Below are 57,671 nucleotides of genomic sequence, written 5' to 3'. Positions count from 1 at the left end.
TGTCATGGCCAATCGCGTTGCGCCTTTCCGGTGACATTTTCATGACGGCGGCCCGGTCCCTTCGGGGCCACGCTGTCTCCCATCGGAACGCGACCGGGCGGTGGATCGAGCCGCCCGGTCGAGTGCCGTTCACGCTTTTAGTCCTTGCTGGCCAGCGCGACCGGGGCAGCGGTTGGCAACGCCGCGACCTTCTCGTCGCTGCGTCCATCATCATCTCCCGACGGCAGCGTGTGATGTCGGCATTGCGGCGTAGATCGAGATCGGTATGACGGACGTGTCGCTTTCGCGTGGCACAAAAGACGGCACGATGACGCATCCCGCGATGAAACAGGGCCAAGCCGAAATCACGGGTGGTTGCCCCCGCCGCAAACGTTCCCTAACTGTTCGCGATGACCGTGCCTCCCACCGATCCCGCCGCTTCGCTGGCCGACTATCCCTATCTTCGGACGTTGAATCCCGCGCAGCGTGAGGCGGTGTTGACCACCGATGGGCCGGTACTGGTGCTGGCGGGCGCAGGAACGGGCAAGACGGCGGCGCTGACCGCACGGCTGGCGCACCTTCTCTACACGCGTAAAGCCTGGCCATCGGAGATCCTGTCGGTCACCTTCACCAACAAGGCCGCGCGCGAAATGCGCGAGCGCGTCGGGCGGCTGGTCGGGGATGCGGTGGAGGGGATGCCATGGCTGGGCACCTTCCACGCGATCGGCGCCAAGATGCTGCGTCGCCATGCCGAACTGGTCGGGCTACAGTCCAATTTCACCATCCTCGACACCGACGATCAGCTACGGCTGCTCAAGCAGCTTATCGTCGCAGCGGACATTGATGAGAAGCGCTTTCCGGCGCGCGCTTTGGGTGGCCTGATCGACGAGTGGAAGAACAAGGGCCTGGTCCCCGGCGATATCGACGCGGGCGAGGCCGAGCGTTACGCCAATGGCCAGGGCGCCGAGCTGTATCGCCAATATCAGGACCGGCTGCGCAGCGTGAACGCCTGTGACTTCGGCGACTTGCTGCTCCACATGCTGACCATCCTGAAGACGCACCGCGACGTGCTGGACCAGTATCAGCAGCGTTTTCGCTATATCATGGTGGACGAGTATCAGGATACCAACAGCGTCCAGTATCTCTGGCTGCGGCTGCTCGCCCAGGCGCGCAAGAATATCGCCTGTGTCGGTGACGACGACCAGTCCATCTATTCCTGGCGTGGCGCGCAGGTAGAGAATATCCTGCGCTTCGAACGGGATTTTCCCGGTGCCAAGGTCATCCGGCTGGAACAGAATTACCGCTCGACCCCGCATATCCTGGGCGCCGCGTCGGGCGTGATCGCCAACAATGGCGGGCGGCTCGGCAAGACGTTGTGGACCGAACTGGACGTCGGCGAGAAGGTTCAGGTGCTGGGGGTCTGGGACGGCCCGGAGGAAGCGCGGCGGGTCGGCGAGGAGATCGAAGCCGCGCGACGGTCGGGTACGTCCTACGACAATATCGCCATTCTCGTCCGCGCCTCGCACCAGACCCGCGAATTCGAGGATCGCTTCATCGCGATCGGCCTGCCCTATCGGATCGTCGGCGGCTTCCGCTTCTATGAGCGGGCCGAAATCCGCGATGCGCTCGCTTACCTGCGCATCGTCAACCAGCCATCGGACGATCTGGCATTCGAGCGGATCGTCAATGTTCCCAAGCGCGGGCTGGGTGACAAGGCGCTGGCCAAGATCCATCAACTGGCGCGGGCCGAAGGACTGCCGCTGACGATCGCCTCGGCACGTATCCTCGACACCGATGAACTGACCCCGCAGGCCCGGCGGAGCCTGGGCAATCTGATCGGCGACATCGCCCGTTGGCGCGACATGGCGCGAGACCTGGCGCATCCGGAGCTGGCGCGGCAATTGCTGGACGAGAGCGGCTATACGGCCATGTACCAGAACGAGAAATCAGCCGAGGCGGCCGGGCGGCTGGAGAACCTGTCCGAACTCGTCCGCGCGATGGAGGATTACGAATCGCTCGGCGCGTTCCTGGAGCATGTCTCGCTGGTCATGGACCGCGATGGCGACCAGCGCGAACCCGAGGTGACGATCATGACGATCCATGCCGCCAAGGGGCTGGAGTTCGATACGGTCTTCCTGGCGGGCTGGGAAGAAGGCCTGTTTCCGTCGCAGCGTGCGATCGACGAAGGTGGTACGCGCAGCCTGGAGGAGGAACGGCGGCTCGCCTATGTCGCGATCACGCGCGCACGGCGGAAGGCGGTGATCCTGCATGCGGCCAATCGGCGGATTTATGGGCAGTGGACGTCGAGCCTGCCGAGCCGCTTCGTCGGTGAATTGCCGCCCGAGCATATCGAGAGCGAGACGAGCATGACCGGCGGTGAAAGCCTGTGGCGGGCCAACTGGTCCGAACATGCCGATCCGTTCGCCAATGTCGGGCGCGGCACCGGGCGCGGGCCGGGCTGGCAACGGGCGGCGACGGGGCAGAATGCGGCCCCCGCCCGTCCCGCTCGGATCGTCGAATCGCGTTCGCCCTCCGTCGGACTGGGTCAGAAGGGACGCGACGACCTGAATGTCGGCGAGCGCGTATTCCACCAGAAGTTCGGTTATGGCGCGATCGCGGCGATCGAGGGTAACAAGCTGGAAATCGATTTCGAGCAGGCCGGGCGCAAGCGGGTAATGGACAGTTTCGTCACCAAGGGGTGAAAGCTTCCACCTTCCTCTCCTCGCAGCGAAGGTGGCAGGCCGAAATCTTGAAGAAGGGGTATCCCGTTGGAGAGATCGGGCTAACTTACAACCTGCTATACCCCTCACCTTGCAGGGAAGGAACGGATGTCGATCCGACTTGGACCGCCGTTCAGGAACCATATTCTTTCGGGACCGTATCGGTCGCCTTCCCCGACTGTCGGGGTATGGAGGGATAGGAAAGATGGGCTTTCGTCGTCTGGCCATTTTGGCGATCACCACCGCCGTTACCGCAACGGCCATCCCGGCGACGGCACAGACCGCCGCGCAGGATGCGCGGTTCCGGGCGGCGCAGGCCCGCTTTGATCGGGAATATCAGATCTATCGTCAGGAGGTGGACCTGTACCAGTCCGAGCGGAACCAGGGCGGTTATGACGATGGCGGCTATCGCCCGGCCCCGCCACCACCTGGCCCCGGTGGTTATCGGGTTGCACCGCCGGTTCCAGCCGATGGCTATGACCGCAATGCAGAACCTTATTACGATCCAGTCGGCGATTATCGCGATGGCTCGCAATATCGCGAGCGGGTGTTGCAACCGCAGGATCGCGTCTATGCGGGAACCGATGGCCGCTATTATTGCCGTCGCTCGGACGGCACGACCGGCCTGATCATCGGCGGCGCGGCAGGCGGCGTCCTAGGCAATCTGGTCGGTGGGCGCAGCAGTACGATCGCGACGCTGCTCGGTGCGGCTGGCGGTGCCTTGGCCGGTCGCTCGATCGAGCAGAACCAGGTCCGCTGCCGCTGAGGCGCATGTCAGGCACCGCGCTTCATCGCCAGCACGGTGCCTGACTCTTCCGGGATCAGCCTGGCTCGACCATCATCAGGGCAACACCCTGATATTTCTCGGCATCGCGCTCGAACAGGGCGCTGGCGGCGAACCGCCGGGGCGTGAGGCGCAGCGCGCCAAGCCCGGCGAGCTTGAACGTGCCCATCTTTTCCTCGCGCGGCGGCTTGCCGTCCCGCTCAATTGTCGTCGCATCGACGTACAGTTCGTCGTGCCGCGTGAAGATTACATGGGGCGCCAGCACCACTTCCCCGCGATTGTACATGGCGGACACCGCCTGCATCTTGACGATCGCTTCGAAGATGATGGCGGGAGCGCCTGCCGCCGGTTCAGCCGGACGGCGCTCGGTCGTCGTCATATCGGTCATCTCCTGCATTTGCCGATCCTGTCGCGGTGCAGCAAGAGCATAATTGCCGCATAGGGCCATGGAAAGGCCGGGCGTGCGATACGCCCGGCCCCTCCGGCTATCGCCTGGGAGCGTCCATCAGCTTCTGGGCGAAATATACCATCTGCTGCGCGCTCAGTCGCGCACCTTGCGCAATGTCGGCATCCCCGGAGTGGCCACCGGCCGTGTCCTCGTAAAAAAGATAGGGTATGCCATATTCGGAAAGGCGGGCGGCAAACTTGCGCGCATGCTGCGGCCCGACCCGATCGTCCTTGGTGGTGGTCCAGATATAGGGTTCAGGATAGGCTACACCCTTGCGGATATTGGCATAGGGCGAAATCTTGCGCAGGAACGCGGCCTCTTCGGGCACGTCGATCGAGCCATATTCGTCCTTCCACGAATCACCCGCCGCGATCTTCTGATAGCGGACCATGTCAAGCAGCGGGACCTGGATCGTCACCGCCTTCCAAAGCTCGGGATGCTGGGTCAGTTCGACGCCCATCAGCAGGCCGCCGTTCGAGCCGCCATAGATGCCCAGCTTCTGCGGATTGGTGATGTGCCGCGTGAACAGGTCCTTCGCCACCGAGGCGAAATCGTCATAGATGATCTGCCGCTTGGTCTTGCGGCCTGCATCATGCCATTTCGGCCCGAACTCGCCGCCACCCCGGATGTTGGCGAGCACGAATGCGCCGCCCCGCTCGGTCCAGATCTTGCCGGTCGAACCCAGATAATTGGGCAGCCGGGCAATTTCAAAACCGCCATAGGCCGTCATCAGCGTCGGCGTCGTCCCGTCGAGCTTGGCGCCCTTGGGCAGGACCACGAAATAGGGGATCTTGGTGCCGTCGGTCGAGGTCGCCTCATATTGATGGACCGTCGTGCCGGTCGCGTCGAAGCGAGCGGGCAGTGTCTTCAGCACCTGCGGCGCGGTCGGGCGGCCAGCGTCGAAGCGTGATAGCACGGTCGGCGTCGTGAAGCCCGAGGTAGACAGATAGACGGTATTCGACCGGTCGCTGGTGCTGACCACATCGACCGCCATATTGTCAGGCACCTGCACGGCGCTGGCGGTCCAGCCACTGCCGGTCGGAGCAAAGATGCTGGCCCGGCCCCGGACATTGTCGATATAGGTGACGACCACGCGATCCTTTGTGGTCGAAACGCCCTCCACCGCCTGACGGTCAGTCGGCGTGAAGAGTGCGCGCGACGTAATTTGCCCCGCTTCCAGTTCGGACAGCGGCGCCCAGACTACCGATCCCGCCGGATGCTGGCCCCAGGCGTCGCTCGTCTGGAAGATCACCCGGCCATCGACCAGCCCGGCCGGAAAGGCACGTGCGGGCATGGCGATCGGCTTGGCCCCGCCCTTGGGCGTCCAGAACAGCTTGGTGCCGCCGAAGAAGGTCTGTCGCCGCTCGATCACGACGGCGCGGTTGCCCTTCGCATCGGTCAGCACGCTGGCATAGGTGCCCAGTTCATCGGTCGGCGCACCGCGGAAAATCTCCGTCGCCTGGTCGAGCGGCGCCCCGCGCTTCACCATCTTCACGACAAAGGGATAGCTCGACTTGGTGAGTGTCCCCTGCCCCCAGTCCCGACTGACCAGCAGCGTATCCTTGTCGAGCCAGGCCGCGCCCTGCTTTGAGGTCGACAGGCGGAAGCCGTTCGGCACGAACTGCCCGGTTTCGAGATCGAATTCGCGATATTCTATCGCGTCCTCGCCACCCTCGGACAGGGCGATCAGGCATAGCCGGTCCTCGGGGCTGAGACAGGACAGGCCTTTCCAGACCCATTTCTTGCCCTCCGCCTTGCTGAGTGCGTCGAGGTCGAGCAGCGTTGTCCATTTGGGGTTGGCGGAGGCGTAGTCGGCCTCGGTCGTCCAGCGCCATAGCCCCTGCGGATGATCGGCATCGCGCCAGAAATTGACGATCCGGCCATAGATCTGGCCCGGCATCGGAATGCGATCCTTGGCCGAGGCGATGGCGAGCGCTTCGGAATAAAAGGTCTGATAGCGCGGGTCGTTCTGAAGGCGCGGCAGGGTCTTGGCATTCTCGGCCTCGACCCAGGCAAGCGCCTTGGGTCCGTCCTTGTCCTCCAGCCAGATATAGGGATCATTCTCGGTCATCGCGCTGGTCTGCGCCATGGCAGCCCCCGCCACAAGCTGTCCGGCCAGCATCGTGCCCGCCAATAGTCCACGCCATCCCCGCATCCGTCACGCTCCGTCTCAATCGCGAATGATGCGAATGTGACGTCATCACGTAACTAAAGCAATGCGGGACCATGGCTTTATTACCCAGCCGATCGTCGCCATGGAAAACAACGAAATCGTTGGACTCCCCCGATGCTGTGCAATCGCCGGGGATACGGAACGGCCGTCCCATCGACCCGTTCACGTCCCGTCATATCGCCCCATACGAAGGAGCCGACGATGCCTTATGTAAAAACCCGCGACGGAACGGATATCTATGTCAAGGACTGGGGCGAAGGCCGTCCCGTCGTGCTGCTCCATGGCTGGCCGCTGTCGTCGGACATGTGGGACACCCAGATGATGGCGCTGGCCGAGGCAGGGTTCCGCGCCATCGCCTATGATCGGCGTGGTTTCGGACGGTCGGGCCAGCCCTGGTCGGGTTATGATTATGACACGCTGTCCGATGATCTCGCCGACGTGCTGGAGGCGACGGGCGCACAGGACGCGGCCGTCATCGGCTTCTCGATGGGCGGCGGTGAAGTCGCACGCTATATGAGCCGCCATGACGGCAAAGGCGTGATCGCGGCCGGGCTGATCGCGTCGGTCGTGCCCTATATGCTCAAGACCGACGACAATCCCCATGGCACCGACCAGTCGGTGTTCGAAGAGATCGGCCAGGGCCTGCGCGACGACCGCGCCAACTTCCTTCGCCACACCTTCTTCAAGCAATTCTTCGGCGTCGGTTTCATCAGCAGCCCGGTCAGCGACGACGTGCTCGACTGGGCGACGGGCGTGGCGATGCAGGCGGGGCTCAAGCCGACCCTCGCCTGCGCCGAGTCGTTCAGCCAGACGGACTTCCGTCCCGACCTGTCCGCCTTCCGCGTGCCGACGCTGATCGTTCACGGCACCGGCGATCAGACCGTCCCGATCGACGCGGCGGGTCGTGCGGCGGCAGCGGGGATCGCGCATTCGCAGCTTGTCGAATATGACGGCGCACCCCACGGGCTGAACGTCACGCACGGCGATCGGCTGACCAGCGACCTGCTGACCTTCCTGGGTCGGTGATACGAAAAGGGCGGCCTTTCCGGGCCGCCCTTTCTTATTTCAGGGGGACGATGACCTCGTCCGGGTGAGCGACGTTCAGTTCCTTGCGGACCATCTCGTCGACCATGTCCGGGTTGGCATGATCCGGATCGAGCAGCGCGACCCGGTTCTTCAGCACCGTCCGTCGCTTGTCGAGTGCAGCATAGTCATGCTCGCGTTTGACCAGCTGGCGCTGATATTCGCCATAAGCGAGCAGACCGTTGCGCCCTAGCACCGCATAGGCGCCGAAAAAGGCAACGATCGTCAGACCAAGGGCGGGCAGCGCGGCCCGCCGCATGGTCCGGATGAAAGGCGACGGTTTCTTGGTCACAGCGGCCATAATGTTACCGACGCCTTTCGATTTCAAGCGCGGATCAGAATATCGCGACCGGCATAGCGTGCCGAGTCACCCAGCTCTTCCTCGATGCGGATCAGCTGGTTGTACTTGGCGAGCCGGTCCGAACGCGCAAGGCTGCCCGTCTTGATCTGGCCGCAGTTGGTGGCGACCGCCAGGTCGGCGATGGTCGCGTCCTCGGTCTCGCCCGAACGGTGCGACATGACGGCGGTGTAGCGCGAACGCTGCGCCAACGACACGGCTTCCAGCGTCTCGGTCAGCGTGCCGATCTGGTTGACCTTCACCAGCAGCGAATTGGCATAGCCGCCCTCGATGCCCTTCTTCAGGCGCTTCGGGTTGGTGACGAACAGATCGTCGCCGACCAGCTGCACCTTGTCGCCGATCAGATCGGTCAGCGCCTTCCAGCCCTCCCAATCGTCCTCTGCCATGCCGTCCTCAATCGACAGGATCGGGTACTGGCGGGTGAGGTTGGCGAGATACTCGGCCATCTCATGGCTCGACAGGATCTTGCCTTCGCCCGAGATATTGTACTTGCCGTCCTTGAAGAACTCGGTGGCGGCGCAGTCGAGCGCGATCATCACGTCGTCGCCCGGCTTGTACCCGGCCTTTTCGACCGAAGCCATGATGAAGTCCAGCGCTTCGGTGGTCGAGGCGATGTTGGGCGCAAAGCCGCCCTCGTCGCCCACGCCGGTCGCCAGACCCTTGTCGTGCAGTGCCTTCTTCAGCGTGTGGAAGATTTCCGAGCCGCAGCGAACCGCCTCCATGATGTTTGCCGCGCCGACCGGCATGATCATGAATTCCTGGAAATCGATCGGGTTATCAGCGTGTTCGCCGCCATTGATGATGTTCATCATTGGCACCGGCAGCAGGTGCGCCGAGACGCCACCGACATATTTGTAGAGCGGCAGGCCGCGCGCTTCCGACGCGGCCTTGGCGGCCGCCAGGCTGACTCCCAGGATCGCGTTGGCGCCCAGACGGCCCTTGTTCTCGGTGCCGTCCAGCTCGATCATGGCGCGGTCGAGATCGGCCTGATCCTCGGCATCCATGCCCAGGATCGCATCGGTGATTTCGTCATTGACCGCTTCGACGGCGGCTTCGACGCCCTTGCCCATCCAGCGGCTCTTGTCGCCATCGCGCTTCTCGACGGCTTCATGGGCGCCGGTCGATGCGCCCGAGGGAACGGCGGCCCGGCCGAAGCTGCCGTCTTCCAGCAGAACGTCGACTTCGACGGTGGGATTGCCCCGGCTGTCCAGGATTTGACGCGCGTGGATGTCGATGATTGCGGTCACGTAACGATGCTCCTACATCAGCCTAGTGGTCTCGGCGCGGCTCTATCGTGTGACTGTGCGAAGGGCAATTGCGCTAAAAGCATGGAACCGCGCTTCCATCGCCGGGGTTAAGAGGCAAAGCGCCCGTTCGTCCGGGCCGTAACGAAAGGGTTTTCCGATGGCTGACACCGACAGCACCTTCCCCGCCGCTGATACCGCGACGCCCGGTTTCGGCGCCAACATCGCGGTGGCGCCCGAAGTGGCCGCCCCGAACGCACCGCTGGCGTCGGATACCGACGCTTCGAAGGCCAAGGCCGGTCTGGCCGACGCCAAGCATCAGGTGAAGGAGGGAGCCACCAAGTTCCAGCAGCAGGCCGTCGACAAGATTCAGGCATTGGCCGGGGATGGCAAGGCAAAGGCCGGATCGGCGCTCGATCAGGTCGCGCAGTTGCTGAACGACGCGGCCGGTCAAGTCGATGAGAAGCTGGGCAACCAATATGGCCAATATGCCCGTTCGGCTGCGGACACGGTGACCTCGCTGTCGGGTGCGATCAAGGACAAGGATGTCGAGGAACTGCTCGATGACGCCCGCGCCTTCGTGACCAAGAGCCCGGCCGTGGCGATCGGTATTGCCGCCGCGCTCGGCTTTGCGCTGGCTCGCATTGTCCAGTCGGGTGTCGAAACCCGCCAGTCGGTTGACGCCTTCGCGTGACCCGCGTCGTCGAAACCCTGCGGACGGCGGTGTCGCCCGAACCGGAGACGCTGACCTCGCTGATGTCGCAGCTCGTCGATGATGGGCGATCGTTCATCACCGCCGAGATCGATCTGGCAAAGGCGCGCGCTACCGACAAGATCGGACGATTTCGAAGTGTGGCGATCTTCTTCGGGATAGCAGCGGTGCTGGGCCTCTCAGCGCTGATCGCGTTGCTGGTCGGCCTGATCTTCGCGCTGACACCGGCAGTCGGTCCGTTTGCGGCGACGCTGATCGTCGTAGGCGTGGTCGTCATCATCGCTGGCATATTGGCGATGATGGGCAAGTCCCGTTTGTCCGGAGATGGCGCATGACCGTCGCAGAAGCGGAAATCCGCGCGGCCGAGGCACGCGAACGACTGAACGGCACCGCATCGCGCATCCAGGCCAGGCTGGAGCCCCAGGCACTGGCAGCACAGGCGCGCGAGGCGGGCATCACGGCTGCCAAATGTGGCCTCGAGTCCGCCAAAAGCAACCCTGCCGCCGTTGCGGGCGGTGTGGCTGTCATAGGCCTTCTCCTCAATCGTCGGCGGATCGCCCGCCTGTTCAAGCGCAAGCGCTGATTTGGTTCGCGGGGGGCACCCCCTCGCGACATGGCCCAGAAGGATGTTCGCAATGACCACCGAAACCCACCAGGATCAGCAGACCGCCCTCCGCGAAAAGATCGACCACACGCGCGAAACCGCGTCGCAGGCCTATCACGACGCGAAGGACAAGGCCGCGGCCGCGCTCCACACGTCCAAGGACAAAGCGGGCGAGCTGGCGCACAAGACCGCCCGTACGATCGAGTCCAACCCGCTCGGCATTCTCGTCGGCGGACTGGTCGTCGGCGTCATCGCAGGGGCGCTGATCCCCCGGTCGGCGCGCGAAAAGGAACTGCTTACCCCGCTCGGCAAGAGGCTGGGCGAGACGGTTCGCCAGGCGACGCAGGCGGCTCGCGAGACGGGCCTGCGCGAACTGGAAGACGCCGGCCTGACCAAGGACGCTGCCAAGGACCGCGCCAAGTCGCTGTTCGACGACGTCGTAAAGGCCGCCAGCAATGCCGGTTCGGCCGCCGCCAAGGCGGCGACGAGCAAGACCTCGGTCTAAGCTCGCGCCTTCAGGCTGGGCAGATGGCGCCCCGCGATCCCATGGCGATCGCGGGGCGCTTCTTTTTCGGGCTGATGCGCCAGCGGCTTGCGGGTGCGAACGGGGCTTTCTACCAAGATCGTCTCATCGCTCTCACCGGGATATCCGCTTGCGCTCTTCCTCCCTCGCCATCGTCCTAGCCGCCCTCTCGCTGAGCGCGCCCACCACCGTCTCTGCCCAGGCCACCCCCATCGCGGCGCCCCAACCCGGGGAGGGCAAGGAGGACGCCCGGCTCAAGCAGCTTTTCCATGACAGCGACGAAGCGAGCCTCGCGCGCAATCCGATCAGCGGCATCTTCCGCGGCGACATGCGCCGGGCCGACCGGATCGGCGATTTCTTTTCCGATGCCTATATCGCGGCGGAGCGGGCGGCGACCGAAAAGGATCTCAAGGCCCTGGGCCAGATCAACCGGGCCAGGCTAACCCCGACCAATCAGGTCGCCTATGACGTCTTCAAACAGCAGGGCGAGACGACCCTGAAAGGCTTCGATCCCGCCATCGTCGCACTGACGATCGTCCGGCCGATGGACCACTTCTACGGCATCCAGACCTTTTACCCCGAATTCGCCTCAGGCCAGGGTGCCGCACCGTTCAACACGGTAACCGACTATGAAAACAACCTGAAGCGCAACGTGGAATATGCCCGTCTGCTGGACGAAGCGATCACCCGCTTCCGCCAGGGCATGACGAGGGGCATCGTCCAGCCCAAGCTGGTCGTGCGCAACATGATCGCCCAGTTCGACAATCTGTTGAACGTGCCGGTCGAGAAGTCGACCTTCTACGGCCCCGTCCTGAATTTCCCCGCCACCGTCCCGGCGGCCGAGCAGGCACGGTTGAAGGCGGCCTATGCCGCGCAGATTCGCGACGTCATCGTGCCCGCCGAACAGCGGATGCGGACATTCCTGGCCGAGACCTATCTGCCGGTGGCGCGCGACACGGTCGGGCTTTCGGGGATGCCGGGCGGCGACACGCTCTATGCCTATCTGATCGAACAGAACACCACCCTGCCCCTCAAGGCCGAGGACGTGCACCAGCTTGGCCTGTCAGAGGTCGCGCGCATCCTGAAGGCGATGGAGGTGCAAAAGCAGGCGGTCGGCTTCAAGGGCAGCCTGCCCGAATTCTTCACCTTCCTGCGCACCGATCCGCAATTCGCGCCCAAGAGCGCTAGCCAATTGCGCGAGGGCTATGAGGCGATCGGCCGCCGTGTCGATGCGCGCATCCGCGAGCAATTCTCGCTGATTCCCAAAACGCCGCTCGAAATCCGTCCAGTTCCGGCCTTCAAGGAAAAGACCGATGCCGGTGGCTCTTACCAGGGCGGCACGCCGGATGGGACACGGCCCGGCGTCTTCTACTACAACACCTATGACCTCCCCTCCCGTTACATGTGGGAGATGGAAACGCTCTATCTGCACGAAGCTGTGCCGGGGCATCACTTCCAGATCAGCCTGGCACAGGAAAATGCGGCGCTACCCGCCTTCATGCGTTTCGGCGGCAATACCGCCTATGCCGAGGGCTGGGCGCTCTATGCCGAGACGCTATGGCCCGAACTGGGCATGGAAACCGACCCCTATCAGCGAATGGGTGGCCTGAACGACGAGATGTTGCGCGCCATGCGACTGGTCGTCGACACCGGCATCCATGCCAAGGGTTGGACCCGCGACCAGGCGATCGACTATATGCTCGCCAACTCGCCCATGGCGCGCACCGACGCGACCGCCGAGGTCGAACGCTATATCGCCATTCCGGGCCAGGCGCTGGCCTATAAGATCGGCCAGCTGACGATCAGCCGGTTGAAGGCGCAGGCCAAGGCCGAGCTGGGTTCGAAATTCGATCCCCGCCGCTTCCATGCCGAGGTGCTCGACACCGGCGCGCTGCCGATGCCGGTGCTGGAAAAGAAGATCGCGGACTGGATCGCGGCCGAAAAGCGCCGTTGACCGGGGGCAAGCGCCACGTCAGGGGACGTGGCGCTTTTCCAGTTTCCTCGCAAGGGTGCGACGGTGCATCCCCAGCCGCCTGGCGGTTTCCGATATATTGAAATTCGTCTCTGCCAGGGTTTCGTTGATCCGCTCCCACTCCAGCGTCTTGATCGAACTGGGCCGGTCGGTAATCGCGGTCGTGGCATCGCCGCCCGCCTTGTGAAACGCCGCCTCGATGTCGTCGGTGTTGGACGGTTTGGCCAGATAGTGGCACGCACCGAGCTTGATGGCCTCGACCGCCGTCGCGATACTTGCAAAACCGGTCAGCACGACGATCAGCATTTCCGGATCATGCGCGTGCAGCGTCTGCACACAAGCCAGGCCCGATGCCTGCCCCAGTTTCAGGTCGACGACGGCGTAGCGCGGCGTGGTTTCGGCCAGCACCTCACGCAGCGCATCGGGGTTGGCGGCCACCCACACCCGATAGCCACGCCGCTCGAACGAACGCTGCAGGGTACGTGCGAAGGTATCGTCATCCTCGACGATCACCAATGAACGGTCTTCGTCCATCTCTACTCCCGATCCGATACGCCGATCATGCTTAAAGGTAGGGTGAGCGTAACGGCAGCGCCACCCTCGACGCGGTTCGCCGCCTCGACCCGACCGCCCAGTTTGCGGACGACGCTGGCTACGAGGAACAGGCCGACGCCGTGCCCCTCGCCCTTGGTCGATTGTTGCGGACGACCGACCTGCGACAATGTTGTCGCGGTAAAGCCCGGCCCGTGATCGGTGACGCGCACCGCCACCGCCCCGCCCTCGCGCGCGACGGTCAGGCCGACCCAATGCGGCGAAGCTTCGGCTGCATTGTCGAGAACGTTCCAGACGGCCTGTTTTATGGCGGGATCGGAAACGATCGCGGCATCATCATCGGTCCGCTGATAATCGAGCGCAACCTGGGCATGGCTCTGTCGCCATTCGTCAACGATGGCGTCGATGAAGCGACCGACCTCCGACAGTTCGGCCGCCTCGCCCCGCGGCTCACCCGCCGATTGCAGGATGCGGGTTACGATCGCCTTGCAGCGCTGCACCTCGGCCTGCATCTCGGCAATCTCGCCCATCAGTTCGGCATCGTCGCGCAACTTGGGCACCCGCCGCCAGTCGCTCAGGATCACCGACAGGCTGGCCAGCGGCGTACCCAACTCGTGCGCCGCGCCCGAGGCGAGCAGCCCCATGCGGACGATATGCTCCTCCTCCGACGCTTGCTGGCGAAGGTCCGCCAATCGCGCAGCGCTCAGGCGCATGTTATGGCTGATCCGGGTGACGAACAGGATCAGCAGCCCCGTGACCAGCGCAAAGCCCAGCCAGTTACCCAGCGTATGCAGCCCGGCAATGTCACCGAACAGCCATGGCGGAAAGGCGAGCGGTCGGTGATGGAGTGACAGCAACCCGAAGCAGAGGCCGGTGATCCCCGCCAGCGCCCAGGCCGACCACGTCTCCAACAGCACAGCGCCCAGCACGACCTGGATCAGATAAAGCGAAATGAACGGATTGGTCGCACCCCCCGCCAGAAAAAGCTGAAGCGTCAGCGTGCCGACGTCGAACATCAATGCGAAGAGCAGCTCTGTATTCGTGATGCGGTGGAAGCGCAGCCGGAAATGGCTCAGCAGGTTGATCGCGGCCGCCATCACCAGCACGCCCATCATTGCCGGGATAGGCAGCTGGACCCCCATGACGCGGTTGACGAACAAGATCGTCACCAGCTGCCCCGCCACCGCCATCCAGCGCAGGTGGATAAGCTGACGCATATTGGCGGTGCCGGCGGCCGCATCGGGTTCACGCGGGCGCATGGTGAAGGGCAGGAAGGGCGGATCGCCCGCGGTCATTCCCGGCCCCGCCGCCAGAGAATGACGATGCCCACCGCCGTCAGGATCGCCAGCGCAAACCACGTCAGGGCATAGGAAAGATGGCTGTTGCGGAATGCCACGACGGTCAGCCCGCCGACCGGATAGCCGCCGGGATTGGGTGTCCTGTCCGCGTCGATGAAATACGGGCTGACCGGGCCAAGCCGCCTGGCCTTGACAATGGCGGCGACATCGCGCGAGTACCAGCGATCGGCGACCGGATCGTTCGTCCGAAGGAAGGCCCCACCCGGCTCGGTAACGCGGATCAGCCCGGTGATGCGAATGGGGCCGTCAGGGCGGCTATGATCAGCCCGCTTTTCGGCGGGAACGAAGCCGCGATTGACGAGCACGGTAAAGCGGGGGCCGACCAGCGGCGTCAATACCCAGAAACCCGGCCCTCGTTCGGTTACGGCCTGGACATAGGTTTCGCGGTCATTGCGAAAACGCCCCTCGGCCGTCACGCGGGTATAGGCATCGGAAGCGCCGGCCGTGGGGGGAGCCGCGACGGGAGGGGCATGGAGCCTCGCCTCCACCGTCGCGATCAGGTTCAGCTTCCAAACCCGGCGCTGCAACTGCCACAGGCCGAGCGAAAGAAAGGCCGCGATCAGCGCCACGCCGATCGCGGTCAGGATCGCCAGCGTCAGTGGCGAACGGCCGGGCCGCCCGCCGCTCACGCCAGCCTCAGCCATTACATGCCGCCGCCCATCTGGGCGGCCATGTCCGGCATCATGTTGGTGTTCATGTGATACATGACCCAGATCGATCCGCTCAGCGTGATGACGACCAGCACGGCGGTAAACACCAGCGCCATCATCGTCCAGCCACCCTCCGACTTGGTGTTCATGTGGAGGAAGTAGATCATGTGGACCACGATCTGGACGAAGGCCAGGCCCATGATGACCAGCGCGGTCGTCTGGGTATCGCCCAGCGCGCCGGTCATGACCGCCCAGAACGGGATGGCCGTCAGGATCACCGACAGCACGAAGCCGATCATGTAGCCCTTGAGCGAACCATGGCCATGGGTGTCGCCATGCGAATGGAGATCATGGTCCAGATTGGCGTGATCGCCATGACCATGGGGAGGATGAGCGCTCAACGGAGAACTCCCAGCAGATAGACAAAGGTGAAGACGCCGATCCAGACGACATCCAGGAAATGCCAGAACATCGACAGGCACATCAGGCGGCGCTTGTTCGCCTCGATCAGGCCGAAGCGGCCGACCTGCACCATCAGCGTGACCAGCCAGATCGAACCGAAGGTGACGTGCAGGCCGTGCGTGCCGACCAGCGTGAAGAAGGACGACAGGAAGGCCGAACGCTGCGGACCCGCGCCCTCATGGATGAGGTTGGCGAATTCGTAGAGCTCGATCGACAGGAAGGCGAGACCGAACAGGCCGGTGATGCCCAGCCAGATCAGCGTGTTCGACTTCTGGTTCTTCTCCATCGCGATCATGGCGAAGCCATAGGTGATCGACGACAGCAGCAGCATCGAGGTGTTGAGCGCGACCAGCGGAAGCTCGAAGATCTCACGCGGGGTCGGCCCACCGGCATAGCTGGTGCCCAGCACACCGTAAGTGGCGAACAGGATGGCGAAGATGAGGCAGTCGCTCATCAGGTACATCCAGAAACCGATGGCGGTCGAGCCACCGGATTCGTGGTGATGATCCTCGTCCTCGACCAGATAATAGGTCGGGTTCTTGGCCGGATCGGCGCTCAGAACGTCGGTCGACATGGATCAGGCTCCCTGCCCGAGCAGACGGCGCCGCTCGCTTTCCGTAGCTACGACTTCTTCCACGGGGATGTAGAAATCGCGGTCATAGTTGAACGTGTGCCAGATGGCGACGACGACGACACCCACCAGCGCGATCGCGGCAAGCCACCACATGTACCAGATCATGCCGAAGCCGAAGGCGGTCGACAGGCCGGCGATGATGACGCCGGTGCCCGTGTTCTTGGGCATGTGGATCGGACGATAGCCCTCGGTCGGTGCCTGCGCCTTCTTGTCCTTCATGTCATACCAGGCATCCAGCTCGTGGATGACGGGCGTGAACGCGAAGTTGTAGTCCGGCGGCGGCGACGAGGTCGCCCATTCCAGCGTACGGCCGTCCCAGGGATCGCCGGTCACATCGCGCAGCTCTTCCTTCTTCCAGATCGACACGCCGATCTGAACCAGGAAGGCCCCGATGCCGCCCGCGATCATCAGCGCACCCAGCAGGGCGACGATGAAGTAGATCTGCAGCGACGGATCGTCGAAGTGATGGAGGCGACGCGTCACGCCCATCAGGCCCATGATGTAGAGCGGCGTGAAGGCGACCCAGAAGCCGATGACCCACAGCCAGAACGAAACCTTGCCCCAGAACTGGTTGAGCTTGAACCCGAAGGCCTTGGGCCACCAGTAATTGATCGCGGCGAAGGCACCGAACAGCACGCCGCCGATGATGACGTTGTGGAAGTGCGCAATCAGGAACAGCGAGTTGTGCAGCACGAAGTCGGCGGGCGGAACGGCCAGCAGGACGCCGGTCATGCCGCCGATCGAGAAGGTCAGCATGAACGCGATGGTCCACATCATCGGCAGCTCGAACCGGATGCGTCCCTTGTACATGGTGAACAGCCAGTTGAAGATCTTCGCCCCCGTCGGGATCGAGATCACCATGGTGGTGATGCCGAAGAACGAGTTGACACTGGCGCCCGAACCCATGGTGAAGAAGTGGTGGAGCCAGACAAGGTACGACAGGATCGTGATGACGATCGTGGCGTAGACCATCGAGGTATAGCCGAACAGACGCTTGCCCGAGAAGGTCGAGGTGACTTCCGAGAACACGCCGAACAGCGGCAGGATCAGGATGTACACCTCCGGGTGACCCCAGATCCAGATCAGGTTCACGTACATCATCGGGTTGCCGCCGAGATTGTTCGTGAAGAAGTTGGTGCCGACATAACGGTCGAGCGACAGCAGGACGAGCGTAGCGGTCAGCACGGGGAAGCTGGCGACGATCAGGACGTTCGCGCACAGCGAGGTCCAGCAGAACACCGGCAGCTTCATCATGGTCATGCCCGGCGCGCGCATCTTGATGATGGTCGCGATCAGGTTGATGCCCGACAGGGTCGTGCCGACACCGGCCACCTGCAAGGCCCAGATATAATAGTCGACGCCAACGTCAGGACTGAAGTCCAGCTCCGACAAGGGCGGGAAGGCCAGCCAGCCCGTGCGCGCGAACTCGCCGATGAACAGCGAGGCCATGACCAGCACGACGCCGCCCGCCGTCATCCAGAAGCTCAAGTTATTGAGATACGGGAAGGACACGTCGCGCGCACCGATCTGGAGCGGCACCACATAGTTCATCAGGCCGGTGATGATCGGCATCGCCACGAAGAAGATCATGATGACGCCGTGGGCGGTGAACACCTGGTCGTAGTGATGCGAGTTCAGGAAGCCCTGGTTGTCGCCGAACGCGATCGCCTGCTGCCCGCGCATCATCAGCGCATCGGCAAAGCCGCGCAGCAGCATCACGATGCCCAGGATCATGTACATGATCCCGATGCGCTTGTGATCGACCGTGGTGAACCACTCCTTCCAGAGATAGCCCCACAGCTTGAACTTTGTGATCAGCGCCAGCACCGCGATGCCGCCGACCGCGACACCCAGGAAGGTGCCGACGACGATCGGCTCGTGGATCGGCAGCGATTCGATCGATAGCCGTCCGAAGATGGTCTTTATGATGTTTTCCATGATGGCGTGCCTCAGCCGCGACCCGCACCGGCATGACCAGAGGTCTGCGGGCCGGGGGTCTGCGGGATGGAAAGGAAGGACATGCGGCGGTTCTTCATCTCACCGGCATCCTGCGCACCGTTCGACGGAGTCGGCTCCAGGCTCTGGTGCGGCGAGACTTCGATTTCCTCGGGCGACTTTTCCAGCGCACCCTTGGTCCGATCCCCGTGCATCGGGCCGGTGTTGTTGACGGGCGGATTGCCCTCGCCGACCTTCATCTTGTGCGGATCGCCGCCACCGGTCATGCGGTCATGCATCATCACATCCGACATGCACGGGGTATTGTCCGCAACACAGCGGTTGACGACGCGGTCGAACAGGCCGCGCTGAACCCCGCTGTAGTACATCGCAGGGACATACTCGCTCGGCTTCTCGACGGTGAGGAAGGCCGCGCGGGTCAGCTCGCCTTTGCCCTTGCCCTGCCCGGCCTGCGACGTGCGGACCTTCTCGACCCACTGGTCGAAGCCGTTCGACTGCAGCGCATAGACCGGGAAGTTCATGCCCGAGAAGCCCGCGCCGCTATAGTGCGACGAAAGGCCCTTGAACGTGCCCTCGCGGTTCAGGACCGCGTGCAGCTTCGTCTCCATGCCGGGCATGGTGTAGATCATGCCGGCCATGGCGGGCACGTAAAAGGCGTTCATCACCGACGTGCCGGTCAGACGGAACTCGACGGGCCGGTCGACCGGCAGCGCCAGTTCGTTGACCGTGGCGATGCCCTGTTCGGGATAGATGAACAGCCATTTCCAGTCGAGCGCAACGACCTGGACCTCGAGCGGCTTGACCCCGGCCGCAACAGGCTGACCCGGTGCAGTCCGCTCGATCGGGCGATACGGGTCGAGAAGATGGGTGCTCGTCCAGGTCACTGCACCCAGGCAGATGATGATGAGCAGCGGCGCCGACCAGATCACCAGTTCGAGCATCGTCGAATGGTCGAACTCGGGATCATATTCGGCTTCGGTATTGCTCTTGCGATAGCGCCACGCGAACAGCACCGTCAGCGCCATCACCGGAATGATGATGAGCAGCATCAGGGCCGTCGCGATCAGCACCAGATCGCGTTGCTGCACGGCGACGTCACCGGCAGGGTTGAGCACGACCGCGTCGCATCCCCCCAGCATGGCCAGGAGGGGCAAGGCGGCCCAGCGAAGAGGGCGCAGGCGCGCAAGGCTCGACGAATGAGACATATGGGAAGCGCCGCTACGCCTTTGCTGCACCTGCGCACATTGGACAGTTTGTCCAATCCCCCCCGGCCACCGAAAGAGGCATAGGCGCAGCAGAATGGCGGTCGTGCGCGGTCTTTTTGCACCGCAACCGGCCCGCCTCCGTAACTTGGAAGAAGTCAGGACTGGCAGCCGATGAGCGCAGAGTTAACCGCATCGACCTCGACGCCCCTTGAGCGGGACGCGCAGTTGGTCAATGCCCGCGATCCGCACCACGTCGCGCCGGGCGACATCGCCATTGGCGTCATCATCGGGCGCACGTCGGAGTTCTTCGACTTCTTCGTGTACGCCATCGCTTCGGTGCTAGTGTTCCCGTCGCTGATCTTTCCCTATGTGGATGCACTGACCGGCACGCTCTATTCGTTCGCGCTGTTCTCGCTGGCGTTCATCGCGCGTCCGATCGGCACCTTCATCTTCATGGCGGTCGACCGCAATCTGGGTCGCGGCGTGAAGCTGACCATCGCGCTGTTCCTGCTCGGTGGCTCGACCATGGCGATCGCCTTCCTGCCCGGCTACGCGCAGATCGGCACTTCGGCCGCCGTGCTGCTCGGCATCTTCCGTATCATGCAGGGTCTGGCGCTGGGCGGCGCCTGGGACGGCCTGCCCTCTCTCCTGTCGCTGAACGCGCCGGAGCGTCGTCGCGGCTGGTATGCGATGATCCCGCAGCTGGGCGCGCCGCTCGGCCTGCTGGTCGCCAACGGCCTGTTCGCCTTCTTCCTGACGACGCTGAGCACCGCCGACTTCCTCGACTGGGGCTGGCGCTATCCGTTCTTCGTGGCGTTCGCAATCAACGTGGTGGCGCTCTTCGCCCGTCTGCGCATCGTCGCGACCCCGGAGTTCCAGCGCCTGTTTGAAAGCCGCGAGCTTCAGCCCGCGCCGGTCGGTGAGACGCTGAGCACCGAAGGCCGCACCGTCATCCTGGGCGCCTTTGCGCCACTCGCCAGCTTTGCGATGTTCCACATCGTGACCGTGTTCCCGCTGTCCTGGGTCGTGCTGTTCAACAAGGAACGCCCGCAGGACTTCATGATGATCGAGATCCTGGGCAGCATCGTCGGCGTGATCGCGATCCTGGCGTCGGGCAAGATCGCCGACCGGGTCGGTCGTCGCACGCTCCTGGGCCTGTCGGCCGCCGCCATTGCGGCCTTTGCAGGTTTCGCTCCGACCTTGCTGGACCAGGGCGGCACGGGCGAGACGATCTACATCGTGCTGGGCTTCCTGCTGCTGGGACTGGGCTTTGGCCAGTCGTCGGGTGCGATCAACTCGGGCTTTTCGTCGCTGCGTCGCTATACGGGGGCGGCGATCACCTCCGACCTAGCCTGGCTGATCGGGGCGGGCTTCGCGCCCCTCGCCGCTCTGCTGCTGTCGAGCCATTTCGGACTGGTCGCGGTTGGCGCCTATCTGCTGTCGGGTGCAGTCGCCACGCTGGCGGCGCTGGGCATCAACAAGGAACTCGCCAAGCGCGCGTCGTAACACGATCGGGCCTGGTTTGGTTAAACGGCCGGCGGGGCAACCCGTCGGCCGTTTTGCTTTCGTACAGGCGGCTTCCCATATTCCCGTTCCGACAGTGACTTGTATCGGGATAGGACAAGCAATGAGCATAGGTCTTTTGCGAGCGACGGGTATCGTGGCCGCCGTCATGGGCGGGATGACAGCGGGTTCGGCGGATGCGCGGGTTCCCGCCGGCACCTGGGCCAATCCGTCGAACACCGTGCAGGTTCGTTTTGCCCCCTGCGGACGCGGCGCCGATGCCGAACTGATGTGCGGAACGGTCGTGTGGGCCAGCGAGCAGGCCAAGATGGACGCCGCGCGGGGCGGCTCGCCGCGATTGATCGGTACGCAGCTGTTCAGCGATTTCGAGGAGGAGGAGCCGGGCCGCTGGTCGGGCACCGTCTACGTCCCCGATATCGGCCGCGAGGTTCAGGGCACGATTACCCAGATCGACGCCCGCACGCTGGTCGGTGAGGGATGCCTGCTCGGCAGCCTGGGTTGCCGCGAACAGCGTTGGCGGCGGGTTAAATAAGCCGTGCCCCAGGGAACCCAAGGCGGTTTGCGGCGTCCCCGACGCAGCAACTTTTGGGAAGGAATGCCATGGCGGAAGAAACGCTGACGGTCGTAAGTGGTACGGTCGAGGACAATGTCTCCGACCGGCGGGTCGAATTCGTCGGGGAACTGGACGGCGAGGAATATCAGTTCGCGGTCCAGTATGACATGCTGGAGGCGCTGAGCGGAGACGTCCCCGAGGGCGATGCGGTCGAGCTGTTCGAGCGTTATTCCGACGATATTCTCGAAGCGGCGCTGGCTGCGCTCGGTCGCGACATGCAGCAGTCATTGGTCGTCGTCAGCGAGAACGACCTGGACTAAAAAGGTGCGACAGTCGGACCGCTGAACAATTTGCTGCGCAAATCCCTGCGGTTTACAGGGGTTGCGCAGCAAGGTGAGGACGTAAATCTGCGACCACGACGGTCAATGGCGGGCCATCTTCAGCGTATGCCGCTTCCGCCAACCATCACAACTGCTCGCCAGCCAGGGTTGCGGCGGCCTGGATGACGGCAAGATGGGTCAGACCCTGGGGCATGTTCCCCAGATAATGCCCCGTCTTCGGGTCGATCATCTCGGCATAGAGCCCGGCCCCGTGGCTATCGAGCGCCTTGGTCGCGGCGTCGAATGCGGCCTGCGCCGCCTCTTGTTGACCAAGGATCGCACGGGCCTCAATCATCCAGAAGGTGCAGGCCAGGAAACAGCCCTCCTCCTTGTACACGCCCGAATATCGATAGTGGAAGGCCCCCGCCGCCAGCTCCTTGTCGAGTGCATCGAGCGTGCGCGCCAGCCGATCCTGTCCGTCGAACCGAAAACGTACTGCCAGCGCAAGACTGGCGTCCAGCGCATCGCTGTCGGGGTGCATCAGGTAAGCGCCGCGCTTCTCCGACCAGCAATGCTCGCCGATCCACGCCTCGATCCGATCGCGCTCTCGCGTCCAGCGGTCGCGGCAGGTTGTCGGTATCTGTCCCTCGTCCGCCAATTCGACCGCACGGGCCAGCGCCTGCCAGCAGCTGATCTTTGACATGGTGTAGTGCCGTTCCTCGGGCAATTCCCAGATGCCTGCATCGGGTAGCCGCCAGCGATCGGCACACGCGTCCGCCAGATGCGACAGGGTCTCGGCACTGGAGGTGTCGAGGAAGTTGCCACACGCGACGAAGCGGCTCGCAGTCTCGAAAATATCGCCGTAGATACCGTGCTGGTGCTGCCCCCCAGCCAGATTGCCGACGCGCACGGGTTTGGAATGTCGATAGCCGCTGACGGCGATCTCGCGTTCCGCCGGGACCGGGCGGCCGTCCAGCGTATAGCATACCTGCGGATCCCCCTCGCCCAGCCGCTTGAGCAGCCAGGTAAAGGCCGCCTTTGCCTCGCCATGCGCCCCGATGCGCAGGAACGCCTTGATCGTATAGCCCGCGTCGCGGACCCAGGCGTAGCGATAGTCGTAATTCTTCTCGCCGCCGATCCCCTCGGGCAGCGAGGTCGTCGCCGCCGCCGTGATCGCGCCCGTGGGTGAATAGAGCAGCAGCTTGAGCGCCAGTGCGCTGCGCAGGATGCGGTCACGGTGCATCTCCGGCACCTTCAGCCCTTGCGTCCATTGCCGCCATTCGAAATCCGACAGGTCGATCCGGGCGTCGATCTGCTCGATATCCTGGCAGACCAGCGGCTCGTCCTCGCCCGCGATGATGGCGATCCGCGCGCGATCCCCCGGCCCCACCGCCGCCGTGCCGGTGACGAGGCCATCCTCGACCGTATCGATCGTCACGCCGCCGCAATGGCGGAACACGCCCAGCACCCGGTCGACGTGAAAGACGTTATGGCCACCCGCAGGCGCGAAATAGGGGCTGACCGTATCCGCGCGGCGGCTGAAGCGCAGGGTGATGGCGAAGCGGACAAAACCGTCCAGCCCCTCCACCCGCCGGGCCAGCTCCGCCCAGGGCAGCCGCCCCGCCGGGCCGCTGTTGAGCGATTCGACCAGCTTGGCCCGGCCGCTCGCCGTGATGAAGATCGTCTCGAGCACATTGCTGTCCCGGCGATAGCGCCGCTCGACGGTAAACGGCTCGACCGGCGTGATCGCGAAGGTGCCGCCGCGCTCCCCGTCCAGCAGTCGATCGAACAGGGGCGCGGAGTCCATGTTTGGCACACACCACCAGTCGATCGCCCCGTCCGCGCCGCTCAGCGCGACGCTGCGCCCGTCGCCCAGCGCAGCATAGTTTTCGAGGTCCAGAAACCCGTCGGCGTCACGAAGCGGCTCGGGATGCTGATCGGGTAAAGTCACGAGGGCGCGTCTCCGTTGATACAGGTTAGGCGCATGAAAACTCGCCAGAACCATTTAATCTCCGTGGGACCTTCCCGGAATTGGCGCGTTGCAGCAGCCGTTACGAGATTTGGCGTTTAAAGATTTGGGAGAATGGCCATGAGCCTGGCATCGGCATTCGGTTTCGGTTCGAAGAAGGTTCGCTATGCGGTCGTCGGCGCGGGCGATATCACCCAGTCGGCGATGCTGCCCGGCATCAAGCACACCGGCAATTCGGAGCTGACCGCGATCGTCACCGGCGATGCGGAAAAGGGCAGGCTTCTGGCCGAGAAATATGGCGTCGAGCATGTCTATTCCTATAATGAATTCGACAAGCTGCTGAGCGCTGGCGTGTGTGATGCCATATATCTCGGCACGCCCAACTGGCGCCATGCGGAATTCGCCATTCCGGCGCTCGACGCCGGTATCCATGTCCTGTGCGAAAAGCCGCTGGAGATTTCGAGCGAGAAGGCGCGCGCGATCCAGGATGCCGAGCGGCGTTCCAAGGCCAAGCTGATGACGGCCTATCGCCTGCATTTCGAGCCGGGCACGCTCGATGCGATCGAGAAGATCCGCAACGGCGAACTGGGCGAACTGGTCGGCTTCACATCCTGTTTCGGGCAGAAGCTCGACCCCGACAATCACCGGGCCAAGCACGGGCTGGAAGCCGGGCCGCTGTTCGACATGGCCCCCTACCCCATCAATGCCATCCGCTATCTCTTCGGGGCCGAACCGGTCGCCGTCGAGAGTGCCGTCGCCACGCGCCAACCGAGCGCGGGCCTGGGTGACCTGGACGATACCTTCGCGGTTGTGCTGCGCATGCCTGGCGACAAGCTGGCCAGCTTCACGGTCAGCTATGCCATGAACAATATCGACAGCCTGATCGTCGCAGGCATGAAGGGCTCGATCCATATGAGCCCCGCCTATGGCTTCCAGTCAGGGATCGAACAGAATCTGACCATCGGCGACAAACAGAGCCACGAGACGTTCAAGCATACCGACCAGTTTGGCGGCGAAATGCGCTATTTCTCCGACTGCATCCTGAACGATCGCGATCCCGAGCCGGACGCTGAAGAAGGATTGTCCGACCTGCGGGTCATCGAGGGAATCGTGACCGCGATGAAGACCGGGGGACGCGTCGAATTGCCGCCCTTCACGCGCACGCGCCGGATCGACCCCGAAAGCCAGCGCCAGACCCTGTCGGCGGTAACACCGCCCGAACAGGTGAAGGCGAAATCGCCGACGGGCAATTGATCCGCATCAACGCGATTTTCGGGGAGCGTTATGGCCGATCGGATCGTTACGCTCGCGATCACAAATTGCGGGTTGCAATAGGGAGGTGGCGATGAACGACCGGGAAGAACAGCTTCGGCAGCGTGCATATGGCATCTGGCAATCGGAAGGCGAACCGCATGGCCGCGACCGCGACCATTGGGAACGGGCCGAGCGCGAGCTGATCGAGGCTGCCCCGGAAGATCCAGCCACCTCGGCCAAACCGGCCACGCAGCGGAAAAAGGCGGACGCTGCGCCGCAGACCATCGCGGCGGAGCCGAAGCCCAAGGCAGCTCGAAAACCCCGCGCCAAGTCCGCATGACCCATGGCCCGGTGGCGTCCGTTCGCGGAACGCCACCGGGCCATGGCTTCCGAACCCCAACGAAACCGCCACACGCATAGTCGTTCGACTTTTGCCGGAGAGTCCCTTTGACCGATTTGCCCGACCAGATCCTGCCCGGCTCCGCCTATCCGCTGGGCGCCAGCTTTGACGGCGAAGGGGTGAATTTTGCCGTCTTTTCCGCCAATGCCGACCGGATCGAACTGTGCATCTTCGATCCGCAAGGCAAACGTGAGCTGAAGCGCTACACGCTGCCCGAATGCACGGATGAAGTATGGCATGGCTATCTGCCCGATGTCGGGCCGGGTCTGCTCTACGGCTATCGCGCGCATGGTCGCTACGAGCCGGAGGCCGGGCACCGCTTCAACCCCAACAAGCTGCTGCTCGACCCCTATGCCCGTAAGCTTCACGGCGAGATCAAGTGGACCGACGCACTCCATGGCTATCAGATCCGGTCGAAGAAAGAGGATTTGAGCTTCGACAAGCGCGACAGCGCCGCCGCCATGCCGAAGGCGGTAGTGGTCGACGATCATTTCGACTGGTCGCGCGACGTGAAGCCGAACACCCCCTGGTCGGAAACGGTCATCTACGAAGCCCATGTGAAGGGCCTGACCAAGCTGATGGAACTGGTTCCTCCGCGTGAGCGGGGCACCTATGCGGGGCTTGGCCATCCGGCGGTCATCAAGCATCTGAAGCGGATCGGCGTCACCGCCATCGAGCTGCTGCCGATCCACAGTTTCACGCAGGACCGTTTCCTACAGGAAAAGGGTCTGCGCAATTACTGGGGCTATAACACCCTCGGCTTCTTCGCGCCCGAACAGGCCTATTTCGCGACCGACACCCAGGACGAACTGCGCCGCGCGGTCCACAAGCTGCACAAGGCGGGGATCGAGGTGATTCTCGACGTCGTTTACAACCATACCTGCGAGGGGTCGGAGAAAGGCCCGACCCTGTCGTGGCGCGGGCTGGACAATGCCAGCTATTATCGGCTGGTCCAGGACCAGCCGCGCTATACGATCAATGATACCGGCACCGGCAACACGCTGAACCTGTCCAAGGCGCGGGTCATCCAGATGGTGACGGACTCGCTGCGCTATTGGGCGACGAGCTTCGGGATCGACGGCTTCCGCTTCGACCTTGGCCTGACGCTGGGGCGCGAAGCGACGGGATTCGATCCGGGCGCGGCGTTCTTCGACGTGCTGCGGCAGGATCCGGTCCTCGGCCGGCTCAAGCTGCTGACCGAGCCATGGGATGTCGGGCCGGGCGGCTATCAGCTCGGCAATTTCCCCCCGGGTTTCTCGGAGTGGAACGACAAGTACCGCGACACGGTGCGCAAGTTCTGGCGCGGTGATCCCGGCCAGCGCGGCGATCTGGCGGCGCGGCTGTCGGGCTCGGGCGACCTGTTCGACCGTCGCGCGCGGCGTCCCTGGGCCAGCCTGAACCTGCTCGCCGCCCATGACGGTTTCACGCTGGCCGATACCGTAATGTACGAGCAGCGTCACAACGAGGCGAACAAGGAAGACAATCGCGACGGCCATTCGGAAAATTATTCCCGCAACTGGGGTGCCGAGGGGCCGACCGATGACGAGGGGATCAAGGTGGCCCGTGGCCGTGTGATGCGCTCGATGATGACGACCCTGCTCGCCTCGCTGGGCACGCCCATGATCGTAGCGGGCGATGAGTTCGGCCGTACGCAGCATGGCAACAACAACGCCTATTGCCAGGATAACGAGATCAGCTGGCTCGACTGGAAGGCCGCCGCATCGGACGAAGGTGAAGGAATGATCGCCTTCACCGCGCGACTGGCCGAATTGCGCCGCCGCTATCCCGTCCTGCGCTCGCCCAGCTTCCTCTATGGGCAGGACACGCCCGGCCATGGCATCAACGATATCGAATGGTGGGACGAACGCGGCCAGCAACTCAGCCCCGAGGATTGGGACAATCCCGAGGGGCGCGCGCTGATGATGCGGCGGGCGATTGCGACGGGGGATGGCGGCGTGGAAGCGGTGTCGCTGCTGCTCAATGCCTCGCCCGATCCGATCACCTTCACCCTGCCCCCGCCGCATGTCGCCCGCACCGTCCTGATCGACAGCGCCAAGCCCGAACAGGGCGAGGTCGAGATCGAAGACAGCTACGAAGTCGGGCCGCAGAGTGCGGTGCTCATCACCTGGCGGGACTCGGCCGAGGCATGACGCATTGGGGTCCTGAGCTGCGCGAGGGCGCGGATACGATGTTCCGCCTCTGGGCGCCGGATCGTGACGCGGTGACGCTGGAGATTGATGGCGCGTCTTCGGTAACCATGGATCGCGATGGGGAGGGGTGGTTTTCCGCCACGGCTCCCGCGCCTGCGGGGACCCGATATCGCTTCCGCCTGGACAAGAATCTCGCTGTGCCAGACCCCGCCGCCCGGCTCCAGGCGGGCGGTGTCCATGGCTGGAGCGTGGTGGTCGACCCCGCCTTTGCCTGGAGCGCCACGGAATGGCGCGGTCGGCCGTGGGAGGAAACGGTGCTGCTCGAAGTCCATGCCGGGACGCTGGGTGGCTTCGAGGGCATCCGACGGATGCTGCCCGCCATCGCGGCCTCGGGGATCACCGCGATCGAACTGATGCCGGTCAACGCATTCGGCGGCACCCGCAACTGGGGCTATGACGGCGTCCTGCCCTATGCCGTCGCCGAGCCTTACGGCTCGCCTGCCGAGTTGAAGACGCTGGTCGACACCGCGCATGGGCTGGGCCTCTCGGTCTTTCTCGACGTGGTATATAATCATTTCGGGCCGGACGGGAATTACCTGAACGCCTATGCCAGCGCCTTCTTCCACAAGGAAGTCGACACGCCCTGGGGCGGCGCGGTGGCGGTGGACGCCGATCCGGTGCATCGCTTCTTCGTCGACAATGCGCTGATGTGGCTCGGCGATTATCGCATCGACGGACTGCGCTTCGACGCGGTTCATGCCATAGAAAATGACGGCTTTCTCGACCGTATGGCGCACGAGATCCGCGCCGCCCTGCCCGAACGGCATGTCCATCTTGTGCTGGAGAATGAGAAGAACGACACCGATCGCCTGCGCGCCGCTTGCTATGACGCCCAGTGGAACGATGACTTCCACAACGTCCTGCACGTTCTGCTGACCGGCGAGACCAGCGCCTATTATGGCGACTTCGCCGATAATGCGGCAGAGCGGTTGGCACGCTGCCTGAAGGAAGGCTTCATCTATCAGGGCGAAGGCTCGCCCAATCATGACGGCAAGCCGCGGGGCAAGCCGTCGGGTGATCTGCCCAGCACGGCCTTTGTCGCTTTTCTCCAGAACCACGATCAGGTCGGCAATCGCGCCATGGGCGAGAGACTGGTCCGGCTTACCGATCGCGAGCGGCTCCGCGCGGCGACTGCGCTGCTGCTGCTCGGTCCCCAAATCCCGCTTCTGTTCATGGGCGAGGACGAAGGGAGTGAAAGTCCCTTCCTGTTCTTCACCGACTTCCATGACGAATTGGCCGATGCGGTCCGCGAAGGGCGGCGCCGCGAGTTTGCCAAGTTCGACGCCTTTGCCGACGAGGAAGCACGTAAAGGCATTCCCGACCCCAATGCCCGCAGCACCTTCGACGCTTCGATTCCCAGGCCGGGTCCCCAGGCGGGGGAGTGGCGTGCGCTATACCGCGACCTGCTGGCGCTGAGGCACGTGCATATCATGCCTCGCCTTAAGGGGACGGTGGGGCTGGCGGCCGATGTGACTGGACCCGGACGGGTCAAGGCGCGCTGGCGCATGGCCGATGGTGCGACGCTGACCATCCTGATTGACCTGGGCGATGCACCCGAGGCGATCGTGGGAGAGGCAGGCCAATTGATCTACTGGGAAGGCGATCGCTTCGCCGCATGGATCGCCGAATGAGCGATCTCCACGCCCGTGCCGAGGCCGCCGGATTGTCTCGCCGGTGGCAGGACGCCCAGGGGCGCGACCAGACCGTCTCCGACGAGGCGCTGGCGGCGATCCTGGATCGGCTCGATACCGATGTCGGCGAGACGGTGTTCGTCTCGGGTGAACTCGGCGAGGAAGTCCCCCTTCCCGGCACCTGCCGTGACGGCACCGCGCTACTGGTCTTGGAAGGCGGCGAAACTGCCTCGATCACGATCCGGGGCCGGATGCTGCCCTCCATTAACCAGCCGGGTTATCACCGACTGGAACAGGGCGAGCGGCAATGGACGGTCGCTATTGCCCCGCCGCGCTGCCCGACCCCACCGCCGGGAAAGCATTGGGGCAGTGCCGTCCAGATCCCATCCTTGCGGGAAGGAGCCGGTGCCTTTGGCGACTTCGCCAGCCTGGCCAGCGCCGCCAAAGCGCTGGGCCGAGCCGGTGCCGCCGCTCTGGCGATCAGCCCCGTCCACGCGCTGTTTCCCGCCGACGCCGGGCGCTTCAGCCCCTATGCCCCGTCCAGCCGGTTGTTCCGCAATGTCTGGCTGGCCCCTGCTGGCGAGCCAGTGGCTGCCCCCCCTGCCCTGATCGACTGGCCCAGTGCCGCACCGGACCGGATGCGGGACCTTCGTATCGTTTACGATCAACTTGACGATGTGCAAAGCCAAGCCTTCGAGCGCTGGCGGCAGGAGGCCGGCGAACGGCTGGAGGCGCAGGCGCGGTTCGATGCGCTGCACGCCTATTTCCATGCCCGGGACCGGGCGAGCGGCTGGCCCGACTGGCCGGAAGAGTATCGTGACCCGGCGAACGAAGCGGTCGCCCGTTTCGCCGCCGAACGCGAAGACTCCATCCGCTTCTACGCCTTTGCCCAATGGTGGGCCGACCGAGCGCTTCGCGATGCGGCGGACACGGCACGGGACAATGGCATGGGGATCGGGCTGATCGCCGACCTGGCCATCGGCGTCGCCATGAACGGCGCGGACGGCTGGAACAGACGCGGCGAGTTGCTGATCGGGCTGTCGATCGGTGCCCCGCCCGATCCGCTCGGTCCCGATGGACAGAATTGGGGTATCACCGCCCTGTCGCCCTTCGCGCTGCGACGGCAAGGCTTTGCACCGTTCATCGATACGCTACGCGCTGTCTTCGCGCATGCAGGCGGGATACGGATAGACCATGCGCTTGGGCTGTGCCGCCTCTGGGTCGTGCCGGAGGGCGCTCCGGCCGATCAGGGCGCCTATCTGGCCATGCCCTTTGCGGACATGCTGCGCATCCTGCGGATCGAGGCCCAGCGCGCCGATCAGGGGCGAGGGGCGATCGTGATCGGGGAAGACCTCGGCACCGTGCCGCCCGGCTTTCGCGATACCATGGCAAAGGTCGGGATGCTCGGGATGCGCGTCCTGCCGTTCGAGCGGAATGCGGACGGCGCATTCCTTCCGCCCGATACCTGGAGCGAGCAGGCAATCGCGATGACCGCGACCCATGATATCCCGACCGTCGCCGGTTGGTGGAAGGGCCGCGATCTGGAATGGCGCGCCCGCATCGCCGGGCGGCCTGTCTCGCCAGAGGATAGCGCCAACCGCGCTCGGGAACGGACGGCGCTGTGGCAGGCGGTGGGCAATGGTGCCCCGAAGCCGGACGAACCCGCCACCGTGGTCGATGCCGCCATCGCCGCCGTCGCGGGCACGCCCTGTCCGCTGGCGATCATACCCGTCGAGGATCTGCTGGGACTGGACGAGCAGCCCAATCTCCCCGGCACCATCGACGAGCACCCGAATTGGCGTCGTCGCCTGGCCGATACGCTCGATCGATCGCTCGCCACGCCCGAGGTCGCGGCGCGCATCGCCGTTCTCAACGCCCGCTGACCCCCCTTTATCGAAGGACGTCGCCCATGACGCCGCGCGCCACCTATCGCTTTCAGTTTCATCAGGATTTTCCCTTCGCCCGAGCGGAAGCCCTGCTGCCGTATCTGGACCAGCTTGGGATCAGCCACGTCTATGCCTCCCCGATCACGACGGCGGCGGCTGGCTCGATGCACGGATACGACGTGATCGACCCGACACGGATCAACCCGGAACTGGGCGGCGAAGAAGCTTTCCGGTCCCTTGCCGAGGCCGCCCGGATACGCAGCATGGGCGTGATCATCGACATCGTACCCAACCATATGGGCGTGGCGGGCGGCGGCAATGGCTGGTGGAACGACGTGCTGGCCAAAGGCGAGGCCAGCCGCTTCGCACGCTTTTTCGATATCGACTGGTCGCGCAGGCTCGTCCTGCCGATCCTGGGCGATCCGCTCAACAAGGTGCTGGCGGACGGCCAGATCGTCGTCGAACGTCTTGACGGCCGCGCCGAGATCGTGGCCTATGGCGAGCATCGCCTGCCGATCCGTGATGAGGACCAGGATGGGGCCGAAACGCAGCAGCTTGCGGCTTTGCTGGACCGCCAGCACTATCGCCTGGCGTCGTGGCGGGTGTCGAATGACGAACTCAACTGGCGGCGCTTCTTCACGATCAACGATCTGGCGGGCCTGCGCGTCGAGGACGATCAGGTCTTCGAGGAAACCCATGCCCTTTATTTCCGGCTTTACGAGCAAGGGCTGATCGATGGCGTCCGGATCGACCATGTCGACGGACTGACCGACCCGATCGGTTATTGCCGCAAGCTGCGCGCGCGCTTCGACGCGATGGCGCGCGAAGATGGCAACCGCGCCTATATCGTCGTCGAAAAGATCCTGGCCGCGGACGAGCCGATGGGGGAGGATTGGGGTGTCGACGGCACCAGCGGTTACGACTTCATGGAGGAGGTATCAGCTCTGCTCCATGCACCCGAGGGCACAAGGCCGCTTGCCGAACTCTGGGCACAGTTGAGCGGCCGTTCGGACCAGTTCGCACCCGAAGAGCTTCAGGCGCGGCAGGACCTGCTTGCCTGGCAATTCGCCGGACAGCTGGACCAGTGTGTCGCGGCCTTTACGGCGCTGACCGCCGCCACCGTGGATTTGGAGGGGGCGATCACCACCCCGATGCTGCGCCGGGCGATCGAGCGTCTGCTCTGGGTCTTTCCGGTCTATCGAACCTATGGCCCCGATGCACCTTCGTCGGACGAAGCCATCCGCCAGATGGCGCGCAATCGAGTCGAGCCGCTGCTGCCGCCGGGCGAGGCCTTTGTCGTCGATCAGATACTGGAATGGCTGGCGGGTTCCGGCCCCGGCGACCGGGAAGCGCGGAGCGAAGCGGTCAGGCGTTTTCAGCAACTTTCGGCCCCCATCGCGGCCAAGGCGGTTGAGGATACCGCCTTTTATCGCCATGCGACCCTGCTCTCGCGAAACGATGTCGGCTTCGATGCGGGCCGGCTCAGCCTGCCGATCGCCGCCTTTCATGACCGGATGAAGGGCCGCGCCGAGCGCTTTCCGCTGGCGATGCTGACCACCGCTACCCATGACCATAAGCGCGGCGAGGATGTCCGCGCCCGGCTGGCGGTCCTGAGCGCGATGCCGGAGGATTGGCGACGTCAGGTCGAGGCGTGGCGGATGCAGACGCTGGACCTCGCCGAAGGGGTCGATCCGGCCGACTGGTACATGCTGATCCAGACGCTGGTCGGGGCCTGGCCTGATCCAGATGAACTGGGGGACTTTGCCGAGCGGATCGACGCGTGGCAGGAAAAGGCGCTGCGTGAGGCCAAGCTCCGTTCGTCCTGGGAAGCCCCCGGCACCGACTATGAGGCGCGCTGCAACCGGCTGGCGAAGACGTTGATCGATGGCGACGAAGGGATGGCTTTCCGAGAGGGCATGACCGTACTTCTCCGTCGCATCGGTCCGGCCGCCGATGCGAATTCGCTCGTCCAAGTCGCGCTGCGCTATACCGTACCGGGTGTGCCGGACTGCTATCAGGGGACCGAGTTCGCCGACCTCAGCCTGGTCGACCCCGACAATCGCCGCCCCGTCGACTACCGCGCGCGCGCGGCGGCATTGACCGAGGGGGACGCGCCGAAACAGAGGCTCATCGCCGATCTGCTAGGCCTGCGTCGCCAGCATCCCGACCTGTTCACGCACGGCACCTATCATCCGCTCACCGTCACCGGGCATGGTCGCGACCGGGTCATCGCCTTCGAGCGGCGGCATGACGACGCTGTCCTGACCTGCGTCTTTGGTCTGCGGCTGGAGCCGCTGATGGATGACGGCGGCGTCATCGACTGGCGCGATACGGCCATCGTTCGTGATGGGGCAGTACTGCGGCTCAGCGAGTTGCTGGCGAAGGAGCCGCTCTGGTACGGTTTGAGCGCTGGAGAGAAATGACACCGCTTCCCCTCGGCTTTTACCAACACGACGTGGAAGACGTGGCGCGCGCCCTGATCGGCGTGATGCTGACCGTCGATGGCGTGGGCGGGATGATCGTCGAGACGGAAGCCTATGATGCCGCCGACCCCGCCTCGCACAGTTTTGCAGGGCGAACGGCGCGGAATGCGGCGATGTTCGGACCGGTCGGCCACGCTTATGTCTACCGGATCTATGGGCTCCATCATTGCCTGAATGTCGTATGCGGTGCTTCGGGCAGCGCGGTCCTGATCCGCGCGTTGGAGCCTCTGCATGGCTTGGACGTCATGCACGGACGGCGTGGTTCTCGGCCTGCCACGAAGCAGCTTTGTTCGGGGCCAGGCAAATTGTGCAGCGCGCTTGGTATCGACCTCAGGCTGGACGGCGCGTCGCTTTTGGAAACACCATTCGCGCTGACCGGAACGCCGAACGCTGCGCCGGTCGTCGTCGCTCCGCGCATCGGCATCACCCAAGCGGCGGAACGACCACGCCGCTTCGGCTGGAAGAATTCTCTCTGGCTCAGCCGCCCCATGGGCGATTGACCACGGCATCGCAGCATAAACCTACTGCGATGCAGCGACGTATTTGCTTGATATTGACCACGACAACAGCGAGCCTCGACAGATAACAGAAAAAGGGCGAGTCGATGGAGTGGATCAAGGTCCTGGCGCTGGTTGCCATGGTCTATGGAATCTGGGCAGCCTATCGGTCGTTGGGCTCACCAGTTCTTCATGAAGGCTCGCGTTATTTCCGCCAACCCGATGGTAGTTTTCGCCGCTGGTATGGCGGCCGCCGGTTCAGTGCAGCCGAAGTGGGAATGACCGAACAGAGCTGATCCCGCACGGTCAGCAACGGTAAAGACGGGCGCCCCTATCTCCCGGCCTTGGTCCTTCCCATATGGCGGGGACGAAGGAATGGAACCGCAATGTTTGCCGATCTGGGCGTCCCCCTACCCCTGCTGGCCGTCGTCCTTGCCATGGTGCTGGCGGGGATCATCGCGCGCCGCGTGCCGATATTGCGGATAGCGATCAGCCTCCTTTCCTGGCTCTTGCTCGGCGGCTTGGTGTTCGTCCTGCTGCAACAACGCCAGCAATTCGATCCCTATATCCAGCGCGCGATGCAGATCCTGAATTTACAGGACCAGAGCGTCGTCGGCGACACGGTTCGGATCCGCATGGCGCCGGACGGTCATTTCTGGGCACGCGTCACCGTGAACGGCATCAACCGGCGGATGCTGGTCGATAGTGGCGCGACGCTGACCGCCCTGTCCAGTGCAACGGCACGGGCGGCTGGCCTGGAGCCCACCATGCCCGCCTTTCCGGTCGTGCTCAACACCGCCAATGGCATGATCCGGGCGGAGACGGCGCGCGTCGACTCGCTGCGCATCGGCACCATCCGCGCGGACAAGGTGCCGGTGGTCGTATCGCCCGCGTTCGGCGAAACCGACGTGCTGGGCATGAACTTCCTGTCGCGCTTGAAAAGCTGGCGGGTCGAAGGATCGACCCTGATCCTCGAGCCGCACCATCCCCAGCCCTATACCCCGCAGTCATGACCGCCATGATCGGCAAAGTGATACAAATCAACGCGATCGGCGTCGTCGCCGATTGACTTGACCGTACGGCTTACCCATGCGTCAATCCATGATGACTCCCCTGTCGCGAATGCTGTCGCTGCCGCCCCAGCTCGAACGATATGTCGCCGAAGCCGTGGATGCGGGAGATTTTCCCGACGAACAGGCACTGCTGCTCGCCGCGATCGAGCGGATGCGGACCGACGGACCGATATCGGATGTGGGCACATGGCTGGTCGGCGGTGGCGAGTGCGGCCAGCGCGTGCGGGAGAGCGACTGGTCGACAAGCCCGCTGGGGGCGATCGGCCACTGGCCGACCGTGCTGCGTACGACGGTCGCCAATATCGTCCATTCACCGATCGCGAAGGTCCTGATGTGGGGGCCGGATCATGTCATGATCTATAACGATGCCTATCGCAGCATCGCCGGGCCTCGCCACCCGGAGGCGTTTGGCGGGCTGGTTCCGGACATATGGCCCGAGATCTGGGACTGGAACCGCGACATCCTGGACCGCGGCTTTCGCGGAGAGGACATTGCCTATCGCGACCAGGCGCTGGTCGTCACGCGCGCGGGCGTCGAGGAGGAGGTCGTGTTCGACCTCTATTATACCCCCGTCTACCTCGAATGCGGCAAGGTCGGCGGTGTGATGTGTACCGTCGTCGAGAATACAGGCCGTGTGGCAGCCGAACGACGGCTGGCGGAGAGCGAGGCGGAACTGCGCATCATCACGGACTCACTGCCCGTGCTGGTTGCCTTTGTCGATCGCGACGAACGCTATCGCTTCGCCAATGACTATTACCGCGTGTTTCTGGGCACCGATCCAGAGGGTATGCTGGGCCAGCGGCTCAGCGACGTACTGACCGAAGAGGATTATGCCGAGCGTCGCCCGTTGATCGAACGGGCGCTGGCCGGGGAGGCCATCGTCGCCGATGTCCACCTGCATCACCGCGACGGCAGCCGACGCCGGGCCGAAACCCGCTACCTCCCGCGCCGCGACGACAATGGCGAGGTGATGGGTTTCCATATCCTGGTCTTCGATATCGACGAGCGCGCCCGCTATGCCGAGGAGATCGAGCGTAGCAACCGGCGGTTCCGCGCGGCGATGGACGCGGTGCATGGTGTGCTGTGGACCAATAGCGCCGATGGTCGCATGCTCGGCGAACAGCCCGGCTGGGCTGCAATCACCGGACAGACGTTCGACGAATATCAGGGCTTCGGCTGGTCGAATGCGGTCCACCCGGACGACGCCGCCGCCTCGGTCGTAGCGTGGAACGAGGCGGTTGCCGCCAAGGGGATGTTCATCCACGAACATCGCGTCCGTCGCCATGACGGGGAGTGGCGGACGTTCGCGATCCGGGGGCTGCCGATCATTGCCGCCGATGGCGAGTTGATCGAATGGGTCGGCGTCCATACCGACATCACCGACCAGCGGGCCGCCGAACAGGCCCTGCGCGATCAGGCCACCCTGCTTGCCCGTCAGGTCCATCACCGCGAGCGAGCCGAAGCCCAACTTCGCCAGCTGAACGAGACGCTGGAAACCCGTGTCATCGAGGAGATCGCGGAGCGGCGTCAGGCCGAGATGAAGCTCGCCCAGGCGCAGAAGATGGAGACGATCGGCAAGCTGACCGGCGGGGTCGCACACGACTTCAACAACCTGCTTCAGGTCGTGTCGGGCAATCTCCAGCTGTTGGGCAAGGATGTTGCGGGCAACAGCCGCGCCGAACAGCGGGTCGCCAATGCCATGGCGGGCGTGTCGCGCGGCTCGAAGCTGGCCTCGCAACTTCTCGCCTTCGGGCGGCGCCAGGCCCTGGAGCCGAAGGTCGTCAACGTTACCCGCTTCGTCCAGGGCATGGACGACATGCTCCGCCGCGCGATCGGCGAGGGCGTGGAGATCGAAACCATCGTCGGTGGCGGGCTGTGGAACACCTTTATCGATCCGGCCCAGATCGAGAATGCGCTGTTGAACCTGGCGATCAATGCGCGCGATGCGATGGACGGCCAGGGCAAGCTGACCATCGAGCTCGGCAACGCCCATCTCGACGATGATTATGCTCGCACCCATGACGAGGTGACGCCGGGCCAATATGTCATGCTCGCCGTGTCCGACACCGGCAGCGGCATGTCCGACGACATCATCCAGAAGGTCTTCGAACCCTTCTTCTCGACCAAGAGCGAGGGCAAGGGATCGGGCCTGGGCCTGTCGATGGTCTATGGCTTCGTCAAACAGTCGGGCGGCCATGTGAAAATCTATTCCGAGGTCGGCCACGGCACCACGATCAAGCTCTATCTGCCGCGTGCCATGGAGGCCGAAGACGTCGAGGTCGCGGTCGACACCGGCCCCGTCACCGGCGGCACCGAAACCGTGCTGGTCGTCGAGGACGATGCCGAAGTGCGCGCCACCGTCGTCGAGCTGCTGTCCGACCTGGGCTACCGGGTCCTGAAGGCAGTCGATGCGCAAAGCGCGCTCAGCGTCATCGAAAGCGGCATCCCGATCGACATCCTGTTCACCGACGTCGTGATGCCCGGCACGCTGAAGAGCCCGGAACTGGCCCGCAAGGCCCGCGAGCGCCTCCCCGACATCGCGGTCCTCTTTACCTCGGGCTATACCGAGAATTCGATCGTCCATGGCGGGCGGCTGGACAAGGGTGTCGAGCTGCTGTCCAAACCCTATACCCGCGAGGCGCTCGCCCGGAAGTTCCGGCATGTGCTCGCCAATCAGCGGCAGCGTCAGATGCCGAAGGCCGAGATTTCCGTGGCGTCGCGGGAGGCGCAGGCGACGAACGAGCCGGCCGCGCAGCCCCTGCACGATGGCCGTACGATCCTGCTGGTCGAGGATGATGACCTGATCCGCGCCAACACGGCCGAGACGCTTCAGGATGCGGGCTTCGTGGTGGTTCACGCCGTCACGGCGGAGGAAGCGATGACCGCGCTTCAGACGGCGCAGATCGATGTTCTGGTGACGGACCTGAACCTGCCGGGCGAGTCAGGCGTGGAACTGGCGGGACGGGCGCGGCAGTTGCGGCCGACCCTGTCGATCATCTTTGCGACAGGTGACGGCGGCATGGCGGCCGAGGCGGCGAATATGGATGCGGCGTTGCTGACCAAGCCCTATTCGGCGAGCCAGTTGGTCAACGCGATCCGTGGTCGGCTGGAAATCGTAGAGCAGGCGACCTGGCGCTGAGCCGGGCCGCCTGCTCCTTTCCGGTCAGGCCCATGCCGGAGGGGACGGCAGAGGAGCCTTTGCGAAACCGGTAAGGCGGGTTAGCGGGCCTTCCAGCCCTCGATCGCGGCGAAGGTGATGATCACCGCGAGCACCAGCAGGGCGCCCTGCAATTCCAGTGCGGTCAAATCGAACTCCATCGTCATCGGTCATTCTCCCGACTGAACTTGCCTGAACTCGTCAGAGGAAGGCCGCCCCGCTTGATGGGGACCGACCGTGCCTCTTGGTTCAGGATATACGCCCTCTTCTTTGCTGCCGTGCAGCGAATGCGTGACAAATCATGTCCGGCAATGTGGAAGACGAATTTCCGCGCAAAGCCCGCCTTCGCGCCGATTGGCGAGGGTCAGCTCGCCGCCCTCGGCGGCGACCACGCGGGCGACGATTGACAATCCCAGACCAAATCCCACCGTGTCGCGGCGACGCGCGGTGTCCAGCCGCACAAATGGCTCCAGCACCAGTTCCAGCGATTCGTCGGGAATGCCGGGTCCGTCGTCCTCGACCCGGATGCGAACATCATCACCCGGATCGGCGCGCAAGGTGATGATCGCATGCTCGCCATAATGCAGCGCATTCTCGACCAGGTTGGTCAGGGCGCGCTTCATGCCGAAACGGCGCAGGCGGCAATCGAAGTGATCCGGCCCGACATAACGGACGTCGCGGCCATGATCGGCGGCGTCGTCGGCCAGATTGGCGCACAGGATCGCCAGGTCGGTCAGCTCGGGCTGCTCGACATCGCCGTCCCCGCCCAGAAAGGCGAGGAGCGAGGAGACCATCGCCTCCATCTCCTCGATGTCCGTGCCGATCGCCTCGCGCACCTCGTCGTCGCGGATCGAGTCCGCACGCAGGCGCAGGCGGGCCAGCGGGGTGCGAAGGTCATGCCCGACCGCCGCCAGCGCGCGGGTGCGTTCGTCGATCAGTCGTCCGATGCGCGCCTGCATCCGGTTGAAGGCTCGGGTCACGTGGCGAACCTCGCCCGGCCCGCGCTCCGGCACGATCAGCGCCGCCCCCTGCCCACCTTGCCCCCGACCCAACTTGTCGGCGGCGCGCGCCAGCATCCGCAAGGGGTGCAGGATACGCCCGATCAGCGCACCGCTGAGCAGCATCAGCGCGATCGCCGGGATCAGCGCGAGCAGCACCCGACCGAGTGCGAGATCAAGTGTCCGGACACCCTCGCGCATCCGAAAGCTGAGCAGCGATCCGTCATCCAGTCGCAGATCACCCGACACGACCGAGGTCCGCCCGGGCGAAGTCAGCCGCAAATGGATGTCGGTTGCCGCCAGCGACGGCTCCCAGTCGACGATCTGGCGTTGCATACTGTCCATCGCCGGGGCGATCTTCGGCCGCGGTGGCGCGGAGGACGACCAGCTGACGATATAGCGATCGGTGGTCAACTCACCCGCCACCTCGGGGCGTTCGCCAGCTGGCCGTTCGTTCAGGACGCGACGGGCGACGATCAGATGCTCGGCCAGACGCCGGGCTTCGTCGTCACGTACCAGGACATGGCTGGCGCGTTCGTAGAGATAGGTCGAAACCGCGAACTCGATCGTGACCGCCAGCAGCAGGATCGCGACGATCCGCCCGAGCAGGCCGACCGAAGGGCGGATCACCGCCGCTCTACCGGCACGTTCAGCATATAGCCGACGCCACGCACCGTGACGATCGGTGCGGCCCCGCCCGCCCCCGACAGCTTCCGGCGCAGGCGGCTGACCAGCACGTCGATGCTGCGGTCGGAGCTGTCCCCGATCCGCGCCCGCGACAATTCGATCAGCCGCTCGCGCGCGACGACGCGCTGCGCATTGTCCAGAAAGGCGACGAGCAGGTCGAATTCCGCCCCCGTCAACTCGACCTGCGCGCCCGACGGCGACATCAGCTCGCGGCGCGGAAGGTTCGCGGTCCATCCGTCAAAGCCCAATATCCCGGCCTCGCGCTCGCCCGGCGTGTTCTCCAGCCCACCGCGACGCAGGACGGCGCGGATGCGCGCGACCAGCTCGCGGGTCCCGAAGGGCTTGGCCAGATAATCGTCCGCGCCCAGTTCAAGCCCGACGACCCGGTCGACCTCGCTGCCCTTGGCGCTGATGAAGATGATGGGAACCGCGCTTTTCTGGCGAACCTGCCGGCACAGGTCGATGCCGCTGGTCCCGGGCAGCATGATGTCGAGCAGGATGAGGTCGATCTGCCCGACCTCCAGCGCCTGCCACATTTCGGGCGCAGCATTGGCCAGCTTCACGGCGAAACCGTTCTCCTGAAGCGCGCGTGCGGTCAGGGTCCGAAGGGCGGGATCGTCCTCGACGATCAGGATGGTGGGCGGCGTCACCCCCTTTGGCTAGGCAGGTCCCGTCCGCGCGTCAACGTCTTCGCCCGGCCGATCCGCGTCCAGCCGCGTCAGCCCTGCGGCATAAAGCCGACCGCGTTCGGCATAGCCGGTGGCGGAGGCACGCAGCCGCGCGATCTGGTCGGGATCCAGCGCCCGGACGGCGCGCGCTGGCGCACCGACGATCAGGCTGCCGGGTGGAAACGCCTTTCCCTCCGTGACCAGCGCGCCTGCGCCGACCAGTGACCCCGCCCCGATCACCGCATTGTTCAACACGATGGCCCCCATACCTATCAGACACCCCTCGCCGACGGTGCAACCATGCAGGATCGCCCGGTGCCCGACGGTACAATCCGCCCCGATGGTCAGCGGGCTGCCGGGATCCGAATGAAGGACCGCGCCGTCCTGGATATTCGTCCGCGCGCCGACCTGGACCGGGCCGTTATCGGCGCGGATCACCGCCCCGAACCACAGGCTGACCTGTTCACCCAACACGACCTCGCCGATGACGTCGGCCGAGGGGGCGATCCAGGCGGTATCGTGGACCATAGGGTGACGATCTTCCAACGCGTAAAGCGGCATCAGGCCGTCTCCTTTGACTTGGCCTTCGCACGATAGCGGTGGAGCAGCGGCTCGGTATAGCCATTGGGTTGCGCCACCCCCTCGAAGATCAGCGCGCGCGCCGCCTGCATCGCCAGGCCGTCCTTCGTCATCGGCCGGTAGAGCGGATCGCCCGCATTCTGCGCATCGACCTTGGCCGCCATGCGCGCCAGTGCTTCCTCGACCTGATCGGCGGTGACGATGCCGTGATGCAGCCAGTTGGCGATATGCTGCGACGAGATGCGCAGCGTCGCCCGGTCCTCCATCAGGCCGATATCGTGGATGTCGGGGACCTTGGAACACCCCACTCCCTGATCGATCCATCGCACGACATAGCCGAGCAGCCCTTGCGCATTATTGTCGAGTTCGGCCGCGACCTCTTCGGCCGACCAGTCGGGTGCCTTGGCAATAGGCGGCGTGAGCAGCCGTTCGAGCGACGCGACAGGCTCGGCGGCCCTTGCGGTCTGACGGGCGGCGACGTCGATCCGGTGATAATGGGTGGCATGCAGGGTGGCCGCAGTCGGCGACGGCACCCAGGCGGTCGAGGCGCCCGATCGCGGATGCGCATCCTTTTGCGCGAGCATGTCGGCCATCCGGTCTGGGGCCGCCCACATGCCCTTGCCGATCTGCGCGCGGCCCGAAAAACCGCAGGCCAGCCCGACCTGGACGTTGCGATCCTCATAGGCCGCGATCCAGTCGCATTCCTTCATCGCTGCCTTTCGCACCACCGGGCCGCCCAGCATCGCGGTATGGATTTCATCGCCAGTACGGTCGAGAAAGCCCGTATTGATAAAGACGATCCGGTCCTTCACGGCATGGATACAGGCGGCCAGATTGGCCGATGTCCGCCGCTCCTCGTCCATCACACCGATCTTGATGCGATGCCGGGCAAGGCCCAGCATGTCCTCGACCGCGTCGAACAGGCGGTCGGCAAAAGCGGCTTCCTCCGGCCCGTGCATCTTGGGTTTGACGATATAGATCGAGCCTTCCCGCCGTGCCGCGATCAGGCTGGTGACGATCGCGTCGAGAATGCCCTCGGGCGCTTCGCGACCATCCGCCAGCCGGATCGCGGGCGTGGTCATCAGATGGCCGACATTGCGCGCGAACAACAGGCTGCGTCCGGGCAGCGCGAAGGCGGTGCCGTCGGGCGCGCGATATTGGCGGTCGGCCGCGAGTGTTCGCGTGATGGAGCGACCGCCCTTTTCGACCTGTGCCGACAGCGTGCCGTCGATCAGGCCGAGCCAGTTGGCATAGCCAGCGACCTTGTCCTCGGCATCCACGGCCGCGATCGAGTCTTCCAGGTCGCAGATGGTGGTCAGTGCCGACTCCAGCACGATGTCCGCGATCCCGGCCGCGTCGGTGCGACCGATGGGGTGAGCGGGATCGACCACGACCTCGATGTGCAAACCGTGATGACGGAACAGCCAGCCCTTCTCGCTCCGCCCCCGGAACAGCGACGGGTCTTCGAGCCGCTCGACGGCCGTGGCAAGGTCTGGCACGTCGTTCCAGCCACCGGCAATCGGCAGCGCCTCGTCGAGAAATCCCCGCGCCCAACGGATCACCGCCGCCCCGCGCTCCGGGTCATAGCCGGTCGCGTCTGAAACCGGCGCGATGGCATCGGTGCCATAGAGCGCGTCGTACAGGCTGCCCCAGCGGGCATTGGCGGCATTGAGAAGGAAGCGCGCATTGAGCATCGGCACGACCAGCTGCGGCCCGGCGCGCGACGCGACCTCCTCGTCCACATCGTTCGGCGCGATGGTAAAGGGCGCGGGCTCGGGAACCAGATAGCCGATCCCGGTCAGGAAGGCCCGCTGCGCCGCTCCATCGCGTGCGCCGCCTTGTCGATACCAGTGATCGATCTGCACCTGCAGCGCGTCGCGACGGCGCAGCAGGGCGTCGTTCTCGGGGGCAAGGCGGGTGACGATATCGGCCATCCCGGCCCAGAAACGATCCGGATCGACGCCGCTGCCGGGCAGGGCATGGTCCTCCAGGAAACAGACGAGAGCAGGCGCGACGGACAGTCCATGGCGGTCGATCATGCGGCTCTCCTGAAGCATCGAAACTCTCCTATTGCCTTATGACCGGCATGATAGGGCATCGCCATTTACTCCGGTAGTCAGCATAATCGAACAGCTGTCGATCGCTGAAGGAACGAATGGACCCCGATATCGCATTGTTCGTCGACGTCGTTCGCGAGGGCAGCCTGGCGGGTGCGGCGCGTCTGTGGCGCCTGTCGCCTGCCATGGCGTCGAAGCGGATCGCCCGGCTGGAGAGCCGTTTGGGGGTGCGGCTGCTGCACCGTACGACCCGCCGTCTGGCCCCGACCACGGCCGGGGCGGCCTTTCATGCGGAGGTCGCGCCGCTAATTGCCGGGCTTCGCGCGGCCGAGGCTCGGGTGACGCAGCATGGCGGCGACCCCGCCGGTCCGCTTCGCGTGAGTGCGCCGACGTCGTTCGGTCGAATGTGGATCGCGCCATATCTGACTCCGTTCCTCGATCGCTATCCCGCAATACGGCTTCGGCTCGATCTGACCGATACGTTCATCGACATGATCGACGACGGCATCGATCTGGCGATCCGGATCACCGCGACGCCGCCTTCCGGGTTGGCGGCCCACCGACTGGCCGACAACCGGCGGATTCTGTGCGCCAGCCCGGCCTATCTCGCCAGAGCCGGGACGCCCGGAAGCATTGCGGATCTTGCCGACCATGCGTTGCTGGCCGCCCAGGGCCAGTTTCCCTGGCGACTGACGGGCGCGACAGTGAACGGCGAGAGCCGTGTCGAAACTGCGTCCAGTGAAGTGGTTCGCGAACTGGTCCTTGGCGGCGCGGGGATCGCGCTTCGCTCGCTATGGGACGTCGGCGACGCCTTGGAGGATGGACGGCTGAGCCGCGTTCTGCCCGGCCACGAAGGCTCGGCAGCGGTCGGGATCTGGGCGGTCCATGCGGCGGCGGGGGTGCCCATGGCCGTACCCGCATTGCTTGGCCATCTGCGCGAGGTCTGGCGCGATGCGGCATGGATGACATGACGTCCCCGTCATTTTCCCGTGCATCGGCTAAGCGGAGCCTCTAGGCACGGACCAACAGGGTTTAGGGAGATACGGGTCGATGGCAGGTGGTCTGGTCGCATTGCTGGACGACGTCGCGGCGATCGCCAAGCTGGCGGCGGCATCGCTGGACGATGTCGCGGGCGCGTCGGCGCGGGCGGGCGCGAAGGCGGCGGGCGTGGTCATCGACGATACCGCCGTCACCCCGCGCTATGTCGTCGGGCTGGCCCCGCAACGTGAGTTGCCGATCATCGGCAAGATCGCGCTGGGTTCGCTGCGCAACAAGCTGATCTTTCTGCTGCCCGCCGCCTTGCTGCTCAGCGCTTTCGCCCCCTGGGCGATCACCCCGATCCTGATGGCAGGCGGCGCGTTCCTGTGCTTCGAGGCGAGCGAGAAGATTCTCGAAACACTGACCGGCCATCATGCCCAGGCGGAGGACGCCACGCCGGTCGACGCCAGGCAGCTGGAGGAGCGCCAGGTATCCGGCGCGATCCGCACCGACCTGATCCTGTCGGCGGAGATCATGGCGATCGCCCTGTCGGAACTGCCCGACCTGTCGATCGGTACCCAGGCCATCGCCCTGGCGCTCGTCGGCATCGCGATCACCGTGGGCGTGTACGGCGTGGTCGCCGCCATCGTTAAGATGGACGATATCGGCCTGCATCTGGCCCGTCGCGACAATGCGACCGCGCAGTCGGTCGGGCGTGGCCTGGTCAAGGCGATGCCGGTCGTTCTGCGCGTGCTGGCGATCGTCGGCACCGCCGCAATGGTCTGGGTCGGTGGCGGGATCATCGTCCACGGCATGGAGGAATTCGGGCTGACCACCCTGCCCCATCTGATCCACGGCACCGCGCATCATGCGGGCGAGGTGCTGCCCGTCGGCGGTGCGGTGGCCGAGTGGCTGGTCGGCGCAATCGGCTCGGCCATTGTCGGCCTCGCCATCGGCGCAGTCATCGTCGGCGTGCTGCACCTGATCCCCAGCAAGAAGGCGCATTAAGCCCGGTTACGCGGCCCGGACGCCGTCGACCTCCATCACGTCCGGGGTCAGCAGGTGGCCGGTCACGGCCACCGACTTGCCGACATGGTCGACGGGAACGCGCATCAGGCGCAGTTCCAGATGCTTGCCGTCATCACCTTCCAGCACAAAGGCACCGCCTCGCCGGACCAGACGACCGCTCCGGACGAGCGATGGGGTGGTGTCGGCGCTATCGTTCGTCGTCATGGTCATCCAATGCTGACAGGCCTGCACGGGTTCCGGATCAGGCCGCCCGTGCGACCCGGTCCCGTCCGCTGCGCTTTGCTTCGTAGAGCGCAGCGTCGGCGCGACGGATCATCGCCGCCACGTCTTCGCAAGGACGCCACTCCGTCACGCCAGCACTGAACGTGACGGTGATCGCCTGGCTGCCGACCAGGAGCGGGGTGCTGGCGATCTCCCGCCGCAAGCGCTCGACGATGCCCATCGCGCCATCAAGCGTTGCGCCGGGAAAGAGGATCGCGATCTCCTCGCCGCCATAGCGAGCGACGACATCATTCGACTTTACGCCCTTCAGGAGGCGAGCCGCCATCCGCACCAGCACTTCGTCGCCCGCGCCATGGCCATAACCGTCATTGATGCGCTTGAAATGATCGATATCGATCAGCGCGAAGGTCAATCGATGATCCTGTGCAATCGCCTGGTCGCGTGCATCCTGCAGCGCGGCCATCAGGGTCCGTCGATTGGCCAGTCCTGTCAGCGGATCGGTGCTGGCCAGGCGGTCGAGCTGTTCATTGGCGGTACGCAGCGCGCTCGTCCGCTCCTCGACCATGGCCTCCAGCATTCGCGCACGGCGGCGGACGACCGCGGTGACGAGCCAGAAGGTCGCCCCCAGAAGCAATGCGAACAGCATGGCCAGCCCGATCCGTCCGAACCAGCTTTCATACCATTGCGGATCGACAGTGATCTCGACGCGACGCTCGACGATCCGTGCGCCCAAGCCCGGGACATAGGCCCGAAGTTCCAGGCTATAGGTGCCGGCCGGAAGGTTCGTATAGGTCGCGCTGGCAGGCGTGCCCGCAGGCACCATCATCCACGTCTCGTCGAACCCATCCAACCGATAACTGTAGCGGATCGTCTCGGGCGCATCGTAATCGGCCAGCGCAAAGCCGATCCGCAGGGTCCGCCCGTCCTTGCCCCAGCGCAGCGTCAACGCCTTGACGGCCGAGTCCACGGCCAGCGCATGGCCGTCGATATCCGCCGAACTGACGATCAACGGCCCCGGACGGGCATGGCTCAGCCGCCCCAGCAGGATATCGGGTTGCAAGACGATCAGCCCGTCGGGAGCACCGAACAGCAGCGACCCGTCCGCCATGCGCGCCGCCGCCCGTTGGTTGAACGCCGTGGCGCTCAATCCATCGCGCTGGCTCATGACCCGCACATTGCGGCTCGCCGGATCGATGACCGAGATACCCCCGGCACTCGCGACCCAGGGACGTTGCCGGGCGTCGAGGACAAGGGACGCGACATTGTCCCCTGCCAGCCCCTGCGCTTCCCCAATCGCACGGAAACGCCAGCCACCTGCCGCCGCCTGGCCAAGGGCTACGCCGCCATAGGTTCCCACCCATATCTCGCGCCCGGCCGGAATGATCGAACCGGCATAGTCCTGCGGCAAGCTGCCCGGCCCGGGCGACCGGCTGGAAAAATTGGTGAACTTGCCCCTTGGCAGATCGAGATGACCGATACCGCCGGGAGTGGCCACCAGTACGCTGCCGTCAGGCCGTGTGACGATATTGATGACTTCGTTGTTGGGCAGGCTGTGCGGGTCGGCGGCATCATGTTCGAACACCCGAACCTGTCCGTCGCTGCGCCGTCGAACGAACAGGCCCTTGTAGGTGCCGATCAACAGGACATCGGGCGTCTCGGCCAGCGAGATGACCGGAAGGTCGCCGAGCCCGTTCACGGTCAATGCATGCTGGGACAGGCTGCGCGGATCGATCGCGACGACCCCGCGCGCGCCGACCAGGATAGTGCCGTCCGACGACTCCAGCAGCGCCTTGATATCCTGCCCGCCATGCTCACCGTTCAGGGTCAGCCGACGAACCCGCCCCGCCTTTCGGTCGAGCGCGTCCACGGTCCCGTTGCTCAAACCCAGCCAGACCTGATCATGCCGGTCGACCATGATCCCACGAACATTGTCGTCCGACAGCGACATGCGCGGATCAGGCATCGCCGATCCGATACGCAACGTTCCACCGCCCAGCCCCTGCGTCCGCGCCGCGCCCATTTCCGTCGCGGCCCAGACGCCCCCCGCCCCGTCCAGCGCCAGCGCGCGCACCGTATCACCCGGCAGGGACATCGGGTTTGCGCCCAGATGCCGGATCGCCGTCACCGAAAAGTGATTGCTGGGATCGATCAGCGCGATCCCCATGCCATCGGTGCCAACCCACAGTCGCCCCCGTTCGTCTTCGGCGATCGCCCTGATCGTCCGGTGCCCGATCAGGGGGGCGGAACCGCGCAAAGCAGGGATTTGTGAAAAACGTGGCGTAACGCCCCGATCATGCGACAGGTAGACGCCGTCCGAACCTGTCCCGACCCATAGCCGCCCGTGCCGATCGCGCAGGATCGACCAGATGTCACGGCTGTCCGCGGCATCCACAAGCGATGTCGCCTGGAACCGCCCGGCCCCGGCAGGTCGCACCCACAGTCCGCCCTCGCACCCCGCCCAAAGCGTGCCATCCGCATCGCGATACACCGCGAACGCGCCCTCTCGCCGGCCGTCGGGCGACCGAATCGCCAAGCCTGCCATGGCATCGAGTTGATCCGCCTTGGCGATAAAGTGATGAACGCCCCCGTCCGACGCGATATAGGCCCCGCCCGATCCATCCGGGGTAAAGCCGAAAATGCGGCTGCCGGTCGGTCCATTCCGGGCCTTCAGCCGGATAAATCGATCGCTTGCCGGTTCGTAACGCGCCAGGCCTCCGACATTGGTGCCGATCAACAGCCCGCCATCGGGCAGCGCCAAAAGCGAGCGGACATAATTATCCGGCAGCGAAAAGGGATCGCTCGACAAGGCCTTGAAGCTACGGACACGCTGCCCGTCATAGCGGATCAAACCGCCACGCGTGCCGATCCACATGGTCCCGTCGCTGGCGCGCACGACTGCCGTCGCGGTGATGTGCGGCAGGCGCACCGCATCGCCAAGCCGCGTGAAGCTGGCCCATTGCCATGCTGCCCACGGATCGCTGCGTGCCTCTCCCCGGACCATGGCGGGCAGACACAGGAGCAATAAAAGGGCAGCGGCACCGAAGGATCGGAAACGCATCAAATCATCATCCCGCGCCCCTTCTAAGAATGGTTCCATAAAAGGATATTAATTTCGATCAATGGATCCATCCCCTTCCAGCCGCCCTCGGGGCCTGGCCTATCGACGTAGCTCCTATGCGGCTTTCAAGCCCGTAGCGCGCGGCTGCGAGGATCCTTCCGGGCTTTTGTGCGTCGGCCTGTGCGGCGTTTCTGGAATCCCGGAACTCTGCGACGTTGATGCAGGCGTCCGATTGCCTGGAGCGTCGGGCAGTCTTTCGGGACCTCAATCCAACGCTGGGACCGCAGACCGCCAACACCCTGGCCAATGGTCTGATACCGACCCCGAGCTTCCCGCTGCGATTCAGCCTCTCGGCGGCTCACTACGAAATCGACCATATCAACAAGATCGACACGACCGGCTATGATTTCCAGGCGCATTAAGACCTGCCGGCAGGCAGCGGCACCTTTACGGGCGCGGAAGGCCTGTTCCAGCTCTCGCTGAACTGGCGCTATATCTCGGCCACCGAGAGCGGCACGCTGCGCACCCAGGCCCAGAAGACGTTCGCACGCATCCCCAATTACAGCTATTTCGACCTGGCGGCGAACGTGAACATCGCCAAGCGGATGACGCTGGGTGTGACGATCAACAACCTGCTGGACAAGGACCCGCCGATCATCCCGGCGCGGGGCGGTGCCCTGACCTATTCGATCAACGGCTGGCAGAATTCGCCGGTCAATTTCTACGACATCTACGGTCGTTACATCCAGTTTTCGGTCACGACGAACTTCTGATCCGAGACGCGATGCAATGCCTGTCCCCGCCAGCCACGCTGGCGGGGATTTTTTATGGGATCGCGGCCAGCGCGCTGGCGCTTGGGCAATGGTCCGGAACCCTGCCTGGCCCCGGCCGATAGACAAGCCGCACACGGCTCGGCCCAGTGGGGCTACAGGCCGCAAGATGATAGTCGCGCGCCAGCACCTCGTGCAGCACGGCCCGCGTCGCGCGGTTGCCGAAGGCGAAGCGGGGATAATCGTCTACGATCGCGCCGGGCCGCGTCGCCAGGATACGGCGGATCTCGGCGACCGGGTCAACGCCGATCGCGGCGCGGCTGGCCTCGTCCTGCGTGTTCAGATGGCCGGGGAACACCCATTTCGAGGGCAGGCAGCTATGCGTCAGCATGTAGAGCGCCGGATAGCCGTCATAGACATAGAGGCATCCGCGCGCCGGGGTGGCGGCCTGGGCGACCGCGTTCGCTTCGGTCGCGCCGCCCTTGGTCCGCTCGCTCAAGGCCAGCACGATCTGCCCCGACGCGAAGATCGCGAGGACGAACGCCGCCGTCCCACCGCGCCGCCAGCGGGCCAGCGCGGGCGCGGCGACCAGTACGGCGGGTAAGATAATGGGCAGCGCATAATGCGGGCTGCCGAAGCGACCATAGAGCAGCACCGCCGCGCTCGCGACCGCCAGCCAGAGGAGCAGGAAATGAAACCCCTCGCGCTGCTCTGCCGGGACATGCCGCCACGGCCGCCCGAAGCCGATCACCAGCAATAGCGGCGACAAGATGCCAAGACACGTCACCAGCCCTTCCAACTCGTCGGCCAGTGGCCGCGCCGCCTGTCCACCGACCGACAGGAAATTGGCGAAAAGCCAGGCTTGCCCCTGCCCCGCTGCGGCATAAACACCAAACGCCATCAGGGTCGGCAGCAAGGCCAGCGAAACCCAGACCAGCGCCAGACCCACCAGCCGCACCGGCGCCACCCGCGCGCGCCAGCCCTGCCACAACAGGATGCAGCCAAAGACGACACCCTCGGGCAGCACCGAATATTTGATCTGGAGTGCGACGCCGACCGACGCCATCGCCGCCACGCCGCACGGTAACAGCCGCCCCTGCCGCTCGACCACGCGCATAACTGCGCTCGCGGCGATCAGCATCAGCGCGTTGTAGAAGACGGGCGACTGTCCCCCTTCTCCCTCCATCAGGTCCAGCCAGAGGATATAGAGGATCGCCGCCGCGACCGCAGCGCCCGGCCCCGTGAACCGGCGCGCCACCCGCTGGATGCCGAAGGCAGTGGCGATGACGAAGCCGGTCGCGACCAGCTTATAGGCGAGGAACCCGGCCCCTCCAAACAGGCCGCCCAGCCACCGCGCCCCCGCATATAGCAGGAACAGCCCGATCGGCTTGCGGTCGAAGATATCGATATAGGGCCAAGCCCCGTGGAGCATGCGCTCGCCGACCAGCAGATAGAATTGCTCGTCGAAGCCGATGACCGGATTTCCAAAGGTTCGCGCCCGTACCACCAGCGCGACCAGCGTCAGCACCAGCAGGACGCCGCCCTGCCGCCGCGCCTGTCCCCATTGTTGTCCCGTGCTCATACCACGCGCGGGTGGGTCGCTTTACGGGCAAAGGCAAGGGGAAATGGCGCGGGCGGTTGCGCGTCGCCTGTTCCCCGTCAGGCCCAAAGGCATGGTCGAAATCGGATAGAGGCGCGGCCCCGCCCCGGTCGGCTCGGGATGTTCCCGCGAGCGCCGGACCCATCCGGCGTTAGGCAAAGATGAACTCATGCCGCCCATAAGGTCAGGGCGGAGCAAAGCCCCACCCTGACCCGATAGCCTTGCGGCGATCAGTTGGTCTTCAGCTCGACCGTATAGGAGAATTTGTCACCCGTTTCCTTGATCGTGAACTCATAGCGCAGGTTGACGCTCTGCCCCCCTGTGAAATCGGACTCGAGGCTGAAATTGACCGTCTGTCCGTTCGCTATCACCGTGCCGTTTTGCAGGCCTGCAAAGGAGGCCGCCACCCTCGAACCCGTGGTCAGGTTGACCGCCGTCAGATTCTGGATGGTGAAGTTGCCGCCATTGGCAACGAACCGGAACTTGTCGACGGTGACGGTGGTCGCGCAGCCCGACCCCGTGCAGGTCTGCGACTTCTGCATCGATGCGGAGCTGGTATAAGGCAGCTTCAGCAGCTCATTGGAGAAGATGTCGACGCGGTACAGCGACAGGGTCGGCGCCACCGCGGTGATCGCCACCGTGACGGGAGTACTGTCGACAATGCCGTCATTGACGACCAGCGTGGCGACATAGGTCCCCGCCTTGTCGGCGACGAAGTTGGTGACCGCCTGCGCGTTCGTCGACAGGGCCGCGCTGCTTCCGGCAGGCTTCGACGTCAGGTTCCAGTCATATTTCAGCGTGTCGCCATTGGCGTCGCTGCTGCCGCGTCCGTCCAGCGTGACCGTCGCCCCGGTCAGGACATTCTGGTCCTTTCCTGCATTGGCAACCGGCGCGGCGTTCGCCCGGCTCGACGTGATCGTCACGCTGTCGGCCACGCTTTTCGACGCGCCGTCGCTGACGATCAGCGACAGGACATAATTGCCCGCGACATCGGCCGTGAAGGTCGGTTTTGCGGCCGTGGCGGACGACAGGACCGCGGCGCTGCCCGACGGACGGGCATCCATGGTCCACTGATAAGTGAGGGCATCGCCATTGGCATCGCTGCTGGCGCTGCCGTCCAGCGTGACCAGCGTGCCGTTTTTGACGTTCTGATCCGGTCCCGCATTGGCCACGGGTGCCGCATTGGCAACGGTTGCGGTGATCGTGACATCGACAGGCGCGCTATCGACCTTGCCGTCGTTCACGATCAAGGTCGCGATATAGATGCCTGCGACATCGGCCATGAAGGTCGGCTTTGCGTCCGTCGCGGACGACAGGACCGCGGCGCTGCCCGACGGGCGCGACTTGAGTGCCCATTTATACGTCAAGGCGTCGCCATTGGCATCGACGCTGCCGCTGGCATCGAGTGTGACGGACGTTTTGGTCAGAACATTCTGATTGGCGCCGGGATTGGCGACCGGAACCGTGTTGGTCGGGGCCGGTGTCGATGTGGCGCTTGGCGTCGGAGTGGGTGTAGGCACGGTTATTACGGGTATGTTTCCGTTGTTCGAACCCCCTTCACCCCCGCATCCTGCGAGCATCGCAGTTAATGTTATACTCCCGGCCAAGAAAAACGTTTTCCATTTCGGCATATATATTATTCCCCCTGTAAAGGCTGTCCCTCATCTGCCCCATAGGAGACGTCGCATCATACGTATAGTCTGGATGCTGACGATCTGAACAATGTCCATATCAGAGGAAATTCAGAGCCATAACAATATAGCTTCTTACCATAATGGATGCCGGTGGGACTGCATGACAGGGCATTTGTCGCTTGACGATATTTGTACCTTTTCAAGGCGCTCATCGCAAAAATCATTGCGGATAGGGTATCGAGCGCTGAGCTATGCTTGTGCGGCGCTTGGCAGGCTGATTTTCCCGCCGCCTGCCGGATGCAAGGCGAGCGGTATCTGGCGCCCCCGACCATGTCGAATACGTCACGATAGGGTATCGTTTTTACCGACGGTTATGCTATCGGGGGCGAATTATGGGCGGGAATTCCGGGCGATATCGGTTTTGTACAGGGCGTGAGGCGCTTTGCGCGTCCTGACCTTCCTGCATAGTTTCGAGCCTGGCGGGGTCGAGCGGATCGCGTTGCGCCTGGTGCGGCGCTGGCGGGAGAGTGGTGTCGATGCGCCGCTGTTCCTGGGGCGGGCCGACGGCGCGATGGCCCGTGATGTCGGTGCCGATCTGGACTTCGTCAGCCCCCGCCGGCGCTGGCCGGGGATCGCGCATTGGGAGACGATCTGGATGATCGCCACTCTGCCGCGCGTCGTGCGCGCACTGCGCCCCGACATCCTGTTCTGTGCGGGTAATACCTATGCCGTCGTCGCGGTCATGCTGAAGCTGATACTGGGGCGCGATTGTCCGCCGATCATCGCCAAGATCAGCAACAATCTCGACCGTGCCGATGCGTCCTGGCTTTACCGGGTCTTCTACCGGATATGGCTACGCATCCAGGGGCTGGCGATCGACCATTTCGTTGGCATGGAAAAGCCGATGCGCGCGGAGATCGTGCAATGCGTCGGCGTGTCGCCCGCGCGCGTCGCGATCATCCCCGACCCGGCCCTGTCCGAGGCGCATATCCTTTCCTTGCGCGAACCGGCGAGTGATCGACCAGGTGGCCCAGGCCGCCGCTTCGTCACCATAGCGCGGCTGGCGGCGCAGAAGAACCTGGCGCTGATGCTGCGCGGTTTTGCCCGTGGCAGCGCGCCCGACGACACGCTGACCCTGTTCGGTGACGGCCCGGAGCGTGCGGCACTGGAGGGGCTGGCTGCCTTGCTGGGAATCGGCGACCGGGTCGATTTCCGGGGCTATGTCACCAATCCGGCGGGACTTCTGTCAGGATACGACACGCTGCTGCTGTCCTCGCATTATGAGGGGGTGCCCGCGGTCATTCTGGAGGGGCTGGCCGCCAATATCGGCATCGTCGCCACCGATTGCAGCCGCTCGATGGGCGCGCTGTTGCAGCACGGCGCGCTGGGCACTTTGGTCCCGGTCGGCGACGAGGCAGGCTTTGCCGCCGCGATCGCAGCCGCCCAGCCCCGGACCCAGGATGCCCGCCGCACGCTGCATCAGGCGCGGCGCTTCACCATCGAGTACGGCGCGGACCATTATATCCGGGTGATGCACAGCCTCCTGCGCCGTCGCGCGGCCATGATTTCCGGCCCCGCCCCGCTCGTCGCCGAGCCGGTTGCCCCACAGCTTTGACCGACACGGGGGCGGCTCTCGCCTTTCCTCACGTCGGCCGCAGCGTCTCCAGCATGGCGTGGAACCGGGGTTCGAGCGCAGCCATGTCGAAAGGCAATATCGGGGGGCCTTGTCCCTCACCGGGCAGCGCTCCACGAGTCACCACATGATTGGGAGCGATCCCCGATACATTGGGGGGCACCGTCAGCACCAGCATTGACCGGTCCGACCTTCCCTCGGGCAAAGGATATCCACGCCCTGCATTCTGCTCACGACCACGTTCCCGCCGGTGGCCAGCGGCCTTTCCTGACGAGTTCCAGCACCTCGTCGCTCTTGGGCGGCGGAAAGGGATAGCCACGGGCCTTCAGCTTGGCGATCACGCGCAGCCGGGCCTGGTCCTCGTTCGAACCGGGGACGACCCGGCTGGTTTCGGTCTGCTGGGCGGCGGTGATGCCGAATTGATCATATGCCCAGATATCGGCGCCATGATCGATCAGCACCTCGACCATGCCCCATTGCATCGTCTCGGCCGCCGCGATCATCGGCGTGCTTTGATTAGCCGGGTCGCGCTCGTTCAGGCCAATGCCTTGTTCCGCCAACCGCCGGACCTCGTCCGGTTTGGAGTGCATCACAGCCCCCAGCATGGGCTGGACCCCGGCCTTATTGCTCGCCATATCCTCTCCCGAACACCCCGTCGTCAGTATGATCGAGATCATCACCGCATGATGCCGCATCACTCCCTATCCGAATCCGTTCGTGACAAGATCCAACGCGACACCACCCTGTCCAAGCGGAAGCGCAAGGATCACCTCGTATATAAGGTGAAGATCGATCGCGCGTATGGCGGCATATTTGCCCGCCCCCTGATAGAAGTTCCGCATCCAGTCGGCGCCGCTCGTCGTGCCTTTGAAAGCGACCATGGGTACGCCCGTGGCAGGATCGATGGATGTTCCAGCATGGCCTCCGTCAGACACAGCCGTTGCAAATCTTCGGGCGTAGCGTTGCGATAGCCGGGCGGCGGGGTGCATTCGCCGGAGGTATCATAGACCGCCTTCGCGGCCTGTGCCTCGCCGAACAGGCTCTGGCTGACACTGTGGCCGACCGGATCGCCCACTCTGACGGCGGCATTCATGCTCATCGCAGGCGTTTCTTCCTATCGGCCATTTTAGGGGCGTGATCCTTCCATGCAATCAATATGCGGAGGAAAATCTCTATTTCGTCGTCAGTTATGGCGTCACGATTGAGGGTCATTGTTCTTACGGAATTCAGTCCTGCCGAAACACGGCACTCGGCGCGTTTTCAGCCTTAATTGTGACATGATCGCCACAGTATAAAAAAACTTCACGTCGGCGATGGGAGTGGCTTGACGATGCGTTTCAAGGGGAGGGCGCGCCTGCATACGAGTGCGGCGTGGACGGCGATCGTCCTGGGTCTGGCGATGCCGGTTGGCGTTTGCGCGCAGGAGGCCCCGCCCTCCGAACCGCCCTCCCCCGAAGTCACCGTCACCGGCAAGCGCATCCCCGGCTCGGTCGTCGGCGCGGTCGAGCCGGTTGCGGTGCTCGACGCCCAAGCGCTGGAGGCACTGGGCGCGACGAACCTGGCCGATCTGCTGAAGAAGGTGAAGGCACTAACCAGTTCGTCGGGCGGGGGCGAGCCGGTGATGCTGCTTAACGGGCGGCGCGTCTCGGGTTTCGCCGAGTTCCAGTCGCTGCCCTATGAGGCGATGGAGCGGATCGAGGTCCTGCCCGAACAGGAGGCGGCACGCTTCGGCTATCCGCCCAATGTCCGGGTGATGAACTTCATCACCAAGAAGACATTCCGCGCGGTCACGGTCCATCTCCTGCCCGGCGTCACGACCGAGGGCGGGGGCGGCACCCGATATAGCGAAGTCACCTCGGCGCGGATCGACGGGCCGCGCCGCCTGACCTTCAACGTCTCGCATCTACGGCAAAATCCGGTGTTGCAGAGCCAGCGCGCCATCGTGCCCGATCCCGACACGCTGCTCGCGACCACCGGCAATGTGACGGGGGCGAACGGCGCCAGTCTGGACCCGCGGCTCGACGCACTGGCGGGGCGGAGCGTCACGCTGGCGGGCGTGCCGGTCGACCCGGCCGCACGGGGGACGCTCGTGGCTTATGCGAACAGCCCGTCCGGGGTCACCGATCTCGGCCCCTACCGCACGCTCCAGCCGCTCACCGACACGATCCATAGCGAAGCGAGCATCGCCTCGCCGCTGACCAAGACGGTGTCGGGGTCGCTGATGGTCTCGATGGAGGCGATCCAGACCAGGGGGCTGAACGGTCTGGCTCCCGCGCTGCTGCGCGTACCCGGTGGGCTGGGGAATTTCCCCTTCGCCAACGACACGCTGCTCTATCGCTATCTGCCCGACAGCGTGTTGCGCCAGCGGACGACCAGCATGGCGCTGCACGCGGGCGGCACGCTGACCGGCGATGTCCGGCGCTGGAGCTGGGCGATCACCGGCAATTACGACCGGATGGTGTCGCGCAGCACGTCCGAGATCGGGGTTCCGCTGGAGGCGCTTCAAGCGTCGATCGCGGCGGGCGGCGACCCTATGGCAGCAATCGATCCCGTCATCGCCGCGCGGCGCGACCGGAACCGCAGCCGGGTGGTGTCCGACACGATCGGGGTCAAGGCGACCGCCAACGGCCCCCTCGTCCGCCTGCCCGCGGGTGAAGCGATGCTGACCGTCACCACCGATTATTCGCGGATCGACAGCGACGCGCGCTCCAACCTGTCCCTGCCCACCGATGGGATCGGGCGGACGATGCGCGGGGCCAGCGTCAACGCCAATGTGCCGATCGCCTCGGCGCGCGAGGGCTCGCTGGGTTTTCTGGGGGAGATGCAGCTGAACGCCATGGCGGGCGTGTCGCAGGTGTCGGACTTCGGACGGCTGAACACCTCCAATCTCGGCCTGAACTGGACCCCGTTCCGCCCGGTCCAGCTCAACGCCTCGATCAATGTCGCGCAGGCCGCGCCCGCCGTCACCCAGTTGGTCGCGCCGGTCCTGGCGACGCCCAACACGCCCTTTTTCGACTATGTCACCGGGCGCAGCACGCTCGTCACCGCCATCTTCGGGGGCAATCCCGACCTGGCGCCGGAAAAGCGGCGGGTCACGACGCTGGGCATCGCGGTGCAGCCGATCAAGGACAAGGAGATCCGGCTCAGCACCGATTATGTCGACACGCGGATCGACAACCAGGCAGCCTCACTGGGCGGTGCGACCCCGGCGTTCCAGCGGGTCTTTCCCGACCTGTTCGTGCGCGATGCGCTCGGCCAGTTGGTCAGCGTCGACCTGCGCCCGGTCAACCTGGCGTTCGAGCGCGAGCGCAAGCTGCGCCTGACCATCAACGCGCAACTGACATTGGGCAAGACACCGCCGCCCCCTCCCCCGCCGGCACCCGG

Annotated in this window: 50 protein-coding genes (1 of these 50 running past the window's edge); 27 read left to right on the top strand and 23 right to left on the bottom strand. The window is 64.7% G+C overall.

What is annotated here, in order from left to right:
- Positions 1-6: the 5' end (the start) of an inorganic phosphate transporter gene (locus BSZ14_RS05855; RefSeq protein ID WP_076710209.1), read on the bottom strand. 1,635 nt of this gene lie to the left of the window's left edge; only the first 6 of its 1,641 coding nucleotides appear in the window; its start codon is at positions 4-6; its stop codon lies beyond the left edge, outside the window.
- 383 nt (positions 7-389) lie between these two features.
- On the opposite strand from BSZ14_RS05855, the gene BSZ14_RS05850 reads away from it, so the two are divergent.
- Together BSZ14_RS05850 and BSZ14_RS05845 are read left to right on the top strand one after the other, a co-directional pair.
- Complete coding sequence (locus tag BSZ14_RS05850; RefSeq protein ID WP_076710208.1) at positions 390-2,681, top strand: ATP-dependent helicase; 2,292 nt, start codon at positions 390-392, stop codon at positions 2,679-2,681.
- Between the two features lie 223 nt (positions 2,682-2,904).
- On the top strand, positions 2,905-3,465 hold the full coding sequence (locus tag BSZ14_RS05845) for a glycine zipper 2TM domain-containing protein (RefSeq protein ID WP_042488847.1): 561 nt from the start codon (positions 2,905-2,907) through the stop codon (positions 3,463-3,465).
- A 55-nt stretch (positions 3,466-3,520) separates the two neighbouring features.
- On the opposite strand, the gene BSZ14_RS05840 is transcribed toward BSZ14_RS05845, so the two are convergent.
- Positions 3,521-3,862 carry a hypothetical protein gene (locus BSZ14_RS05840; RefSeq protein ID WP_076710247.1) on the bottom strand — a complete coding sequence of 114 codons (342 nt, stop codon included), beginning with the start codon at positions 3,860-3,862 and terminating at the stop codon, positions 3,521-3,523.
- Positions 3,863-3,968: 106 nt separating this feature from the next.
- Positions 3,969-6,086: a prolyl oligopeptidase family serine peptidase gene (locus BSZ14_RS05835; protein ID WP_076710207.1), complete on the bottom strand. Its 2,118-nt coding sequence runs from the start codon at positions 6,084-6,086 to the stop codon at positions 3,969-3,971.
- Positions 6,087-6,305: 219 nt separating this feature from the next.
- Between BSZ14_RS05835 and BSZ14_RS05830 the strand changes: the two genes are divergently transcribed.
- Positions 6,306-7,130, top strand: a complete 825-nt coding sequence (locus BSZ14_RS05830; protein ID WP_076710206.1) for an alpha/beta fold hydrolase — start codon at positions 6,306-6,308, stop codon at positions 7,128-7,130.
- A 34-nt stretch (positions 7,131-7,164) separates the two neighbouring features.
- Here BSZ14_RS05830 and BSZ14_RS05825 read toward each other — a convergent pair whose 3' ends face one another.
- Both BSZ14_RS05825 and eno read right to left on the bottom strand, forming a co-directional pair.
- Positions 7,165-7,446, bottom strand: coding sequence for an FtsB family cell division protein (locus BSZ14_RS05825; protein WP_089413591.1), 282 nt, complete (start codon positions 7,444-7,446; stop codon positions 7,165-7,167).
- A 65-nt stretch (positions 7,447-7,511) separates the two neighbouring features.
- Positions 7,512-8,792 (bottom strand): phosphopyruvate hydratase, encoded by a 1,281-nt coding sequence (gene eno, locus BSZ14_RS05820; RefSeq protein WP_076710205.1) that lies wholly within the window; start codon positions 8,790-8,792, stop codon positions 7,512-7,514.
- A gap of 157 nt (positions 8,793-8,949) precedes the next feature.
- Here eno and BSZ14_RS05815 point away from each other — a divergent pair, with 157 nt between their 5' ends.
- From BSZ14_RS05815 to BSZ14_RS05795, 5 genes are all read left to right on the top strand, one after another.
- Complete coding sequence (locus BSZ14_RS05815; RefSeq protein ID WP_089413590.1) at positions 8,950-9,483, top strand: hypothetical protein; 534 nt, start codon at positions 8,950-8,952, stop codon at positions 9,481-9,483.
- Complete coding sequence (locus BSZ14_RS05810) at positions 9,480-9,836, top strand: phage holin family protein (RefSeq protein WP_241823656.1); 357 nt, start codon at positions 9,480-9,482, stop codon at positions 9,834-9,836. Before BSZ14_RS05815 ends, BSZ14_RS05810 begins: the two co-directional genes overlap by 4 nt.
- The gene (locus tag BSZ14_RS05805) at positions 9,833-10,084 is read left to right on the top strand and encodes a hypothetical protein (protein ID WP_076710204.1); all 252 of its coding nucleotides are present in this window, start codon (positions 9,833-9,835) and stop codon (positions 10,082-10,084) included. The genes BSZ14_RS05810 and BSZ14_RS05805 overlap by 4 nt, the downstream gene beginning before the upstream one ends.
- A 52-nt stretch (positions 10,085-10,136) precedes the next feature.
- Complete coding sequence (locus tag BSZ14_RS05800) at positions 10,137-10,610, top strand: hypothetical protein (protein ID WP_241823655.1); 474 nt, start codon at positions 10,137-10,139, stop codon at positions 10,608-10,610.
- A gap of 148 nt (positions 10,611-10,758) precedes the next feature.
- On the top strand, positions 10,759-12,582 hold the full coding sequence (locus tag BSZ14_RS05795) for a DUF885 domain-containing protein (protein WP_076710202.1): 1,824 nt from the start codon (positions 10,759-10,761) through the stop codon (positions 12,580-12,582).
- Positions 12,583-12,600: 18 nt separating this feature from the next.
- Here the strand turns inward: BSZ14_RS05795 and BSZ14_RS05790 are convergent, their stop codons facing one another.
- Genes BSZ14_RS05790 through cyoA form a run of 7 tightly spaced genes read right to left on the bottom strand, consistent with a single transcriptional unit; the run spans position 12,601 to position 19,417 of the window.
- Positions 12,601-13,134, bottom strand: a complete 534-nt coding sequence (locus tag BSZ14_RS05790; protein WP_076710201.1) for a response regulator transcription factor — start codon at positions 13,132-13,134, stop codon at positions 12,601-12,603.
- Positions 13,135-13,136: 2 nt separating this feature from the next.
- Positions 13,137-14,447: an ATP-binding protein gene (locus BSZ14_RS05785; protein ID WP_076710200.1), complete on the bottom strand. Its 1,311-nt coding sequence runs from the start codon at positions 14,445-14,447 to the stop codon at positions 13,137-13,139.
- On the bottom strand, positions 14,444-15,154 hold the full coding sequence (locus tag BSZ14_RS05780) for an SURF1 family protein (RefSeq protein WP_083748137.1): 711 nt from the start codon (positions 15,152-15,154) through the stop codon (positions 14,444-14,446). Before BSZ14_RS05780 ends, BSZ14_RS05785 begins: the two co-directional genes overlap by 4 nt.
- Entirely contained in the window at positions 15,154-15,561 is a 408-nt protein-coding gene (cyoD, locus tag BSZ14_RS05775) for a cytochrome o ubiquinol oxidase subunit IV (RefSeq protein WP_042488814.1), read from the bottom strand. Before cyoD ends, BSZ14_RS05780 begins: the two co-directional genes overlap by 1 nt.
- The gene (cyoC, locus tag BSZ14_RS05770) at positions 15,558-16,196 is read right to left on the bottom strand and encodes a cytochrome o ubiquinol oxidase subunit III (protein WP_007403230.1); all 639 of its coding nucleotides are present in this window, start codon (positions 16,194-16,196) and stop codon (positions 15,558-15,560) included. Before cyoC ends, cyoD begins: the two co-directional genes overlap by 4 nt.
- Positions 16,197-16,199: 3 nt before the next feature.
- The gene (gene cyoB / locus BSZ14_RS05765) at positions 16,200-18,194 is read right to left on the bottom strand and encodes a cytochrome o ubiquinol oxidase subunit I (protein ID WP_076710199.1); all 1,995 of its coding nucleotides are present in this window, start codon (positions 18,192-18,194) and stop codon (positions 16,200-16,202) included.
- Positions 18,195-18,205: 11 nt separating this feature from the next.
- Positions 18,206-19,417, bottom strand: a complete 1,212-nt coding sequence (cyoA, locus tag BSZ14_RS05760) for a ubiquinol oxidase subunit II (protein ID WP_076710198.1) — start codon at positions 19,415-19,417, stop codon at positions 18,206-18,208.
- Between the two features lie 171 nt (positions 19,418-19,588).
- Between cyoA and BSZ14_RS05755 the strand changes: the two genes are divergently transcribed.
- The 3 genes from BSZ14_RS05755 (at position 19,589) to BSZ14_RS05745 (ending at position 21,814) form a co-directional block, all read left to right on the top strand.
- Complete coding sequence (locus BSZ14_RS05755) at positions 19,589-20,923, top strand: MFS transporter (protein WP_042488808.1); 1,335 nt, start codon at positions 19,589-19,591, stop codon at positions 20,921-20,923.
- Positions 20,924-21,044: 121 nt separating this feature from the next.
- Positions 21,045-21,473 (top strand): DUF2147 domain-containing protein, encoded by a 429-nt coding sequence (locus BSZ14_RS05750; protein ID WP_083748136.1) that lies wholly within the window; start codon positions 21,045-21,047, stop codon positions 21,471-21,473.
- Between the two features lie 68 nt (positions 21,474-21,541).
- Entirely contained in the window at positions 21,542-21,814 is a 273-nt protein-coding gene (locus BSZ14_RS05745; RefSeq protein ID WP_076710197.1) for a DUF1488 family protein, read from the top strand.
- 145 nt (positions 21,815-21,959) lie between these two features.
- Here BSZ14_RS05745 and BSZ14_RS05740 read toward each other — a convergent pair whose 3' ends face one another.
- Positions 21,960-23,765 carry a glycoside hydrolase family 15 protein gene (locus tag BSZ14_RS05740; protein WP_076710196.1) on the bottom strand — a complete coding sequence of 602 codons (1,806 nt, stop codon included), beginning with the start codon at positions 23,763-23,765 and terminating at the stop codon, positions 21,960-21,962.
- Positions 23,766-23,903: 138 nt separating this feature from the next.
- On the opposite strand from BSZ14_RS05740, the gene BSZ14_RS05735 reads away from it, so the two are divergent.
- The 10 genes from BSZ14_RS05735 to BSZ14_RS05690 all read left to right on the top strand — a co-directional run bounded on the left by BSZ14_RS05735 (position 23,904) and on the right by BSZ14_RS05690 (position 38,356).
- Positions 23,904-25,037, top strand: coding sequence for a Gfo/Idh/MocA family protein (locus BSZ14_RS05735; protein WP_042489008.1), 1,134 nt, complete (start codon positions 23,904-23,906; stop codon positions 25,035-25,037).
- A gap of 91 nt (positions 25,038-25,128) precedes the next feature.
- Positions 25,129-25,377, top strand: a complete 249-nt coding sequence (locus BSZ14_RS05730; protein ID WP_076710195.1) for a DUF2934 domain-containing protein — start codon at positions 25,129-25,131, stop codon at positions 25,375-25,377.
- Between the two features lie 107 nt (positions 25,378-25,484).
- Complete coding sequence (glgX, locus tag BSZ14_RS05725) at positions 25,485-27,587, top strand: glycogen debranching protein GlgX (RefSeq protein ID WP_076710194.1); 2,103 nt, start codon at positions 25,485-25,487, stop codon at positions 27,585-27,587.
- A complete protein-coding gene (treZ, locus tag BSZ14_RS05720) occupies positions 27,584-29,278 on the top strand; it encodes a malto-oligosyltrehalose trehalohydrolase (RefSeq protein ID WP_076710193.1) in 1,695 nt (564 codons plus the stop codon). Before glgX ends, treZ begins: the two co-directional genes overlap by 4 nt.
- Positions 29,275-31,161: a 4-alpha-glucanotransferase gene (gene malQ, locus BSZ14_RS05715; RefSeq protein ID WP_076710192.1), complete on the top strand. Its 1,887-nt coding sequence runs from the start codon at positions 29,275-29,277 to the stop codon at positions 31,159-31,161. The genes treZ and malQ overlap by 4 nt, the downstream gene beginning before the upstream one ends.
- 26 nt (positions 31,162-31,187) lie before the next feature.
- Positions 31,188-33,587, top strand: a complete 2,400-nt coding sequence (gene treY, locus BSZ14_RS05710) for a malto-oligosyltrehalose synthase (protein WP_076710191.1) — start codon at positions 31,188-31,190, stop codon at positions 33,585-33,587.
- Positions 33,584-34,147 (top strand): DNA-3-methyladenine glycosylase, encoded by a 564-nt coding sequence (locus BSZ14_RS05705; RefSeq protein ID WP_076710190.1) that lies wholly within the window; start codon positions 33,584-33,586, stop codon positions 34,145-34,147. The genes treY and BSZ14_RS05705 overlap by 4 nt, the downstream gene beginning before the upstream one ends.
- A gap of 104 nt (positions 34,148-34,251) precedes the next feature.
- Positions 34,252-34,440, top strand: coding sequence for a hypothetical protein (locus BSZ14_RS05700; protein WP_076710189.1), 189 nt, complete (start codon positions 34,252-34,254; stop codon positions 34,438-34,440).
- 90 nt (positions 34,441-34,530) lie between these two features.
- On the top strand, positions 34,531-35,157 hold the full coding sequence (locus tag BSZ14_RS05695) for a retropepsin-like aspartic protease family protein (RefSeq protein ID WP_076710188.1): 627 nt from the start codon (positions 34,531-34,533) through the stop codon (positions 35,155-35,157).
- A gap of 88 nt (positions 35,158-35,245) precedes the next feature.
- Positions 35,246-38,356, top strand: a complete 3,111-nt coding sequence (locus BSZ14_RS05690) for a PAS domain-containing protein (protein ID WP_241823653.1) — start codon at positions 35,246-35,248, stop codon at positions 38,354-38,356.
- Positions 38,357-38,673: 317 nt separating this feature from the next.
- On the opposite strand, the gene BSZ14_RS05685 is transcribed toward BSZ14_RS05690, so the two are convergent.
- From BSZ14_RS05685 to BSZ14_RS05670, 4 genes are read right to left on the bottom strand one after another with little or no spacing between them, the layout of a single operon-like run.
- On the bottom strand, positions 38,674-40,002 hold the full coding sequence (locus BSZ14_RS05685; protein ID WP_076710187.1) for an ATP-binding protein: 1,329 nt from the start codon (positions 40,000-40,002) through the stop codon (positions 38,674-38,676).
- Positions 39,999-40,709 carry a response regulator gene (locus BSZ14_RS05680; protein WP_056434946.1) on the bottom strand — a complete coding sequence of 237 codons (711 nt, stop codon included), beginning with the start codon at positions 40,707-40,709 and terminating at the stop codon, positions 39,999-40,001. The genes BSZ14_RS05685 and BSZ14_RS05680 overlap by 4 nt, the downstream gene beginning before the upstream one ends.
- A gap of 9 nt (positions 40,710-40,718) precedes the next feature.
- Positions 40,719-41,288 (bottom strand): gamma carbonic anhydrase family protein, encoded by a 570-nt coding sequence (locus BSZ14_RS05675; protein ID WP_076710186.1) that lies wholly within the window; start codon positions 41,286-41,288, stop codon positions 40,719-40,721.
- A complete protein-coding gene (locus BSZ14_RS05670) occupies positions 41,288-43,345 on the bottom strand; it encodes a malate synthase G (protein WP_198930457.1) in 2,058 nt (685 codons plus the stop codon). The genes BSZ14_RS05675 and BSZ14_RS05670 overlap by 1 nt, the downstream gene beginning before the upstream one ends.
- A gap of 116 nt (positions 43,346-43,461) precedes the next feature.
- Between BSZ14_RS05670 and BSZ14_RS05665 the strand changes: the two genes are divergently transcribed.
- Together BSZ14_RS05665 and BSZ14_RS05660 are read left to right on the top strand one after the other, a co-directional pair.
- On the top strand, positions 43,462-44,334 hold the full coding sequence (locus BSZ14_RS05665) for a LysR family transcriptional regulator (protein ID WP_076710184.1): 873 nt from the start codon (positions 43,462-43,464) through the stop codon (positions 44,332-44,334).
- 79 nt (positions 44,335-44,413) lie between these two features.
- The gene (locus BSZ14_RS05660; protein WP_076710183.1) at positions 44,414-45,349 is read left to right on the top strand and encodes a DUF808 domain-containing protein; all 936 of its coding nucleotides are present in this window, start codon (positions 44,414-44,416) and stop codon (positions 45,347-45,349) included.
- 6 nt (positions 45,350-45,355) lie between these two features.
- On the opposite strand, the gene BSZ14_RS05655 is transcribed toward BSZ14_RS05660, so the two are convergent.
- Together BSZ14_RS05655 and BSZ14_RS05650 are read right to left on the bottom strand one after the other, a co-directional pair.
- Complete coding sequence (locus BSZ14_RS05655; protein WP_076710242.1) at positions 45,356-45,574, bottom strand: DUF5818 domain-containing protein; 219 nt, start codon at positions 45,572-45,574, stop codon at positions 45,356-45,358.
- A gap of 37 nt (positions 45,575-45,611) precedes the next feature.
- Positions 45,612-48,650 (bottom strand): ligand-binding sensor domain-containing diguanylate cyclase, encoded by a 3,039-nt coding sequence (locus BSZ14_RS05650; RefSeq protein WP_158069182.1) that lies wholly within the window; start codon positions 48,648-48,650, stop codon positions 45,612-45,614.
- Between the two features lie 218 nt (positions 48,651-48,868).
- Between BSZ14_RS05650 and BSZ14_RS05645 the strand changes: the two genes are divergently transcribed.
- Both BSZ14_RS05645 and BSZ14_RS20240 read left to right on the top strand, forming a co-directional pair.
- The gene (locus tag BSZ14_RS05645; RefSeq protein WP_076710181.1) at positions 48,869-49,072 is read left to right on the top strand and encodes a hypothetical protein; all 204 of its coding nucleotides are present in this window, start codon (positions 48,869-48,871) and stop codon (positions 49,070-49,072) included.
- A gap of 165 nt (positions 49,073-49,237) precedes the next feature.
- Positions 49,238-49,423, top strand: coding sequence for a hypothetical protein (locus tag BSZ14_RS20240; RefSeq protein WP_076710180.1), 186 nt, complete (start codon positions 49,238-49,240; stop codon positions 49,421-49,423).
- Between the two features lie 52 nt (positions 49,424-49,475).
- Here BSZ14_RS20240 and BSZ14_RS05635 read toward each other — a convergent pair whose 3' ends face one another.
- On the bottom strand, positions 49,476-51,002 hold the full coding sequence (locus tag BSZ14_RS05635; protein WP_076710179.1) for a hypothetical protein: 1,527 nt from the start codon (positions 51,000-51,002) through the stop codon (positions 49,476-49,478).
- Positions 51,003-51,250: 248 nt separating this feature from the next.
- Positions 51,251-52,540 carry a PKD domain-containing protein gene (locus BSZ14_RS05630; RefSeq protein ID WP_076710178.1) on the bottom strand — a complete coding sequence of 430 codons (1,290 nt, stop codon included), beginning with the start codon at positions 52,538-52,540 and terminating at the stop codon, positions 51,251-51,253.
- Between the two features lie 556 nt (positions 52,541-53,096).
- Here BSZ14_RS05630 and BSZ14_RS05625 point away from each other — a divergent pair.
- Positions 53,097-54,269 carry a glycosyltransferase gene (locus BSZ14_RS05625; RefSeq protein WP_083748133.1) on the top strand — a complete coding sequence of 391 codons (1,173 nt, stop codon included), beginning with the start codon at positions 53,097-53,099 and terminating at the stop codon, positions 54,267-54,269.
- A gap of 248 nt (positions 54,270-54,517) precedes the next feature.
- Here BSZ14_RS05625 and BSZ14_RS05620 read toward each other — a convergent pair whose 3' ends face one another.
- Together BSZ14_RS05620 and BSZ14_RS19255 are read right to left on the bottom strand one after the other, a co-directional pair.
- Positions 54,518-54,922 carry an ankyrin repeat domain-containing protein gene (locus BSZ14_RS05620; protein ID WP_139330343.1) on the bottom strand — a complete coding sequence of 135 codons (405 nt, stop codon included), beginning with the start codon at positions 54,920-54,922 and terminating at the stop codon, positions 54,518-54,520.
- Between the two features lie 131 nt (positions 54,923-55,053).
- A complete protein-coding gene (locus tag BSZ14_RS19255) occupies positions 55,054-55,386 on the bottom strand; it encodes a hypothetical protein (RefSeq protein WP_139330341.1) in 333 nt (110 codons plus the stop codon).
- Between the two features lie 231 nt (positions 55,387-55,617).
- On the opposite strand from BSZ14_RS19255, the gene BSZ14_RS05605 reads away from it, so the two are divergent.
- Positions 55,618-57,671 (top strand): TonB-dependent receptor domain-containing protein (locus BSZ14_RS05605; RefSeq protein WP_076710174.1); only part of this gene is annotated, 2,054 nt, incomplete at its 3' end.

This window comes from Sphingomonas sp. Sph1(2015) (assembly GCF_001970915.1).
GTDB lineage: Bacteria > Pseudomonadota > Alphaproteobacteria > Sphingomonadales > Sphingomonadaceae > Sphingomonas > Sphingomonas parapaucimobilis.
The sequence above is the reverse complement of the archived record's forward strand: the minus strand, read 5'-3'. Positions and strand labels throughout refer to the sequence as shown.

Excerpts from the sequence above, each read along its gene's own strand:
- BSZ14_RS05690 (WP_241823653.1), top strand. The coding sequence starts at position 35,246 with ATGATGACTCCCCTGTCGCGAATGCTGTCGCTGCCGCCCCAGCTCGAA.
- BSZ14_RS05730 (WP_076710195.1), top strand. The coding sequence starts at position 25,129 with ATGAACGACCGGGAAGAACAGCTTCGGCAGCGTGCATATGGCATCTGG.
- malQ (WP_076710192.1), top strand. The coding sequence starts at position 29,275 with ATGAGCGATCTCCACGCCCGTGCCGAGGCCGCCGGATTGTCTCGCCGG.
- BSZ14_RS05620 (WP_139330343.1), bottom strand. The coding sequence starts at position 54,922 with ATGGCGAGCAATAAGGCCGGGGTCCAGCCCATGCTGGGGGCTGTGATG.
- BSZ14_RS05790 (WP_076710201.1), bottom strand. The coding sequence starts at position 13,134 with ATGGACGAAGACCGTTCATTGGTGATCGTCGAGGATGACGATACCTTC.
- BSZ14_RS05800 (WP_241823655.1), top strand. The coding sequence starts at position 10,137 with ATGACCACCGAAACCCACCAGGATCAGCAGACCGCCCTCCGCGAAAAG.
- BSZ14_RS05840 (WP_076710247.1), bottom strand. The coding sequence starts at position 3,862 with ATGACGACGACCGAGCGCCGTCCGGCTGAACCGGCGGCAGGCGCTCCC.
- BSZ14_RS05750 (WP_083748136.1), top strand. The coding sequence starts at position 21,045 with ATGAGCATAGGTCTTTTGCGAGCGACGGGTATCGTGGCCGCCGTCATG.
- BSZ14_RS05835 (WP_076710207.1), bottom strand. The coding sequence starts at position 6,086 with ATGCGGGGATGGCGTGGACTATTGGCGGGCACGATGCTGGCCGGACAG.
- BSZ14_RS05700 (WP_076710189.1), top strand. The coding sequence starts at position 34,252 with ATGGAGTGGATCAAGGTCCTGGCGCTGGTTGCCATGGTCTATGGAATC.
- BSZ14_RS05705 (WP_076710190.1), top strand. The coding sequence starts at position 33,584 with ATGACACCGCTTCCCCTCGGCTTTTACCAACACGACGTGGAAGACGTG.
- BSZ14_RS19255 (WP_139330341.1), bottom strand. The coding sequence starts at position 55,386 with ATGAGCATGAATGCCGCCGTCAGAGTGGGCGATCCGGTCGGCCACAGT.
- BSZ14_RS05660 (WP_076710183.1), top strand. The coding sequence starts at position 44,414 with ATGGCAGGTGGTCTGGTCGCATTGCTGGACGACGTCGCGGCGATCGCC.
- BSZ14_RS05785 (WP_076710200.1), bottom strand. The coding sequence starts at position 14,447 with ATGACCGCGGGCGATCCGCCCTTCCTGCCCTTCACCATGCGCCCGCGT.
- BSZ14_RS05755 (WP_042488808.1), top strand. The coding sequence starts at position 19,589 with ATGAGCGCAGAGTTAACCGCATCGACCTCGACGCCCCTTGAGCGGGAC.
- cyoB (WP_076710199.1), bottom strand. The coding sequence starts at position 18,194 with ATGGAAAACATCATAAAGACCATCTTCGGACGGCTATCGATCGAATCG.
- BSZ14_RS05845 (WP_042488847.1), top strand. The coding sequence starts at position 2,905 with ATGGGCTTTCGTCGTCTGGCCATTTTGGCGATCACCACCGCCGTTACC.
- BSZ14_RS05645 (WP_076710181.1), top strand. The coding sequence starts at position 48,869 with ATGCAGGCGTCCGATTGCCTGGAGCGTCGGGCAGTCTTTCGGGACCTC.
- BSZ14_RS05825 (WP_089413591.1), bottom strand. The coding sequence starts at position 7,446 with ATGCGGCGGGCCGCGCTGCCCGCCCTTGGTCTGACGATCGTTGCCTTT.
- BSZ14_RS05665 (WP_076710184.1), top strand. The coding sequence starts at position 43,462 with ATGGACCCCGATATCGCATTGTTCGTCGACGTCGTTCGCGAGGGCAGC.
- BSZ14_RS05745 (WP_076710197.1), top strand. The coding sequence starts at position 21,542 with ATGGCGGAAGAAACGCTGACGGTCGTAAGTGGTACGGTCGAGGACAAT.
- BSZ14_RS05815 (WP_089413590.1), top strand. The coding sequence starts at position 8,950 with ATGGCTGACACCGACAGCACCTTCCCCGCCGCTGATACCGCGACGCCC.
- BSZ14_RS05635 (WP_076710179.1), bottom strand. The coding sequence starts at position 51,002 with ATGAGCACGGGACAACAATGGGGACAGGCGCGGCGGCAGGGCGGCGTC.
- BSZ14_RS05695 (WP_076710188.1), top strand. The coding sequence starts at position 34,531 with ATGTTTGCCGATCTGGGCGTCCCCCTACCCCTGCTGGCCGTCGTCCTT.
- BSZ14_RS05655 (WP_076710242.1), bottom strand. The coding sequence starts at position 45,574 with ATGACGACGAACGATAGCGCCGACACCACCCCATCGCTCGTCCGGAGC.
- cyoC (WP_007403230.1), bottom strand. The coding sequence starts at position 16,196 with ATGTCGACCGACGTTCTGAGCGCCGATCCGGCCAAGAACCCGACCTAT.
- treY (WP_076710191.1), top strand. The coding sequence starts at position 31,188 with ATGACGCCGCGCGCCACCTATCGCTTTCAGTTTCATCAGGATTTTCCC.
- treZ (WP_076710193.1), top strand. The coding sequence starts at position 27,584 with ATGACGCATTGGGGTCCTGAGCTGCGCGAGGGCGCGGATACGATGTTC.
- BSZ14_RS05670 (WP_198930457.1), bottom strand. The coding sequence starts at position 43,345 with ATGATCGACCGCCATGGACTGTCCGTCGCGCCTGCTCTCGTCTGTTTC.
- BSZ14_RS05850 (WP_076710208.1), top strand. The coding sequence starts at position 390 with ATGACCGTGCCTCCCACCGATCCCGCCGCTTCGCTGGCCGACTATCCC.
- BSZ14_RS05805 (WP_076710204.1), top strand. The coding sequence starts at position 9,833 with ATGACCGTCGCAGAAGCGGAAATCCGCGCGGCCGAGGCACGCGAACGA.
- BSZ14_RS05675 (WP_076710186.1), bottom strand. The coding sequence starts at position 41,288 with ATGCCGCTTTACGCGTTGGAAGATCGTCACCCTATGGTCCACGATACC.
- BSZ14_RS05735 (WP_042489008.1), top strand. The coding sequence starts at position 23,904 with ATGAGCCTGGCATCGGCATTCGGTTTCGGTTCGAAGAAGGTTCGCTAT.
- cyoA (WP_076710198.1), bottom strand. The coding sequence starts at position 19,417 with ATGTCTCATTCGTCGAGCCTTGCGCGCCTGCGCCCTCTTCGCTGGGCC.
- BSZ14_RS05830 (WP_076710206.1), top strand. The coding sequence starts at position 6,306 with ATGCCTTATGTAAAAACCCGCGACGGAACGGATATCTATGTCAAGGAC.
- BSZ14_RS05780 (WP_083748137.1), bottom strand. The coding sequence starts at position 15,154 with ATGGCTGAGGCTGGCGTGAGCGGCGGGCGGCCCGGCCGTTCGCCACTG.
- BSZ14_RS05650 (WP_158069182.1), bottom strand. The coding sequence starts at position 48,650 with ATGCGTTTCCGATCCTTCGGTGCCGCTGCCCTTTTATTGCTCCTGTGT.